At 52.3% G+C, this 42,462-nt stretch carries 48 protein-coding genes; 26 read left to right on the top strand and 22 right to left on the bottom strand.

All coding sequences use genetic code 11. The features are described 5' to 3' along the window. Positions 1-760: efflux RND transporter periplasmic adaptor subunit (locus ACTF5Z_RS03795; RefSeq protein WP_438984554.1), on the top strand; the 760-nt coding region annotated here is incomplete at its 5' end. A gap of 4 nt (positions 761-764) precedes the next feature. On the opposite strand, the gene ACTF5Z_RS03800 is transcribed toward ACTF5Z_RS03795, so the two are convergent. From ACTF5Z_RS03800 to ACTF5Z_RS03820, 5 genes are all read right to left on the bottom strand, one after another. After that, positions 765-1,871, bottom strand: coding sequence for a S1C family serine protease (locus ACTF5Z_RS03800; RefSeq protein ID WP_438984555.1), 1,107 nt, complete (start codon positions 1,869-1,871; stop codon positions 765-767). Between the two features lie 22 nt (positions 1,872-1,893). Beyond that, complete coding sequence (gene htpX, locus ACTF5Z_RS03805) at positions 1,894-2,775, bottom strand: protease HtpX (RefSeq protein WP_438984556.1); 882 nt, start codon at positions 2,773-2,775, stop codon at positions 1,894-1,896. Positions 2,776-2,900: 125 nt separating this feature from the next. Beyond that, entirely contained in the window at positions 2,901-3,170 is a 270-nt protein-coding gene (locus ACTF5Z_RS03810; RefSeq protein ID WP_423849088.1) for a hypothetical protein, read from the bottom strand. Between the two features lie 4 nt (positions 3,171-3,174). Beyond that, entirely contained in the window at positions 3,175-3,882 is a 708-nt protein-coding gene (locus ACTF5Z_RS03815) for a molecular chaperone DnaJ (protein WP_423849089.1), read from the bottom strand. Continuing rightward, positions 3,882-4,571, bottom strand: a complete 690-nt coding sequence (locus ACTF5Z_RS03820; protein WP_438984557.1) for a VWA domain-containing protein — start codon at positions 4,569-4,571, stop codon at positions 3,882-3,884. Before ACTF5Z_RS03820 ends, ACTF5Z_RS03815 begins: the two co-directional genes overlap by 1 nt. Before the next feature lie 107 nt (positions 4,572-4,678). Here ACTF5Z_RS03820 and msrA point away from each other — a divergent pair, with 107 nt between their 5' ends. Beyond that, complete coding sequence (gene msrA / locus ACTF5Z_RS03825) at positions 4,679-5,320, top strand: peptide-methionine (S)-S-oxide reductase MsrA (RefSeq protein WP_438984558.1); 642 nt, start codon at positions 4,679-4,681, stop codon at positions 5,318-5,320. Positions 5,321-5,322: 2 nt separating this feature from the next. On the opposite strand, the gene ACTF5Z_RS03830 is transcribed toward msrA, so the two are convergent. The 9 genes from ACTF5Z_RS03830 to ACTF5Z_RS03870 form a co-directional block, all read right to left on the bottom strand. Continuing rightward, positions 5,323-6,039 carry a 16S rRNA (uracil(1498)-N(3))-methyltransferase gene (locus tag ACTF5Z_RS03830; RefSeq protein ID WP_438984559.1) on the bottom strand — a complete coding sequence of 239 codons (717 nt, stop codon included), beginning with the start codon at positions 6,037-6,039 and terminating at the stop codon, positions 5,323-5,325. After that, entirely contained in the window at positions 6,039-7,370 is a 1,332-nt protein-coding gene (gene rimO / locus ACTF5Z_RS03835) for a 30S ribosomal protein S12 methylthiotransferase RimO (RefSeq protein WP_438984560.1), read from the bottom strand. Before rimO ends, ACTF5Z_RS03830 begins: the two co-directional genes overlap by 1 nt. A 61-nt stretch (positions 7,371-7,431) precedes the next feature. Beyond that, positions 7,432-7,935, bottom strand: a complete 504-nt coding sequence (locus tag ACTF5Z_RS03840; protein ID WP_423849094.1) for a DUF2244 domain-containing protein — start codon at positions 7,933-7,935, stop codon at positions 7,432-7,434. 72 nt (positions 7,936-8,007) lie between these two features. Further along, on the bottom strand, positions 8,008-8,661 hold the full coding sequence (locus ACTF5Z_RS03845) for a pseudouridine synthase (protein ID WP_438984561.1): 654 nt from the start codon (positions 8,659-8,661) through the stop codon (positions 8,008-8,010). 4 nt (positions 8,662-8,665) lie between these two features. Then, positions 8,666-9,427, bottom strand: a complete 762-nt coding sequence (locus tag ACTF5Z_RS03850) for a pyridoxine 5'-phosphate synthase (protein WP_438984562.1) — start codon at positions 9,425-9,427, stop codon at positions 8,666-8,668. Beyond that, positions 9,424-10,041 carry a peptidylprolyl isomerase gene (locus tag ACTF5Z_RS03855; RefSeq protein ID WP_438984563.1) on the bottom strand — a complete coding sequence of 206 codons (618 nt, stop codon included), beginning with the start codon at positions 10,039-10,041 and terminating at the stop codon, positions 9,424-9,426. Before ACTF5Z_RS03855 ends, ACTF5Z_RS03850 begins: the two co-directional genes overlap by 4 nt. Then, on the bottom strand, positions 10,042-10,725 hold the full coding sequence (locus ACTF5Z_RS03860; protein WP_438984564.1) for a TIGR04211 family SH3 domain-containing protein: 684 nt from the start codon (positions 10,723-10,725) through the stop codon (positions 10,042-10,044). Between the two features lie 58 nt (positions 10,726-10,783). After that, positions 10,784-11,080 carry a YciI family protein gene (locus tag ACTF5Z_RS03865; protein ID WP_009574995.1) on the bottom strand — a complete coding sequence of 99 codons (297 nt, stop codon included), beginning with the start codon at positions 11,078-11,080 and terminating at the stop codon, positions 10,784-10,786. Between the two features lies 1 nt (position 11,081). Further along, entirely contained in the window at positions 11,082-11,681 is a 600-nt protein-coding gene (locus ACTF5Z_RS03870; protein WP_438984565.1) for an inner membrane-spanning protein YciB, read from the bottom strand. Between the two features lie 107 nt (positions 11,682-11,788). Between ACTF5Z_RS03870 and ACTF5Z_RS03875 the strand changes: the two genes are divergently transcribed. The 5 genes from ACTF5Z_RS03875 to rluB all read left to right on the top strand — a co-directional run bounded on the left by ACTF5Z_RS03875 (position 11,789) and on the right by rluB (position 15,857). After that, positions 11,789-12,628: a PHP domain-containing protein gene (locus ACTF5Z_RS03875; protein ID WP_438984566.1), complete on the top strand. Its 840-nt coding sequence runs from the start codon at positions 11,789-11,791 to the stop codon at positions 12,626-12,628. 27 nt (positions 12,629-12,655) lie between these two features. Continuing rightward, the gene (locus ACTF5Z_RS03880) at positions 12,656-13,279 is read left to right on the top strand and encodes an L-threonylcarbamoyladenylate synthase (protein ID WP_438984567.1); all 624 of its coding nucleotides are present in this window, start codon (positions 12,656-12,658) and stop codon (positions 13,277-13,279) included. Between the two features lie 102 nt (positions 13,280-13,381). After that, entirely contained in the window at positions 13,382-14,182 is an 801-nt protein-coding gene (locus ACTF5Z_RS03885; protein ID WP_438984591.1) for a segregation and condensation protein A, read from the top strand. Further along, complete coding sequence (gene scpB, locus ACTF5Z_RS03890; protein WP_438984568.1) at positions 14,179-14,904, top strand: SMC-Scp complex subunit ScpB; 726 nt, start codon at positions 14,179-14,181, stop codon at positions 14,902-14,904. Before ACTF5Z_RS03885 ends, scpB begins: the two co-directional genes overlap by 4 nt. Positions 14,905-14,945: 41 nt before the next feature. Then, positions 14,946-15,857, top strand: coding sequence for a 23S rRNA pseudouridine(2605) synthase RluB (rluB, locus tag ACTF5Z_RS03895; RefSeq protein WP_438984569.1), 912 nt, complete (start codon positions 14,946-14,948; stop codon positions 15,855-15,857). Positions 15,858-15,861: 4 nt separating this feature from the next. Here rluB and ACTF5Z_RS03900 read toward each other — a convergent pair whose 3' ends face one another. From ACTF5Z_RS03900 to ACTF5Z_RS03915, 4 genes are read right to left on the bottom strand one after another with little or no spacing between them, the layout of a single operon-like run. Then, a complete protein-coding gene (locus tag ACTF5Z_RS03900) occupies positions 15,862-16,614 on the bottom strand; it encodes a YciK family oxidoreductase (protein ID WP_438984570.1) in 753 nt (250 codons plus the stop codon). Next, complete coding sequence (locus ACTF5Z_RS03905; protein ID WP_438984571.1) at positions 16,611-17,282, bottom strand: HAD family hydrolase; 672 nt, start codon at positions 17,280-17,282, stop codon at positions 16,611-16,613. Before ACTF5Z_RS03905 ends, ACTF5Z_RS03900 begins: the two co-directional genes overlap by 4 nt. Beyond that, the gene (gene ubiG / locus ACTF5Z_RS03910) at positions 17,279-17,986 is read right to left on the bottom strand and encodes a bifunctional 2-polyprenyl-6-hydroxyphenol methylase/3-demethylubiquinol 3-O-methyltransferase UbiG (protein WP_423849107.1); all 708 of its coding nucleotides are present in this window, start codon (positions 17,984-17,986) and stop codon (positions 17,279-17,281) included. Before ubiG ends, ACTF5Z_RS03905 begins: the two co-directional genes overlap by 4 nt. Next, positions 17,983-19,329 (bottom strand): TRZ/ATZ family hydrolase, encoded by a 1,347-nt coding sequence (locus ACTF5Z_RS03915; RefSeq protein ID WP_438984572.1) that lies wholly within the window; start codon positions 19,327-19,329, stop codon positions 17,983-17,985. Before ACTF5Z_RS03915 ends, ubiG begins: the two co-directional genes overlap by 4 nt. Before the next feature lie 201 nt (positions 19,330-19,530). On the opposite strand from ACTF5Z_RS03915, the gene gyrA reads away from it, so the two are divergent. The 14 genes from gyrA to ACTF5Z_RS03985 all read left to right on the top strand — a co-directional run bounded on the left by gyrA (position 19,531) and on the right by ACTF5Z_RS03985 (position 33,556). Continuing rightward, positions 19,531-22,107 carry a DNA gyrase subunit A gene (gyrA, locus tag ACTF5Z_RS03920; protein ID WP_438984573.1) on the top strand — a complete coding sequence of 859 codons (2,577 nt, stop codon included), beginning with the start codon at positions 19,531-19,533 and terminating at the stop codon, positions 22,105-22,107. A 19-nt stretch (positions 22,108-22,126) separates the two neighbouring features. Further along, positions 22,127-23,206 carry a 3-phosphoserine/phosphohydroxythreonine transaminase gene (gene serC / locus ACTF5Z_RS03925; RefSeq protein ID WP_438984574.1) on the top strand — a complete coding sequence of 360 codons (1,080 nt, stop codon included), beginning with the start codon at positions 22,127-22,129 and terminating at the stop codon, positions 23,204-23,206. 6 nt (positions 23,207-23,212) lie between these two features. Continuing rightward, on the top strand, positions 23,213-24,340 hold the full coding sequence (gene pheA, locus ACTF5Z_RS03930) for a prephenate dehydratase (protein WP_438984575.1): 1,128 nt from the start codon (positions 23,213-23,215) through the stop codon (positions 24,338-24,340). Then, positions 24,340-25,239: a prephenate dehydrogenase/arogenate dehydrogenase family protein gene (locus tag ACTF5Z_RS03935; protein WP_438984576.1), complete on the top strand. Its 900-nt coding sequence runs from the start codon at positions 24,340-24,342 to the stop codon at positions 25,237-25,239. The genes pheA and ACTF5Z_RS03935 overlap by 1 nt, the downstream gene beginning before the upstream one ends. Beyond that, the gene (gene aroA, locus ACTF5Z_RS03940; protein ID WP_438984577.1) at positions 25,229-26,539 is read left to right on the top strand and encodes a 3-phosphoshikimate 1-carboxyvinyltransferase; all 1,311 of its coding nucleotides are present in this window, start codon (positions 25,229-25,231) and stop codon (positions 26,537-26,539) included. The genes ACTF5Z_RS03935 and aroA overlap by 11 nt, the downstream gene beginning before the upstream one ends. Then, positions 26,536-27,204: a (d)CMP kinase gene (gene cmk, locus ACTF5Z_RS03945; RefSeq protein ID WP_438984578.1), complete on the top strand. Its 669-nt coding sequence runs from the start codon at positions 26,536-26,538 to the stop codon at positions 27,202-27,204. Before aroA ends, cmk begins: the two co-directional genes overlap by 4 nt. Before the next feature lie 91 nt (positions 27,205-27,295). Beyond that, positions 27,296-28,993 (top strand): 30S ribosomal protein S1, encoded by a 1,698-nt coding sequence (gene rpsA / locus ACTF5Z_RS03950; protein ID WP_438984592.1) that lies wholly within the window; start codon positions 27,296-27,298, stop codon positions 28,991-28,993. A gap of 103 nt (positions 28,994-29,096) precedes the next feature. Next, complete coding sequence (locus tag ACTF5Z_RS03955) at positions 29,097-29,390, top strand: integration host factor subunit beta (protein ID WP_009574976.1); 294 nt, start codon at positions 29,097-29,099, stop codon at positions 29,388-29,390. Positions 29,391-29,406: 16 nt separating this feature from the next. Next, positions 29,407-29,685 (top strand): LapA family protein, encoded by a 279-nt coding sequence (locus tag ACTF5Z_RS03960; RefSeq protein WP_423849115.1) that lies wholly within the window; start codon positions 29,407-29,409, stop codon positions 29,683-29,685. After that, positions 29,682-30,893 (top strand): lipopolysaccharide assembly protein LapB, encoded by a 1,212-nt coding sequence (gene lapB / locus ACTF5Z_RS03965; protein WP_438984579.1) that lies wholly within the window; start codon positions 29,682-29,684, stop codon positions 30,891-30,893. The genes ACTF5Z_RS03960 and lapB overlap by 4 nt, the downstream gene beginning before the upstream one ends. Continuing rightward, complete coding sequence (pyrF, locus tag ACTF5Z_RS03970) at positions 30,890-31,594, top strand: orotidine-5'-phosphate decarboxylase (protein WP_423849117.1); 705 nt, start codon at positions 30,890-30,892, stop codon at positions 31,592-31,594. The genes lapB and pyrF overlap by 4 nt, the downstream gene beginning before the upstream one ends. A 107-nt stretch (positions 31,595-31,701) precedes the next feature. Continuing rightward, positions 31,702-32,025, top strand: coding sequence for a ComEA family DNA-binding protein (locus ACTF5Z_RS03975; RefSeq protein WP_438984580.1), 324 nt, complete (start codon positions 31,702-31,704; stop codon positions 32,023-32,025). Positions 32,026-32,127: 102 nt separating this feature from the next. Continuing rightward, positions 32,128-33,090, top strand: a complete 963-nt coding sequence (locus tag ACTF5Z_RS03980; protein WP_438984581.1) for a DHH family phosphoesterase — start codon at positions 32,128-32,130, stop codon at positions 33,088-33,090. Positions 33,091-33,097: 7 nt separating this feature from the next. After that, positions 33,098-33,556 (top strand): MOSC domain-containing protein, encoded by a 459-nt coding sequence (locus tag ACTF5Z_RS03985; protein ID WP_438984582.1) that lies wholly within the window; start codon positions 33,098-33,100, stop codon positions 33,554-33,556. A gap of 4 nt (positions 33,557-33,560) precedes the next feature. On the opposite strand, the gene ACTF5Z_RS03990 is transcribed toward ACTF5Z_RS03985, so the two are convergent. Beyond that, complete coding sequence (locus tag ACTF5Z_RS03990) at positions 33,561-34,142, bottom strand: Tll0287-like domain-containing protein (protein WP_438984583.1); 582 nt, start codon at positions 34,140-34,142, stop codon at positions 33,561-33,563. A 140-nt stretch (positions 34,143-34,282) separates the two neighbouring features. Between ACTF5Z_RS03990 and ACTF5Z_RS03995 the strand changes: the two genes are divergently transcribed. Then, complete coding sequence (locus tag ACTF5Z_RS03995; RefSeq protein WP_438984584.1) at positions 34,283-35,572, top strand: NADH:flavin oxidoreductase/NADH oxidase family protein; 1,290 nt, start codon at positions 34,283-34,285, stop codon at positions 35,570-35,572. A gap of 49 nt (positions 35,573-35,621) precedes the next feature. Here the strand turns inward: ACTF5Z_RS03995 and ACTF5Z_RS04000 are convergent, their stop codons facing one another. Both ACTF5Z_RS04000 and ACTF5Z_RS04005 read right to left on the bottom strand, forming a co-directional pair. Further along, positions 35,622-36,173, bottom strand: a complete 552-nt coding sequence (locus ACTF5Z_RS04000; RefSeq protein ID WP_438984585.1) for an alpha/beta fold hydrolase — start codon at positions 36,171-36,173, stop codon at positions 35,622-35,624. Positions 36,174-36,237: 64 nt separating this feature from the next. After that, positions 36,238-38,457 carry a TonB-dependent receptor gene (locus tag ACTF5Z_RS04005; protein WP_438984586.1) on the bottom strand — a complete coding sequence of 740 codons (2,220 nt, stop codon included), beginning with the start codon at positions 38,455-38,457 and terminating at the stop codon, positions 36,238-36,240. A gap of 182 nt (positions 38,458-38,639) precedes the next feature. Between ACTF5Z_RS04005 and ACTF5Z_RS04010 the strand changes: the two genes are divergently transcribed. Genes ACTF5Z_RS04010 through ACTF5Z_RS04025 form a run of 4 tightly spaced genes read left to right on the top strand, consistent with a single transcriptional unit; the run spans position 38,640 to position 41,746 of the window. Beyond that, entirely contained in the window at positions 38,640-39,323 is a 684-nt protein-coding gene (locus tag ACTF5Z_RS04010) for a short chain dehydrogenase (RefSeq protein WP_438984587.1), read from the top strand. Continuing rightward, positions 39,307-40,218 (top strand): aminotransferase class IV, encoded by a 912-nt coding sequence (locus tag ACTF5Z_RS04015; RefSeq protein WP_438984588.1) that lies wholly within the window; start codon positions 39,307-39,309, stop codon positions 40,216-40,218. The genes ACTF5Z_RS04010 and ACTF5Z_RS04015 overlap by 17 nt, the downstream gene beginning before the upstream one ends. Then, entirely contained in the window at positions 40,215-40,946 is a 732-nt protein-coding gene (locus ACTF5Z_RS04020) for an HAD family hydrolase (protein WP_423849846.1), read from the top strand. Before ACTF5Z_RS04015 ends, ACTF5Z_RS04020 begins: the two co-directional genes overlap by 4 nt. 35 nt (positions 40,947-40,981) lie before the next feature. Further along, a complete protein-coding gene (locus ACTF5Z_RS04025; protein ID WP_438984589.1) occupies positions 40,982-41,746 on the top strand; it encodes an SDR family NAD(P)-dependent oxidoreductase in 765 nt (254 codons plus the stop codon). Positions 41,747-41,821: 75 nt separating this feature from the next. Here the strand turns inward: ACTF5Z_RS04025 and ACTF5Z_RS04030 are convergent. Then, positions 41,822-42,462: bile acid:sodium symporter family protein (locus tag ACTF5Z_RS04030; protein WP_438984590.1), on the bottom strand; the 641-nt coding region annotated here is incomplete at its 5' end.

Raw genomic sequence — 42,462 nt, forward strand, 5'->3', positions numbered from 1 at the left:
TTTATTGGTGAGTTTGGATAAACGCGATCTCAAGGCGCGCCTCGAGTCGGTGGTGGCGAGTCGTGCTGCAATCGATGCACGTTTAGAAGAAGCCAAGCGAACGCTAGGTCGAGCCGAAGAGTTGTTGTCTCGGGGTTTGTTATCGCAAGCTGATTACGACAAAGCTGCGGCAGCGGATGCGGCTTTGGTGGCCGAGCGTTTAGCGCTTACCGAAAATATTCGAGAAGTCGAAACCGCCATAAGTTTTACCCAAGTTAAGGCGCCCATTTCTGGACGTGTTGTTGACCGCTTTGCAGAGCCTGGTGATTTGGCAAGCCCTGGTTCGCGCTTGGTGTCCTTGTACAACCCCGCGAGCTTAGAAGTCTCGTTGAAGGTGCGTGAAGACCTCGCTATGGGCTTACAGCTGGGTGACGCCGTAAGGGTTGTTGTGCCCTCAGCTAATCGATCATTCGATGCTGAGGTGAGTGAAATTGTGCCCGCCGCAGATCGTGTTTCTCGCAGCTTCGATATCACTCTGCAAGTGCTAGAAGGGCAGGGGTTGTTACCCGGTTTATTCGCAGAAGCGCAGATACCCGCGGGTAGCGAAATCTGGCGATCGATCCCAAAAAGCTTGGTGCAACACCTCGGGCAACTGAATCTGGTTTGGGTAGAAACCGACGCTGGTCCGGTTAAGCGTTTTATCCGCTTGGGACGCGAGGACGGGGCCGAGGTCGAAGTCACCGCCGGGCTGAGCGACGGTGAGGTCGTCATCGCGCCTTAAAGGACTAGCGAGATTGCTCTAACCTAACCTCGTACTCGCGCTCTTCTTTGCCGAGGAGCGTTGTTACAGTCACGGTATCTCCTGCTTGATAGCGCTCTAGCTGGGTGTAGTACTCATCGTTATTGCGAACGCGCTCACCATTGATGTGAGTGATGATGTCGCCCAGAGCGATGTCTCCACGATAATTGCGGTAGGCGCCACGCATGCCGGCTTGGTCCGCAGGCAGCCCGGGAAACAATCGCACTATGGGCACGCCGGGAATATTATAGCGTCTGATCCAGTTGTCGCTGGCAAGCTCAACGCCTAAAACTGGGCGCAGCACGCGTCCGTAACTAATCAGCTGCGGCACGACCTCTGCGACTGTATTGACCGGAATCGCAAAACCAATACCCGCGCTCGCCCCGCTCGGGCTGTAAATGGCAGTATTGACACCAATGAGTTGGCCCATGGAGTTCAGTAAAGGACCACCCGAGTTGCCTGGATTGATTGCTGCATCCGTTTGAATGACGCCGCGAATGGTGCGGTTGCTCGGCGCTTTGATTTCTCGACCTAAAGCACTCACGATGCCTGTTGTGAGCGTGGTGTCTAGACCAAAAGGATTGCCGATGGCCAACACTTTGCGACCGACCTGAAGCTCGCTTGAGTCTCCCAGTGGCAGCGTTTGTAAGTCATCGGGTGCGCCTTCAATTCGGAGCACAGCGAGATCTTTCTCGGGTGCTACGCCAATAACCTCGGCGTCGTATTCACTGCGATCTTGCAGCGTGACGGTTAACTTTTGTGCGCCGGCAATAACGTGGTAGTTAGTCACGATCAGGCCCTGGCTATTCCAAACGAAGCCCGTTCCCGAGCCGCGCGGAATCTCTTCGACGTTCAACGAGAATAAGCCACGGCGTAGGGCTTTGTTGGTGACAAAGACGACGGCAGGACTGGCTTTGCTAAAAATCTCAGTGGTATTGGCTTCGTCGTCGGTGGCGAAGCTCAAGTAGTCGGGAACGTCCTTGTCTCGTGTCTCGGCGAGCGCGCTGGGTGCGATGGAAGCACTGTCACCGAGGCCACAGGCACCCAGTAAAGTGATCAAAAATAACGTGATAGATCGAAATACTTGGGTCATTGTGGCCTCCACTGGTCAGTGATTACCCTCTTCGCAAGGCTTCGATGCGCGCAGTCAGAGGCGGGTGCGATGCCAACATCTGAGCAATGCCTAACTTATTGATATCGCGAATACCAAAAGCCGTTAGCTCGCCCGGTAAGTCATTGGGTAAGTTTTGCTCGCGCTGCAGTCGCTCCAAAGCACTTATCATAGCGCCTCGCCCGGCGAGTGCAGCTCCGGCAGCGTCGGCACGATATTCGCGCAAACGTGAGAACCACGCCACGATCATACTGGCAAAAATGCCCAGAATGATTTCTGCAATAAACGTTGCTACGAAATAACCGATACCGTAGCCGCGCTCAGTTTTGAATATGACGCGATCCACCGTATGGCCAATAATACGCGCAAAGAACATCACAAAGGTGTTTACCACGCCTTGTATTAGGCTAAGTGTCACCATGTCGCCGTTGGCGACGTGACCGATCTCGTGCGCGAGTACCGCTTTCACTTCGTCGGGTGAGAAACGGTTCAACATGCCAGAACTCACGGCAACCAAGGCATCATTGCGGTTCCAACCGGTGGCGAAGGCGTTAGCGGCCTGCGAGGGAAACACACCAACTTCAGGCGTTTTGATGCCGGCCTCACGAGAGAGCTCGGCCACAGTGTTGAGCAACCAGCGGCTTTGACGGTCTGTGGGCTGTGTGATGAGTTGAGTGCGCGTCGACTTTTTCGCCATCCACTTGCTCAGGAACAGCGACACAAAAGCACCACCAAAACCGAAGAGTGCGCAAAAGACCAGCAGCGCCTGCAAGTTTAGATCAACGCCATTGGCGGCTAAAATGCTCTCAAACCCCAGCAAATTAAACACGATACTAACCAAAACCAGTACGGCTAAATTGGTCGCTAAAAACAACAAGATACGCATGTGAATTACCTCTGAAATACCTATAGCATAGCTATATACCCCTTTGATAATGAGGGCAGATCACATTAAATCAAGGTTGGGCGAATTTAAGACAGTCGAAAGCGACGAAAGGTTCCAGAGGTAGGCTAAATGGCAACGGAAATGAGTTCTTGCGTCTCGCCCGGCAGGGGGTGCTCGCTAACCTCTAACTTGAGTTTTCCGCTGTCGGTGAATTCTGGCTCGAAAATCTCGGCGCGCAGTTCAATGTCTTTTGAAGACAGTTCAACAACCGTGTTTAGCGCTTCATCGCGATATTTGAATTGGGCAACCGCCTGAGCGTCACGTCCGTCAGTCCACACTTTACTTTTGCTGTAGTAATGGCCTAGCTGATTGCGAATGACAAAAGTGTCAGGCATGGTATTAGCGTTCTCCCAGTAACTTAGCTTTGGCGTCATTCACGCGTGCGGCTAGGTAGTCGTTGCCGCCACGGTCGGGGTGCAATTTTTGCATGAGCTTGCGATGCGCTGCAATGATATCGTTTTTGGATGCACCCTCGGAGAGGCCCAAAATTGCCAGCGCTTCTTTCTCCGTTAGCTGTCCACCGCTGTCGCCTGTCGGCGGCGCTTGATTTTGATATTCCTCGCCGAAGCGCTGCTCGAGGTAGGACAACAGTAATTGGGTAGAATCTGCGTCGTTGGCGCGACAGTATTCCAACAGCGTGTCGAGCTCGCTTTGCGAGAGCTCTGATAGTAGCTTGCCGCTAAATGCACCAGCCAGTACCGTGCCGTTCAAACGACCATTACTATGATCTAGCGTCATGCGTAGTATGGCCGACTCCACTTGCGACGTTGCGCCAGAGCCCGATTGCCCCAACCAGCCCTTAAGATGGGGTAGCAGTTGAATCAGTAGTGGGAGTGATTGTCTCAAAAGTACCAACAAGCCGGTGACCAATGCGCCAACCCAGTGCATTTTGCCGCTAATTGCCAGTAATACGGCCACGACTAAAGCCACGACAAAAATCAGCTGAAGATAGGCCGCTTTGCGTTTTGGTGCAGGTAGGGCTTTGATGCGTGTTACTGCAATGTAAAGAGCGAGTGCAGCAGCGGCAAATAGTATCAGTTTTGGCATTAGGACTTTGGCAACTGTTCCAGTAGCGTTTGTGCCGCGTCATCGCGACGTTGAGTAAGCGCAGTATAACCGCCTTGGGCATAAGCTGCCACGGCACTAAGCAGATCGCGAAGGCGACCTGGAGCACCGAGGTCGAAACGGGCATAGGCACCGGACGACACGCGAGCCATGTGTTGAAAGGTGTCTTCAACGCCTGGATTGAGGCCTTCTTGAAATAGGAATAACGGTAATTTGCGCAGCCCGCATTGTCCCGCCAGATCAATGATTTCATGGGGTGGCTCTTCGATCGCATCTCCAATAAAAATTAGACCGCGTATTGGGCTTGATTGATGCTCGCTCAGGGCATAACGCAGTGTTTTTCGAATTTGAGTTTGCCCCCCAGCACAGCGAACGCTCGACATTTTTCGGCTGAGAATGTCGGCATCGGTGAGCCAATCGGTTTGACGGAACTCCTCGAAACCCCGGTAAAAGCACAGTTTCAGGGTCAAGCCTTTCAAACCATCGGTTGCATGCAGCAGCGAGTGTGTGAGCGAGCAGGCTAAATCCCAGGTCGGCTGTCGGCTCGCTGTTGCGTCAATCACAAACAGTAGGCGCTGTTGTTGCTTAACCACCTTAGAGATGGTCTTGTGCTGCTTTATGAAAGCGCTAATCTCATTGCTGGAATTCGTGGTTTTTAGCGTACCGCCCATACTGTGGCTCTGCTGTCATAATCTCGCTAAAATGATGACGACTTCAACGTCGGCGCGCAAGCCTCTTTGTCAGCAAGCGCCGCTGCCCTAAGCGCAAGGATAGCACTATGGATTGGTTCTCGATTCGAAAAAAACATACCTTGGTCACCGCAGAAACGGCCTTACCTGACCGCAATGAGGTGCTGACACCAGGGCATGACCATCTTATTTATGGGCGTTCGATGTTGCCCCCTTACGCGACTGACGAGCAAATCGTCTATTTGGGTATGGGCTGTTTTTGGGGTGCCGAGCGACGCATGTGGCAGCAAGAAGGGGTCAGCTTAACCGCGGTGGGATACGGTGGCGGCATCACGAAAAACCCAACCTATGAAGATGTCTGTAGCGGTAAAACGGCGCACGTGGAACTTGTGATGGTGGCTTATCAACCGGCTGTTACGAGCCTCGGGGCGCTGCTTAAGGTCTTTTGGGAGGCTCACGACCCAACTCAGGGTATGCGTCAAGGCAACGACTTGGGCACACAGTATCGTTCTGCTATTTACACCACGACTGACGAGCAGCTTCAGGTAGCGCAAGCATCTTGCGAGGCTTATCAAGCGGGTTTGAGTGCGGCAGGACATGGCAATATCACCACAGAGATTGCCTCGTTTTCTAACTTTTTCTTTGCCGAGGACTACCATCAGCAATATCTGCACAAGAATCCAAACGGTTACTGTGGGTTGCGTGGGACGGGTGTGAGCTGTGCTATTTAAGCTTAAGCGATGAGTTTACCCAGTAGAGCGCTGACCGCGGTTTCTACTCGCATGATTCTTGCGCCTAAATTGACGGGCGTGAGCCCGGCTTTTTGTAACAAGTCGATTTCGTAAGGGATAAACCCACCCTCGGGCCCTATGGCTATGAGCCGAGGTTCGTCACTGCGGTTGGTTTCCAAGCGAGACTGCACTCGGTGATCGCCCAACCAAGCGTTTGGGTAAGACTTGGCGAGGCCTGGGAGTACATCTTCTGCGAAGGGCTTAAAACCCTTGTGCCAGCGTAAACTCGGAGGAACGGTGTCCCCGGCTTGCTCTAAAGCCGTCAGAATTGTGCTGTCCACGGCATCGGGCTTTAAATAGGGCGACTGCCAATAGCTCTTTTCGACGCGGTAGCTGTTGATGATGTGAATGGCCTCGACGCCGAGCTCGATGCTTGCACTGAGTATCCGTCGCAGCATTTTAGGTCTGGGCATTGCTAGCACCAAGCAGAGTGGTTCTTTGCTTGGCGGTCTTTCTGACAATGTGACATCAAGTACAGTGCGCGTTTCAGTGTGCTCGATTACCGTACCTAGCCCCAGTTTGCCGCCGTAAACGCCGACTTTGAGTGAGTGGCCAACCTCGGGTCGCAGGACTTCGGTACAGTGCCGGTGAGCGCGTGGGTTCAACTGCGCTTCAAAATGATCACTGCTGGTGTCGTGGTCGAGCAGTATGATATTCACTACTCAACCCAAAGATCGTATTCGTCAGCTCCAGTAATCTCAGCTGTGACTAGGTCGCCCGGGCGCAAGTCGGTGTAGCCGGGTAGGTGCACCACACCGTCGATCTCGGGCGCATCACCGCGGGTGCGGCCGATGGCGCCTTCACTGTCGACGTGATCGATAATGAGTTGCTGCTCGGTACCAATTTTCGCTGCACGCCTTTCAGCACTGATACTTTGTTGTAGCGCCATGAAGCGTTCCCATCGGTCTTGTTTTACCTCATCGGTGACGGGGTTGGCTAAGGCGTTAGCGGGTGCCCCTGCGACGGGTGAGTATTGGAAACAGCCGACGTTATCGAGCTGAGCTTCGCTGATAAAGTCGAGTAGCTCTTGGAACTGCGCCTCTGTTTCACCGGGGAATCCCACGATAAAAGTACTGCGTAACGATAGATCGGGACAGACTTTGCGCCAGCTGTGGATTCTATCGAGTACTTTTTCAGCCGCCGCAGGGCGTTTCATGGCCTTGAGTATATCGTGAGACGCGTGCTGAAAAGGAATGTCTAAATAGGGCAGGATTTTACCCTCGGCCATTAAGGGAATGACATTGTCGACGTGGGGGTAGGGGTAGACGTAGTGCATCCGTACCCAAACGCCTAGGGAACCTAATGCTTCGCTCAAAGCCAGCATTTGAGTTTTGACGGGGCGGCCATCCCAGAAATCGGTTTTGTATTTCAGGTCCACACCGTAGGCGCTTGTGTCTTGTGATACAACCAAGAGCTCGCGCACGCCACCGCGCACCAGAGCCTCGGCTTCTCGCATAACGTCGCCAGCGGGCCGGCTGACCAAGTCGCCGCGTAAATGCGGAATGATGCAAAAGCTGCAGCGATGGTTGCAACCTTCCGAGATCTTCAGATAAGCATAGTGTCGCGGCGTGAGCTTGATACCATGATCGGGTACTAAGTCGATAAAGGGGTTGTGTTCTTGCGGTTTGGGGACGTGATGACGCACCGCTGTCATGACTTCTTCGTAGGCCGCGGGTCCCGTGACGCTCAGTACCTTGGGGTGTAGGTCTTGGATACGTTTTGCGTCGTCGCCCGCACCCATGCAGCCCGTGACAATCACGCGGCCATTTTCAGCCAAGGCCTCGCCAATAGCATCCAAGGATTCTTGTTTAGCGCTGTCGATGAATCCGCAGGTGTTCACGATTACGAGGTCTGCCCCCTCATAGGAACCACTGATGGCGTAGCCGTCCTGCTGCAGCTGGGTGAGAATTCGCTCGGAGTCGACTAATGCCTTTGGGCATCCTAGGCTGACAAATCCTACGGTTGGGTTTTGCGTTTGCGCTTCAGACACGCCCGTACTTCCTTAATCTCAAAAACGCAATGATACCACGGCTCAGGTGATAACTTCTTGTCTACAAGTTCCGATTAAAGGTGGGACCAAAAGCGCTAATACGCAGTTGTTTTTTTAGATGTGCCTGCAGTGATAGACACTCGTCGCGGTTCAAAAATTCACCCACGCGTATAGAGTGTGTTCGATCTTGGATGTAAAGCTCGGGGCCATCCCAAGGGTGGTTCTCTGGGCGGATGGCTAGGCTGGTTTCGTCTCTAGGTAGAGTGTAGGTAAATTTTGGGGCGTAGACGCCTTTGTCAATTCGTACCGTGTCGCCGTTGAAGGTGATGACATGTTTGAAATGAAGTTTCCAATGCACGTAGTACAAGGAGGCGGATAGGGCGGCGATTTCGAGTCCTGCGAAAGGCAAAATCGGCCAGGCTCCCAAGCTCCAGAAAAATAGGGCCGCGCCTATGGATGGAATCGACAAGAAAATAATCAGCTGCTTGTTTTGCTTCCAACTGGCGGATAGGTTGGGTTGCGCCACAATAACGTGCTGTTGATCATGTTCTGAGGCGTTGACCAAGCGCTTATCTCCTTAAAATCGATATGATAGTGGCTTTTTTTATGAATTCCACACTCAATACTTACGCGAGCCTTAAAATGCTGGCTCACTTTCGATACTCAGCCATTGACCTGTGACTGGATGTTTGAGGGCTAATCGTTCGGCATGCAATAATAGACGGTCTGAACGCGACAAACTTTCAGGGTCAGCGTACAAGTCGCAACCCAGAATCGGGTGGCCGATGCTCAGCAAATGCAAGCGGAGTTGGTGTGATCGGCCTGTGACAGGGTGCAAGCGCAGACGGGTGGAGTTATTCCCTCGAGCGATTACGGTAAAGTGGGTGACGGAAGGCTTGCCGCGTTCAAAACACACTTTTTGTCGCGGTCGGTTCTCCCAGTCGGCGCGTATAGGTAAATCAATCGTGCCTGCATTCTCCTTGATCTCTCCGGCTACCACGGCGATATAAGATTTGGCGACTTGTCGTAAGCGGAACTGCCTAGAAAGCTCGGCGTGACGCTCTTTGCCCAAGGCGATGACCATGGTGCCCGAGGTGTCTAAATCGAGCCTGTGAACAATGCGGGCGTTGGGGTAGGTTTGTTGCAGTCGCGAAATTAAGCAGTCTTTGTTGAGCGGGTGTTTGCCCGGCACGCTCAACAAAAAATGCGGTTTAGCGACAAATAATAGGTGTTCATCTTGGTATAAGATCCCGATAGGTTCTTGGGAGTGCGGAACAAGATAGTCGCTCATTGCCCTAGGCGGTTTTTAGTGCGGCCAAATATTGACTAATGATGTGTTCCAAGCCCAGATACAGCGCATCAGCTGTGAGGGCGTGACCGATAGAAACCTCCGCTAAGTGCGGCAGGCCGCTGAACAAGGGTAAGTTATCTAAGTTCAAGTCGTGACCCGCGTTAATTCCAAGTCCTGCCTGGTAGGCCGCTTCAGCAGTACGCGCAAATAATTCGAGGCTTTGTGGACCGCGCCCCTGCTCGAACTCACGGGCAAACGTTTCTGTGTAAAGTTCGACTCTATCGGCACCCAAATCGGCGGCTAACGCTACGGTACTTGGGTTGGGATCGACAAATATACTGCTGCGTACCCCCCATTCTTTGAGCTGCTGCAATATCGGTCGCAGTTTGTCGGCATCACGCTCCAAATCAAAGCCGTGATCCGAGGTCAGTTGATCGTTGGCGTCAGGCACTAGCGTGCACTGTGCAGGTCGAATGGCATCGACTAGTGCCATAAACCCGGGGTAGTCACTGACCCCCTTGCGTGTGCTTGGCATCGGTGGGCTGAAGGGATTGCCCTCGATGTTGAGCTCAACCGAAAGCGCCTGTTTAAGGGCGTAACAGTCGTCTACGCGGATATGGCGTTGGTCTGGGCGGGGGTGCACCGTAATGCCATGAGCGCCGTAATGAATGCAGCGCAGAGCATAATCAACCACCGATGGGATGACGGTGTCGCGTGAATTCCTAAGCAGGGCCACTTTGTTAACGTTAACGCTTAACGCAATCATGGCTTATTGACCCAGGTCACTTTGTTAATGACGACGGGCTTAGTTGGGCTGTCGGTGAAGGCGCCGCCTCGATTTTTTATGGGCGCCGTCGCAATGTAATCCACCGTGCTCATACTTAGCTTATCTTTGACTTTGCCAAAAACGGCATAGCCCGCTTTGCCCGGGGCCCAGTCCAAGCGTAAGTTGTTGCGATGGTTAATAAAAAATTGATCTGTTGCCGAATCGGGGTCGTCGGTACGCGCCATAGCGATTGTGCCGCGGACATTGTGTAGTTTCGATTTTTTGGCTTCGTTTGCAATGGGGGAGTCGCTGGGTAATGGTTCATAGCGTTGATCAAATCCACCTGCTTGAATCATAAAGCCGTTGATTACGCGATGAAAAATCGAGCCTTCGTAGTGACCTGACTCAACATATTTAAGGAAATTCTCGACGGTAATCGGCGCTTTACGGTGGAACAAGCACAGGGTGATGTCGCCCTCCGAGGTCGCGAGAGTGACCACGGGTGAAGGATCGTCATCCTCGTCGCATTCTTGCGCTTGCAAAGTGGTTGCAGTCATCAGTAGATAAATAGCCGAGAGCGCGCCCAGCCAATGCTTAGCCGTAGGTGTCATCATTTAATTCCATCCCGAATTGCGCTTGCGTTGAGGCCATAAACGAGGGACCAGCAAAGCAATGAGTACGCCCAAGCCCACCGCAAGTGCTCCGTCCATGAATTGGCTGTGTTCCATGCGTTCACGCAGGCGTTGGTTTTCGGCTTGAGTCATTTCGAAGTCAGCGGTGAGTTCCTCGACCCGCTGAGTTAAGGACTGGTTTCGAGTCTCGATGTTGATGGCGTCTTCAGACAAACTGCGCAAGTTTTCTAGAGCTTCTCGAGTTTCCGCCAAATCGGTTTGCGCTTGATTCATTGCTGCAACTGCACTTTCTTTCTCGGTTTGAAGACGGTCCACATCGCTCTGTAAATTCTGCATGCGGGTTTTGAGCTCGGCTTGACTGCCCTGCATACTCTCCAGAACGGTCCGCGCTGGGGGTTGGTCCATGAGATACTGGGTACGAATCCAGCCTTGGGTGCCATTTTGAGTCGTTACCTCGGCAAACTCGTTGTCGTCACTCAGTTGGATTATCTCGAGTTGAGTGCCGCTGGGTAGTCCGCGGTGGACGATTCGGAATTGCCCGCCAGGACCGCTACGGAGCGGGACAAAGTGCTTGTCGCTGATATATTGAATTTCGGCACTAGCGAGGGCGCTACTGAGTATGAGCGCCGCTGCCAATAAAGCCGCTAATCGTTGCAAAGAGGTCATGGGTTGTCTCGCAAAACTCGTAGTATAACCTTGCTGGTGACAGGTCTAAACCTTCCGTTTAGGGTAAGGCTTTGCGGTAGGGTCGAATAGAGACCTCCGCGAATAATCCTGCCAGGGCATAGGGGTCGTTAGCGGCCCATTCTGCGGCGTCGGCGTGGGTTTCGAATTCGGCAATAATTAAGCTCCCTTCTACGGGTACGCTGGGGTCGGGGCTCGCTTCGCTGGGAATGGGTCCCGCGATAATCAAGCGGCCTTGATCGACCAAGGGCTGGATGTGCGCTAGGTGTGCTGGGCGCGTGGCGGCGCGGACCTCGCCATGGTTGGGTTTATCGCTACACAAAATAATAAACAACATATTAATGATCCTGTTCAGCGGGAGCCGATGTCTCTTTTTTGAGATACGGCGTCATAATTATGGCGGTCAGTATGGTTAATACCACGGTGAATCCAATGGCAGAATAAAGCTTGTAGCTGACCCAGGCGTCTTCGCTAAAGGTGTAGGCAACCCATAAGTTTAAGCCACCGACAATGGTGAAGTGGCTGGCCCAGACCAAGTTTAAGGTCGTCCAAGCTCGCTTAGGCAGCTGTAGCTGTGAGCCCAGGGTGCGCTCCATGATAGTTTTTTTGCCGATAAATTGTGAGCCAATAAACAGTATGCCCAAGGCCCAGTTGAAAATTGTGGGCTTCCACTGAATAAAGAGTTCGTTGCGAAGTATTACGGTTGCAGCACCAAATATGAGTATGGCGGCGAGCATCCACAAGCCCCGTTTTTCAAATTTACGCTCCCATAACGCCAGCCCAAAGACTTGTAGGGTGGTCGCTATCATTAGGATCAGGGTGGCACTGTAAATGCCATCCATCGTGTAGGCCCAATCGCCAAGACGTATTGTCTCGCCGTTCATTTGATAGCTAATAAAAAATAGCGCTATGGGTACAAATTCCAACAGTTGTTTCATCGGGCCTCGGAAGTGATCGTGGTACACTATCGCTATGGTAACGCAACAGTCGGCAAAAGACTTGTTGCAAATGGTTTGAGATCACGAAAAGGTGAGATGAGGCTCTCTTGTTGCAGCGTTTAGATTTACACGTGCACAGCACATGCTCGGATGGCGCCTTGTCGGTGCCGGACCTGCTGGAGCGTGCGCTCGCCGCCGATATTCAAACCCTAGCGCTGACTGATCACGACACCATCAAGGGTTTAGAAACTGCCCGAGAATGGCTGTCGAGTAATTCAGAGGCTAGGTTGCAATTGATCTCGGGGAGCGAATTGTCCTGTGTCTGGCAGGGGGTTACGATTCACGTGGTGGGACTGAATTTTGACGTTCAAAACGCGGTGCTAGGAGCCTATTTGCAGGGCTTAGACCACGCCAGATCGGAACGCGCTGAGCTCATTGCCAGTCGTCTAGAGAAGCAAGGTTTTAAGGGCGCTTTGGCTGGCGCTCAGGCGATCGCGGGTGAGGCTCAGCTGGGGCGTCCCCACTTCGCGCGCTGGTTGGTCGAAGCTGGCCATTGTGACTCGATGAATGCCGCTTTTAAACGGTGGTTGGGACGCGGTAAGTTGGGTGACGTCAAAGTGTTTTGGCCGAGTCTAGAAGAGGCGGTTGGCGTGGTTGTGCAGGCGGGCGGCGTTGCTGTGTTGGCGCATCCGCAACATTACGGTATGACGAGAGCCAAACTCAAGCGGCTCGTCTTTGCTTTTGCGCAAGCCGGTGGGCGTGCTCTAGAACTTCCTCTGGGCAAAGACCATGCCGATGTCGCCCTCTATGTCCGGCGTTTGCTAGACGAATGTGAGCTCAGTGTGTCACTGGGCAGTGATTTTCATGCGGACTCCGAGTGGGGGCCGCGTTTGGGGGTAGATGTGGCCCTTGCTCGCAATCTAAACCCCGTTTGGGCTGGCTGGTAAATCAGTGCGGCCGCAGGAGAGTGCACAGTGAGTCAATTTTTTCAGATCCACCCGGACAACCCGCAAGCGCGCTTGATTAAACAGGCGGCCGATATCATTCGTGCAGGCGGAATCGTGGTTTACCCCACGGACTCGGCCTATGCTTTAGGTTGTCATATTGGCGATAAGCGCGCTCTGGATACAATCCGTCGCATTCGTAAACTAGACGATAAGCACAACTTCACTCTCGTGTGCCGTGATTTATCCGAGCTCGCGAACTTCGCGCGCGTCGACAACACCGCTTATCGCTTGCTCAAGGCAGCAACCCCCGGGCCCTACACGTTTATTTTAAAGGCTACGCCTGAGGTGCCTCGACGTCTGCTCCACGCTAAGCGCAAGACCATTGGTTTGCGGGTGCCAGAGAATAATATCGCTCAGGCTTTGTTAGCAGAATTAAACGAGCCAATGATGAGTGTGACTTTGATTATGCCCGGCGACGATGATCCCTTAATCGATCCCTACGAGATTCGAGATTTGCTGGAGCACGATGTCGATCTGGTCATCGATGGCGGCTACTGCGGTTTAGAAATGACGACAGTGATTGATCTGGCCGACGACGAGCCAGTTTTGGTGCGACGAGGCAAAGGGGATATTGCCCCCTTCGGGCTATAGTCGGGTATACTTGCGCCACACTCGAGATGAGTGAAGGAGAATAAGTTGAGTAATCCAACCGCTGGCGCGAAGGGTGCCAGCCCTTTCAATCCAAAGGCCGTCATGGGGCCGCCTTTGCCGCAGCAAGGCGAAATGCCTTTTGCAGTCGTTATGGGGCAGGCCCTGACTGAGTTGCCGAAGGATTTATACATCCCGCCTCAGGCGCTGGAGGTCATACTCGAGGCCTTTGAGGGCCCTCTCGATTTATTGTTGTATTTAATTCGTCGCCAAAATTTAGATATTTTGGATATCGACGTTTCGGATATTACTGAGCAGTACATGCAGTACGTCGAGCTTATGGACGCACTGCAGTTTGAATTGGCAGCAGAGTACTTGTTGATGGCCGCTATGCTGGCGGAAATCAAGTCGCGTATGCTGTTGCCTAGGCAAGTTGCCGATGAAGAAGATGAGGAAGATCCGAGGGCTCAACTCATTCGTCGACTGCAAGAGTACGAGCGTTTCAAGAAGGCCGCAGAGGATATCGATGAGTTACCGCGTGTGGATCGCGATGTCTTTTTAACTAGCGCAGCACCGCCAGAAATCGAGCGAATTCGTCCCGACCCTGAAGTCGGTTTGCAGGAAATTTTGGTCGCCTTTGCAGAGGTTATGGCGCGGGCCAACATGTTCGAAAGTCATCATATTCAGCGCGAGGCGCTATCGACCCGAGAACGAATGTCGCAAGTTCTTGAGCGGCTGTCAGGCGAGAGCTTCATGCCTTTTGTGTCGCTATTTAAAGCCGAAGAGGGACGCATGGGTGTCGTTGTGACTTTTTTGGCGATTATGGAATTAATTAAAGAATCACTGGTTGAAATAGTGCAAACCGAAGCCTTTGGGCCCATTCATGTGAAGGCGCGTACGTCATGAGTGAAATTAACTTAGCCAATATCGTAGAGGCGACTCTGTTTGCCGCAGGAAAGCCTTTGTCTACATCACAGTTGCGGGAAGTGTTCGAAGAACACGAGCGTCCCGATCCGGACGCTGTGAAAGAAGCGATTGAATTGTTGCAAGAGCGTTATCAGTCAACTGGACTTGAGTTAGTTCGGGTCGCGAGTGGATTTCGGTTTCAGGTGCGTCAAAATCTGTCCGACTGGGTGGCGCGTTTGTCCGAAGAGCGCCCACAGCGCTATTCCCGAGCTCTGCTCGAAACGCTCGCGCTCATTACTTACCGCCAGCCTATTACCCGCGGTGAAATCGAAGAAATTCGTGGTGTCGCGGTGAGTAGTAATATTATCAAAACCTTATTGGAGCGCTCGTGGGTGAGAGTCGTAGGGCATAGGGATGTCCCCGGGCGACCCGCGATGTACGCCACCACCCGGCAATTTTTGGATTATTTTAATTTGAAAAGTCTGGATCAGTTGCCGCCCTTGGCCGAGGTCCGTGATTTTGAAACATTGAATGCAGAATTGGGCTTTGCGGACCCCGCTCCTGCAGGTATAGAGAATGAGGATGAATCTGACGCGACGGAGTTGTCGACAAGCGATTCAGCAGAGGTTACGCAAGAGCCTATCTCAGATGACTACGAAAGTGCGTTTGAGCAACACGAAGAGGACTCAGTCGACGACGTCATTTCACGTGAGTTTGACTGAGCACTTAAACATTAAAAATTTTACAATCGACGGGATGTTGAATGAGCAATAAACACAAATCGAAAGGCAAGAAATCGGAACTCGACGTAAAAAAAGAATCTAAGAAAGCGGAGTCGAGTACAAGCCCGAAAGACGAAAAGCTGCAGAAAGTGCTGGCGCGTGCCGGGTTGGGCTCGCGGCGTGAAATGGAAAAATGGATTTCAGATGGCCGCGTCAAATTGGATGGGCGCATCGCTGAACTCGGCGATCGCGTTTGCGACAACGCCGCCATCGAAGTCGATGGCCAAGCGCTGTCGCGCGCCCCTGCGGAAGCCGTTCGCTGCCTGCTTTACCATAAACCTACAGGCGAAGTTTGTACGCGCAAAGACCCAGAGGGACGACGCACCGTATTCGAGCGTTTGCCTAAGGTTAAGGGTGGCCGTTGGATCAGTATTGGTCGATTAGATTACAACACCTCCGGTTTACTGCTGTTTACCACGGACGGCGAGCTCGCTAACGCTTTAATGCATCCATCGGCGGTGATCGAGCGCGAGTATATGGTTCGAGTCATGGGTGAATGGGATACTGACACTCTGCAACGACTGATTCACGGCGTCGAGCTCGATGATGGATTTGCACGCTTTACCGATATCCAAGATGGCGGCGGTGACGGTATTAACCACTGGTTTTATGTGGTGCTTATGGAAGGACGCAACCGGGAGGTGCGTCGTCTATGGGAGTCGCAAGGTTTGACGGTCTCTCGCTTAAAACGGGTCCGCTATGGTGAAGTGTTTATCCCCTCGAAGGTGAAGCAGGGTAAGTGGATGGAGCTTGATCAAAAAGACGTCGATGTGCTGTATGCCATGGCCAGCTTGCCACCTAAATCTGTACCCAATCTGTCGGTTGATGAGCGTAAAAACATGGACCGTCAGCTGAAAAAAGCCACAGCAAAAAAACCGAAAAAGGCCCACTAGGGCCTTACTTCTGCAGGTCAATACTGGCGCCGTGAATGCCCTTTGCCTGCTCGCTGAGCAAGAATACATAGGCGGGCACTAGGCTCGCTGCGCTGGCAATGCTCTCGGGGGATTCACCGGGGAAAGCTGCTCGCCGCATTTTTGTATTCGTCGCACCCGGATTGACGCAATTTACCCGAATGCCATCGGTCTCAAGCTCGGCGGCCAGAATGCCCGAGATGGCTTCTGTGGCAAATTTTGAGGCCGAGTAGGCACCCCAAAATGCTCGCGCTTGTCGCCCAACACCGCTGCTTGTAAAGATAATCGAGGCGCCTTGCGATTCGTTCAATAATGGCAATAGCGCTTTGGTCAGAACGACTGGCGCGAATGCATTGACAGTCATCACTTGTGACCACTCGTTCAGGTTCGCGGTCGCAACCGGTCCGAGCTTACCCAGCAGGCTAGCATTGTGAACCAAGCCATCAAGGCGGCCGAAGGCATCGCCGATCATATGGCTTAATTGGTTGGCCTGCTGTTCATCAAGCGTTCCCAGGTCCATCGGTATGACCACAGGCTCGGCTAAGCCCTCGCTAATAATTTGATCGTACACGGCATTGAGTGCATCTTCCTTGCGGCCCAGCAATAAAACGATTGCTCCTGCGCGGGCCGCACCAAGGGCGAGCTGTTCTCCGATACCGGCGCCGGCACCGGTAATCAAAATGACTTTGTCGCGCAAAGAGACATCAGCGTTCTTAGGGGCTATGTCTGAATATTTCATTGCCAGTCCTTTATGACTTGGTATAAATCTTGGCTGCGGTAGCACACGGCGTCTGCGTGCCAGCCTTCTGCTTCTGAAGGGGTGTTGATGTAGCCCCAGGCGGCAGCAATGGTATGCATGCCAGCGGCTTTCCCAGCTTGCACGTCGCGGGCATGGTCGCCGACAAAAACGACCTCATCAGGCATGAGGTTTAGGTGTCTGCAGTTTAACAGTAAAGGCTCTGCGTCGGGTTTCGGTTTGCTCACGTGATCGGGGCAAACTACCGTGCGGGGCTTGCTTGGCAAGGCCATCTGGTCGAGTAAAGCGTTGGTGTACAGGCTGGGTTTGTTGGTCGAAATTCCCCAGGCGATGCCGGTAGATTCAAATTCTACAAGCAGATCGCCGAGCCCGGGATAAAGCCTAGCGTGCAAGCCAATGATCTCTAGGTAGTGTGTCAACAGTTGTTGTCGAGTCGATTCAAACAACGGTTCGTTGTCGTTAATGCCCAAGGTATTGCGAACCAAGCCTGCAGAGCCATCCGAGATAGCGGTGCGTATCTCGGGCTCAATTAAGGGCGGCTGGCTTAGGCTCTTACGCAGTTGGTTTAGTGCCCATAAAAAGTCAGGTGCGGTATCGACCAAGGTGCCATCTAGGTCAAAAAGAACGGCTTTAATGACTCTTCGGCTCATGGCTTACGCGTTCTGACCATGTAGTTGACCGATACGTCTTGGGATTGCAGGCGGTAGCGCTTGCTCAGAGGGTTGTAGGTTAGTCCAATCATGTCGTCGAGCTCCAGTCCCGCGGCTCGTATCCACTGCGCAAGCTCGGCTGGGCGAATAAACTTTTGATAATCGTGAGTGCCTTTGGGTAGCAAGTTCAAGACGTATTCAGCGCCGATGATCGCAAAGGCGTAGGCCTTTGGGTTGCGGTTAATGGTGCTGAAATACAGCGTGGCACCGGGCTTTGCTAAGCGGGCGCACGCCGCAATAACCGAGGCCGGGTCCGGCACATGCTCGAGCATTTCTAGGCAGCAAACCACATCGTAGACTTCGGGTTCTTCTTCGGCTGCTTGCTCGGCGGTGCTGCGTCTGTAGTTTACGTTGGCGCCTGATTCCAACTTGTGCAGCTCTGCCACCGATAGCGGTGCTTCGCCCATGTCGATGCCCGTTACCTCTCCACCGCGGAAGGCAAGTGACTCGGACAGGATGCCACCACCACAACCTACGTCGATCACTTTGCGTTCGGCGACAGGCGAGTGAGTATCGATGTAATTCGCTCGCAGTGGGTTAATTTGATGCAGCGGTTTGAACTCGCCGTGCTCGTCCCACCAGCGTGATGCTAGCGCCTCGAACTTGCTGATCTCGTCGTAATCGACGTTGTCCTTAGCTGTCATGCGAGCTCCTTCGCTGATGTGGTGGGGTTGGTATTACTAGCGATTTTAGCGCGCCAAGCTTGGGCGCCGCGAATGATCTTGGGTTCGTCAAGCGTTTGTAGTTTACCATCGTTCAAAAGCTGGCGGCCAGCAACCCAGCTGTGCTGTACATGCGCTCCGTGTCCAGCGTAGACCACCTGGGAAATGGGGTTGTATAAAGGTTGCATTGAGGCGTCGTCAAAGCTGATTGCGATGACGTCGGCCCATTTGCCCTGCTGCAGACTGCCGGTTTCATGATCTAGCCCTAAGGCTTTGGCGCCACCTAGGGTTGCCATGTGCAGAGCTTGCTCTGCATTCAAGCTAGCGGGGTTCCCCGTGGTCAGTTTGGCCAGTAGGGCGGCGAGTCGGACTTCGGCAAATAAATTTAAACCGTTGTTTGATGCTGCACCGTCTGTCCCAATTGCGACGTTAATTCCGGCGTCTAACAGATCGCTCACTGGACAGGCGCCGGAGGCGAGTTTCATATTGGAGCTCGGGCAGTGGATCACATGTGACCCTGAATCGGCGATAGCGCGTATGTCGTCTTTGCTGAGCCACACCATATGAACGCACTGCATATGCGGACCTAGCATTCCCAGGCGATTTAATGTTGTGATGGGGCGTTCGCCGTTAATTTCGACGGCATGCAGTACCTCGGGTTTGGTCTCGTGTACGTGCATTTGAATGCCCATTTCGAGCTCATTGGCGAGCGTCGCGATTTTCGCAATGTCGCGTTCTTCGAGCGAGTAGGGCGAGTGAGGGCCAAAAATCACCGATACCAGCTCGCTTGACTTAAATTTATCGCGCACCGCCAGTCCTTTGCTTAGATATTCGTTTGGCTCGCTCGCCCACTGGGTGGGAACGTTGATGATTGGGAAGTTCACTTGGCAGCGCATGCCGGCATCGCAGGCGGCTTGAGCTGTGCTGTCGGGGAAGAAGTACTGGTCGCTAAAGGTGGTGGTGCCGGTTTTGATCATTTCGGCCATGGCGATGTTTACGCCATCTCTCACAAAGTCGGCGTTTACCCAGCGGCCCTCGGTGGGCCATATGTGATCTTGCAGCCAAGGGGTCAAGGCGAGATCGTCAGCGAATCCTCTTAATAACGTCATAGCGGCATGACCGTGACAGTTGATTAGGCCCGGCATGAGTAGGTGATTGCCGAGCTCGATTTGCTGAGCCCCCGGATTTCTGGCGGCTTCTCGTGTAGGAATCAAGGCTTCTATCTTGCCATTTTCATCGATGCATAGTGTGTGATCTTTGAGGAGTCCTGAGTGGGCTTCGCCGGTGTAAACCCAGGCTGCATGTAGCTCAATCGGTCTGGGCATATCGCTTCCTTTCGCTTCGCGGGGTGTTATAAACGCGCAGTATATCGGAATTTTCGGGATCGCAATCTGATCACTCGGTAAAAGCCTAAAAAATTAGCGGTTAAGGGGCTGAGAGCGTATAATCGTAGGATTAAAAAGAAGGGTGCGTTGCCAGAGTATAACTGGTGAGCGCAACCCGCAGACAGGGGTGTTTTAAAGCCTATGGGCGAGTTAGCAAAAGAAATCTTTCCAGTTAATATCGAAGACGAGCTGAAGCAGTCATATCTCGATTACGCCATGAGCGTAATCGTTGGGCGCGCTCTTCCTGATGTGCGCGATGGTCTCAAGCCAGTGCACCGCAGAGTTCTGTTCGCTATGAACGAATTATCGAATGACTGGAACAAAGCCTACAAAAAGTCTGCCCGCGTGGTGGGTGATGTCATCGGTAAATATCATCCGCATGGTGATTCGGCGGTTTATGACACCATCGTACGTATGGCTCAGCCATTCTCGTTGCGCTATATGCTGGTCGATGGGCAGGGCAACTTTGGCTCCGTCGATGGTGACTCGGCCGCAGCGATGCGTTACACCGAGATTCGCATGCGCAAAATTGCGCACGCAATGCTGGCGGATTTGGACAAAGAGACCGTTGATTTTGTTGACAACTACGATGGTACTGAAAGAATTCCCTCGGTATTGCCGACGCGCATTCCCAACCTGTTGATCAATGGTTCTTCAGGTATTGCGGTCGGTATGGCGACCAATATCCCACCGCACAATATGACCGAAGTGGTCAGCGCGTGTATGGCTCTGCTCAACAATCCAGAAATTACCATTGATGAGCTGATGGAGCATATTCCCGGCCCCGATTTCCCAACGGGCGCCATTATCAGTGGTCGCGCTGGGATTTTGCAGGCTTATCGCACGGGAAGAGGTCGCATCTATGTGCGGGCTAAAGCCGAGGTCATCACTGACGAAGCCAAAAATCGCGACACGATCATCATTCATGAAATTCCCTACCAGCTGAACAAAGCTCGATTGATTGAGCGAATTGCAGAGCTGGTTAAAGAGAAGAAAATTGAAGGCATCTCCGAGCTTCGCGATGAGTCGGACAAAGATGGCTTGCGTGTCGTTATCGAGCTCAAGCGCGGTGAGATGGGCGATGTAGTGCTGAATAATTTGTACGCCCAGACTCAGTTGCAGTCAGTGTTCGGCATCAACATGGTCGCCTTAGAAAACGGCCAGCCAAAGGTGATGAACCTTAAAGAAATTATTGACGCATTTTTACGACATCGTCGTGAAGTGGTCACCCGTCGAACCATTTATTTGTTGCGCAAAGCGAGAGAGCGCGGCCATTTGCTGGAAGGTTTGGCCATTGCGTTGGCAAACATCGACCCGATTATCGAGCTGATTAAAAACTCGCCAAGCCCCGCGGATGCGCGTGAGGGCTTGTTAGCTAAGGTGTGGTCACCTGGCGATGTCGTGGCGATGCTGGAGCAAGCTGGTGAAGACGCTTGCCGCCCTGATGGCTTGGAAGATCACTACGGCTTGCACGACGGTATGTACCGTTTGTCTCCTGCCCAGGCGCAGGCGATTTTGGAATTACGTCTGCATCGTTTAACGGGGCTTGAGCACGAGAAGCTGTTGAATGAGTACCAAGAAAAGTTGAAAGAGATTGCCGACTATCTGCATATTTTGGGTGATTCGGATCGTTTAAAGCAGGTGATTCGCGAAGAGCTGGAAGAGGTGGTTGAGGAGTTCGGCGACGAGCGTTTGACCGAGATCGTCGATTCTCAGCACGATTTGTCGGTAGAAGATTTGATTACGCCAGAAGATCGCGTGGTGACAATTTCGCACGGCGGTTACGCGAAGACACAGCCTTTGTCAGACTATCAAGCCCAGCGCCGCGGTGGAATGGGCAAAAGCGCGACCGCAGTTAAAGACGAAGATTTTGTTGAGCATTTGCTGGTGGCATCAACGCACTCAACGATTCTATGTTTCACCAACTTGGGTAAAGTGTACTGGCTGAAGGTCTATCAGATTCCTGTGGCAGGGCGTCAATCTCGTGGTCGTCCCATGGTGAACTTATTGCCACTCGACCCGGGCGAGCGAGTGACCTCGATTTTGCCTGTGGCCGAATACACCGAAGATCACTACATCTTTATGGCCACAGCCAAGGGTATTGTGAAGAAAACAGCATTGACCGATTTTTCCCGTCCCCGTAGCGTCGGTTTGCGCGCTCTAGAATTGGCAGAGGACGACGTGTTGGTTGGAACAGCGATTACGCACGGCGAATCCGATGTCATGTTGATGAGTAGCGCTGGCAAAGCGGTCCGTTTTGCCGAGCAAGATGTACGCCCCATGGGGCGTACAGCGCGCGGTGTGCGCGGTATTCGAATGGGTGATGAAGATGAAATGATCGCACTGATCATCCCTCAAGAAGGTAGCTATGTCCTCACCGCCAGCGCAAACGGCTACGGCAAAAAGACGATGGCAACCGAATTTCCCCGTAAAGGTCGAGGTACCAAAGGTGTCATTGCGATGGTAACAAACGATCGCAACGGCCCATTGGTCGGCGCGGTTCAAGTCGGCGAGGCCGATGAGCTGATGCTGATCTCGAACCAAGGGACGATGGTGCGTACCCGTGTTTCGGAAATCTCGACTCTAGGTCGAAATACCCAGGGTGTGCGGGTGATTCGCCTCAAAGAGGGCGAAGAATTGGTGCGTATCACGCAAATTGACGAATCCGATGAGCTGCCAAGCGAAGCTGAAGCGGCTGAAGGCGATAACGCCGAGTAAACTAGTACAAGGAAAACTCATGTCCAGAGTGTTTAATTTTTGCGCAGGGCCAGCGGCTCTGCCTGAAGCAGTGTTGTCGAAAGCCCAAGCGGATCTGATGGATTGGCAGGGCCGCGGTTTGTCGATTATGGAAATGAGCCATCGTAGCGATGAAATCGTGTCAATCGCAAATGAAGCCGAAGCGTCATTGCGTCGTCTGATGGGTATCAGCGATGACTACGCCGTTCTGTTCCTGCAGGGTGGTGCCAGTCAGCAGTTCGCTGCTGTGCCGCTAAATCTGGCGGCGGGTAACCAAGCGGCCGATTACGTCAACACCGGGCAGTGGAGCAAAAAAGCGATTTCTGAAGCGAAACGGTTTGCCGATGTATCGGTAGTCGCCTCGTCAGAAGACCGCAACTTTAGCTATGTACCTGCAGTGGATTCTTGGGCGCGTCGCGATAACGCCGCCTATGTTCATATTTGTCCCAACGAGACCATCGGTGGTGTGGCCTACAGCGAGCTACCCACTGGCGAAACACCAATCGTCGCGGATATGTCCTCAACCATCTTGTCGCAGCCCATTAATGTGAACGATTACGGCGTCATTTACGCGGGCGCTCAGAAAAATATTGGACCTGCGGGTTTGACCGTTGTGATTGTCCGTAAAGACTTATTAGGAAAGGCTTCTGAACAGTGTCCAACCATGCTGAACTGGCAGGTGGCGGCTGATAACGATTCGATGTACAACACGCCGCCAACCTTCGCTATTTACTTGGCCGGACTCGTATTCGAGTGGCTTGAAGACTTAGGGGGCTTGGGTGCTATGGCAGAAATCAACCAGCGCAAAGCCGGCAAGTTGTATGACTATATCGACGGCTCAGGCTTTTATGCTAACCCCGTTGCCTTACCGAACCGCTCGTTGATGAACGTACCTTTCACGCTTGCTGATGCCGCATTAGATAAAACCTTTTTGGCGGGTGCGGACGCAGCGGGTTTGCTGAACCTTAAAGGTCACCGTTCGGTTGGCGGCATGCGTGCTTCCATTTATAACGCGGTGCCAGAAGCTGGCGTCGATGCTTTAATCGACTATATGCGCGATTTTGCGAGCAATAACGGGTAAGCACCAATGAGTGACACTCAGCCAACACCGGAATTGCTAGTGATTCGTAATCGTATCGACGCCCTTGATAGCGAAATATTGAAGTTAATTAGCGAGCGGGCACAGTGTGCACAGCAAGTGGCAGAAATCAAAGTCGCCGAGGTGTTGGCGCAAGCCAAAGAGACGGGTGAGTCTCCAGAGCCGGTTTTTTACCGACCTGAGCGCGAAGCGCAGGTGCTCGCAAAAATAAAAGAGCGCAATCAGGGCCCGCTGGCTGACGATACAGTCGCCTACATTTTTCGGGAGATTATGTCTGCCTGCTTGGCGCTTGAGCGCCCATTGCAGGTAGCGTATTTGGGGCCCGAGGGGACCTACACTCAGTCGGCGGCGATTAAGCATTTTGGCCATGCGGCGGTTTGCGTTTCGCAGGATACCATTGACCGCGTGTTTGCAGAGGTGGAATCGGGTGCCTGCCACTACGGTGTCGTGCCGGTTGAAAACTCGACTGAAGGCATGGTGAGCCATACGCTCGATAGCTTTATTGATACGCCACTGCAGATCGTAGGCGAAGTAGAAATTCCGATCCATCACCACTTATTGGCTTTAAAAGGCTCGTCGGTGGACAACGTGACTAAAATTATCGCGCATCAGCAGGCGCTGGCTCAGTGTCGCAATTGGCTGAATCATCATTGGCCCCATGTCGAGTGGCAGGCAGTGTCGAGTAATGGCGAGGCAGCTAAACGTGCTGCTAAAGAGCCTGGAGTTGCGGCGATTGCGGGTGATGCTGCTGCAGAGTTCTATGGCTTAGAAAAACTCGCCGAGCGTATTGAAGATAACCCAGAAAACACCACACGCTTTTTGATTATTGGCCGTGATGAAGTCCCTCCCAGTGGTCAAGATAAGACCTCTTTGGTCGTGTCCTCACGCAACAAGCCTGGCGCGTTGCTGGGTTTGCTGGCGCCTTTCCAGCGCGAGGGGATTAGCCTGACGCGTATTGATACGCGCCCATCAAAGACGGAGAAATGGGCCTACGTATTTTTTATCGAGTTCGAGGGCCACTGCCAAGATACCAAAGTCGCGGCGATTCTGAGCGAGCTTGAAGAACAGTCTATTTTGATCAAGGTCTTGGGCTCTTACCCGCGGGCAGTGTTGTAATGAACGTAGGTTTTTTGGGGCTGGGCCTGATCGGAGCCTCACTTGCCAGTGCCCTGCGCGATCGACCTGAAATCCATGCTTTGATTGGCTATGGCCACCGCCCATCCACAGTGGATGCCGCATTATTAATGGGTGTTATTGATCGCGCAGTCGAGCAACCTGAGCACCTGCTGGACTGTTGTGATGTGGTTGTTATCGCAACACCGACCCTGCTCGCGCAAGAGCAAATGGTACAGCTTGTGCGTATTGCCGAGACCATGGAGTCTGCTCCTATACTGACCGATGTGGCCTCAGTAAAAGGGAATTTGTGGCGTGCAGTAGAATCCATGGGGCTGCCCTCTTGGCCCGAATATGTGGTTTTGGGGCACCCAATTGCCGGCTCTGAGCGTTCTGGGGTGCACGCAGCTAAAGCCGACTTATTTGTCGATCATCGTGTTATTTTGACTCCTCATGAGGGTAATTCAGCGGCTGCTGTGCAGCGTGTGGCTACGCTATGGCAATGGGCTGGTGCAGAAGTCATATCGATGCCTGTAGAGTTGCACGACAAGGTTCTCGCAGCAACCAGTCATTTGCCGCACATGCTGGCCTACTCGTTGGTCGATACCTTGGCTCAGAGCGATTTGTCGGTAGATATTTTTCGTTACGCAGCGGGCGGTTTTCGTGACTTTACTCGAATTGCTTCTAGTGACCCGGTGATGTGGCGTGATATCGCCTTAGCGAATAAAGATGAAGTGCTCAGTGCGCTAGATGCGTTCAGCGCAGGACTTGCCGACTTGCGAGCCGCTATTGCGAACTCGGATGGTGAGCAGATGATGACAATTTTTGAGCGGGCGAAAAGCTCGCGAGATACCTTTGTGGTAAAGCAGAACACGAAAAAGGACGAAACAGATGGAGTTTAAATGTTTGCCTGGCGGATCAGTAGTCGGTGAAGCTCGGGTTGCCGGTGACAAGTCGATTTCGCATCGTTCTATTATGTTTGGGTCTATCGCCGAGGGTGTGACCGAAATTTCAGGATTTTTAGAGGGTGAAGATGCGTTAGCTACGGTTGCCGCTTTTCGTTCGATGGGGGTACAAATCGACGGGCCTGTCGACGGGAGAGTCACTGTGTACGGCGTGGGCTTGCACGGATTAAAGTCGCCCAGTACACCCTTGGATATGGGTAACTCGGGCACCAGCATGCGCCTGATATCGGGCATTGTCGCCGGCGCTGGTTTGGAAGCGACGCTTACCGGTGACGTGTCCTTGTGCAAGCGTCCAATGGGCAGGGTCATCGATCCCTTAAGGCTGATGGGTGCGTCTATTAGCAGTGAGGAGGGTGGTCGCCCGCCCTTAAAGATTGCTGCCAATAGACCATTAAAGGGTATTGATTATGTTTTACCCATGGCCAGTGCTCAGGTTAAATCCTGTGTATTGTTGGCGGGACTGTGGGCCGAAGGACAAACATCAACCACGGAACCTGCTCCGACTCGAGATCATACCGAGAGAATGCTCGCGGGCTTTGGTTATCCTTTGGAGCGCGAAGGCGCCAAAGTGACATTGGGTGGAGAAGGGCGTCTGCAAGGCCGTTCTATTGAAGTGCCCGCCGATATATCTTCAGCTGCCTTTTTTATGGTTGCGGCTTCTATTGCGCCGGGTTCTGACCTGCTGCTGTCACATGTTGGTATTAACCCAACGCGCGTGGGCGTGATCAACATATTGCGTTTAATGGGCGCCAACATCGAGTTACAAAATGAGCGCGAGGTCGGAGGCGAACCGGTAGCTGATATTCGCATTCAATACGCTCCCCTGAAAGGTATCGAAATACCCGAGGAACAAGTGCCTTTGGCGATCGATGAATTTCCGGTGCTGTTCATAGCGGCTGCCTGTGCTGAGGGCCGCACCATTCTGCGCGGAGCCGAAGAGTTGCGTGTGAAGGAGAGCGACCGGATTGCGAGTATGGCCGAGGGTCTAACAACGCTGGGTGTCGCGAATGAGGTCTTGGAAGACGGCATCATTATCGATGGCGGTCAGATCGGTGGTGGCACGATACAAACACATCATGACCATCGTATTGCTATGAGCTTCGCCATTGCGGCCCTGCGAGCTAACGACACGATTATTGTGCAGGATTGCGACCCAGTAGCGACTTCTTTCCCGAACTTTGATGCTATTGCCAGAGGATTGGGTTTGCAAATTACGACCTTGGATGCAGACCGTTGATTCCAGTTCTTACCATCGATGGCCCCAGTGGCGCGGGCAAAGGCACAATCGCCCGTTTGATGGCCGAGCGATTGGGGTGGCACTTATTGGATTCAGGTGCACTGTATCGACTGACGGCATTGGCCGGCATTGACCGTTCATTGTCTTTAGATGACGCTCCGGCTATGGCTGCCTGCGCTCGAGCGCTAGATGTTGACTTTAAGATTATCAACCACACGGTCGTGATTGAGCTCGATGGCACTGATGTGACCTCTCGGGTACGCAGCGAGGAAGCAGGTATGGGCGCTTCCAAAGTCGCCGCCTTGCCCTCAGTTCGAGATGCTTTGTTTGAAAGGCAGCGAGCTTTCCAGCAAGCGCCGGGCCTGGTCGCTGATGGCAGAGACATGGGTACCACAATATTTCCCGAGGCCACTGTGAAGATTTTTTTAACTGCAAGCGCCGAGGCTAGAGCGGAGCGCCGCGCAAAACAGTTGCTTGAATTAGGCGAAAATGTTAGTCTGCCGCGCCTTTTGGAGGACATCAAGGCCCGAGATGAGCGCGACAGCGCCCGATCGGCGTCCCCGCTAAAGCCCGCTGACGACGCGATTACGCTCGATAGCACGGCTTTATCGATCGAGGAAGTGCTAGCCATCGTCGCAAAGGCGGTGGCAGACACGAACAGATAGAACGAGCGTATCAGGGCTTTACCAGCGTCGGCCCAGTGCGCTGAACTTAACAACCCGCGTGAGCTGGAGCGCGGCGAGAGTCGAAAGACTCATTACACAACAGGTAGAAACCATGAGCGAAAATTTCGCCGAATTATTTGAAGAAAGTTTGAAAACCGTCGACATGGAACCCGGTTCGATCGTCACTGGTGTTGTTATCGACATCGACAACGAGTGGGTCACTGTTCACGCTGGTCTTAAGTCCGAAGGTGTGATTCCAATGTCACAATTCGTTGACGCCAACGGTGAGTGCACCTTGTCGATCGGTGACGAAGTACAAGTTGCTCTAGAAACTGTAGAAGACGGTTTCGGCGAGACCAAATTATCACGTGAAAAAGCGAAGCGTGCAGAGTCTTGGAAAGATCTTGAATCAGCTCACGCCGGTGATGAAGTGGTTAAAGGTATTATTAACGGTAAGGTCAAAGGTGGCTTTACTGTGGACATCAACTCAATCCGCGCCTTCTTGCCTGGATCCTTAGTTGACGTGCGCCCAATTCGCGAGACTCTGCACCTCGAAGGTAAAGAGCTCGACTTTAAAGTGATCAAGTTAGACCAAAAACGCAATAACGTTGTGGTATCACGTCGTGCGGTGATGGAAGAAGCCAACTCAGTGGAGCGCGAAGCCCTGCTCGAGAACCTACAAGAAGGTATGGCAGTTAAGGGTGTTGTTAAGAACTTGACCGACTACGGTGCCTTCGTTGACTTGGGTGGTGTAGATGGTCTGTTGCACATCACTGATATGGCTTGGAAGCGCATCAAGCATCCATCTGAAATCGTTGAAGTTGGCCAAGAAATCGACGTTCGCGTGTTGAAGTTTGATCGTGATCGCAATCGCGTGAGCTTGGGTCTGAAGCAATTGGGCGAAGATCCATGGGTGGAAATCAAAAACCGTTACCCAGAAAACGCGCGCTGCATGGCAACCGTCACCAACCTGACCGACTACGGCTGCTTTGCTGAGTTGGAAGAAGGTGTTGAAGGTCTAGTTCACGTTAGCGAAATGGATTGGACGAACAAGAACGTGCATCCGTCTAAGATCGTTCAATTGGGCGACCAAGTCGAAGTTATGGTTCTTGATATCGACGAAGAGCGTCGTCGTATTTCTTTGGGTATCAAACAGTGTCAGCAAAACCCTTGGGATGCTTTCGCTGCTCAGTACAACAAAGGCGACAAAATCTCTGGTGGAATCAAGTCGATCACCGATTTCGGTATCTTCATTGGCTTGGAAGGCAACATCGACGGTTTGGTACACTTGTCTGATATCAGCTGGAACGAAACCGGAGAAGAAGCGGTTCGTAATTTCAAGAAAGGTGACGAAATCGAAACTGTTATCCTGTCGATTGATCCCGAGCGCGAGCGTATCTCGTTGGGTATCAAGCAACTTGAAAATGACCCCTTCTCGAACTACGTTGCCGAGAATGACCGCGGCGCCATCGTAACGGGTACGGTAACTGAAGTTGACGCCAAAGCCGTTATTGTTAGCTTGGCAGACGAAGTTGAAGGCGTGTTGAAAGTTGCAGACATCAGCCGTGAGCGTATCGAAGATGCGCGCAGTGCCTTCAAAGAAGGTGATGCCGTTGAAGCGAAAATCATTGCTGTTGATCGTAAGAACCGCACCATCGGCTTGTCGATCAAAGCGAAAGATTACGAAGACGAGCAAGAAGCGGTTAAGTCGCTACGTGAGCAGGATGCAGCGAGCTCTTCACCAGGCACCATTGGTGATCTGATTAAAGCGCAAATGCAAGATCAGTAAGAAAGTCCCCGAAAAAGGCCCCAATAGGGGCCTTTTTTTTGTTTTAAATTAGGGACTTGTGCTATCGTAAGCACGTTACTTGGCCCATGAAAGACAAAACGGAATGACCAAAAGCGAACTCATCGAAGCCATTGCGGCAAAACAGACCCAACTTTCATTGAAAGACGTTGAACTTGCCGTGAAAAGCGTCCTTGAGCAAATGTCAGATGCATTGTCCTCCGGCGACCGTATTGAGATTCGTGGGTTTGGCAGCTTCTCGTTACATTATCGCGAGCCGCGATTAGGTCGAAACCCAAAAACGGGGGACTCGGTCGATTTAAACGGCAAATACGTGCCCCATTTCAAACCCGGCAAAGAACTCCGCGAACGGGTTAATAAAGGGCTGAGCCTGTCTTGATGGTGATGAGCACCACATGAAGATCCTCCGGCGTTTGCTTGGGTTTTGTTTTATTGCCGTCGCCGCTGCGGTGTCTGCAGTATTCATCGAAGTTAACCCTGCTGATACTCAGATTAGCGGTTTGGGTCTAAAGTTTTTAGTTCTACCCCTCGGAGCGTGGTTGATCATTTTCCTTTTAACGGGTGTGCTTTTAGGGTGGCTATTGTCGCTCCCTGCCGTGGCTCGTATTTCATGGCGCGCTCAGCGCTCGGAACGAGCGCTTAAAAGGCAGGCTGACGAGAGCGCTATAAAGTGAGTTCAGCGCCCTTATTTATTCTCATTTTAGTGGCTATTGCCATTGGTTGGTTTCTGGGCAGGGGCTCAGGACGTGCTCGGATCATGGCACCGCGATCAAGCGATTATTACAAGGGGCTAAATTATCTGTTGGACGGTCGCCCCGATGGTGCGCTCGATGAATTTATCGATTCTTTAGAAGTCAGCCCACAAACCTTCGAAACTCATATTTCCCTAGGTAACTTATTACGTAAAAAAGGTGAGGTGCAGCGGGCAATTCGAGTGCATGAAAACGTGCTTGCCCACGTAGACTTACCCGCAAGCTTCCAACACGAGGCACATTTAGAGCTGGCACGCGATTACATCGCCGCTGGGTTATTGGATCGTGCTGAGCAGTTGTTGCTCGATTTAATTGGAGAATCGGACGCTAAGGCTTTGGGGGCAAGACGCTACTTGATCGAAATCTATCAGATGGAGCGCGACTGGGATAAGGCCATTGCGATGGCGAGTTCCTTACTGGCAAAGCGCTCATTTTTTGGCGGGCGCAAAAGCGATGTGGCTGGTCCCGGCGAGCAGTCGGTGAATGTGCTTTTGCCCCATTTCTATTGCGAATTAGCTGAGGACCGTTTGCAACGCAATGACCTCAAAGGTGCACAAGAGGCGCTCGCGGCTGCTTCCAGAGAAGATCCAGCAAACGTAAGAGTCACCCTAATGAGTGCGCAAATCGCTGTAGACCAACAAAAATTTGATCAAGCGATCGAGCTGTTGGCGAGTGTCGAACAACAAGACGCTGAGTTTTTACCCGAGGTGGTTCCTTTACTCGGCACCTGCTACGAGGCTTTGGGCCAATCCGAGCGCTTTGGAGATTTCTTGCGTCAAAGCCTTGAGAAGTACCCAACGCCGGGATTGATGATTGCTTTGGCGGATCATATCAAAGATAACGAGGGCGCCGAAGCTGCGGCGATTTTCTTGACCGATGCCATGCGCGATGCAGCCTCTTTGCGAGGTTTGTACCGCTTGATGCTGTGGCAATTGGGGGAGAGTCGTTCGCAGTTGGCGTCCAAGCTTGAATTGGCCATGACTTTAATGCGCCAACTCACCGAGACGAGCCCTGCCTATCGCTGTCAGCATTGTGGCTTTAGAGGTCAGCATCTGCATTGGTTTTGTCCGGGCTGTAAATTCTGGGGTTCGATAAAGCCCATCGGATTAAAGAAGACGATTAATACATGAGTATTTCTAACATTAAGCCGGTTATCGTGGCTCTTGATTTTTCTTCGCAGGATGCCTGCTTAGCTTTGGTTGATCAGCTTGACCCCGCGCTGTGTCGTTTAAAGGTCGGCAAAGAGATGTTCACTCACTACGGACCGTCGTGGGTAGAGACGCTGCAAGCCAGGGGTTTTGAGTTGTTCTTAGACCTTAAGTTTCACGATATCCCGAATACGGTGGCGGCTGCGCTTCGAGTTGCTGCAGATTTAGGTGTGTGGATGGTAAATGTGCACGCCAGTGGTGGGCGTAAGATGCTGACCGCTTCAGCTGACGCTTTGGCGGCCTATCAAAAGCGCCCCCTCTTGACCGCGGTGACGGTCTTGACGAGTTTATCTGATGAGGAGCTCGTAGAGGTGGGTATTGCCGGCAGCGCGCAAGAACAGGTTCAGCGACTAGCTGCACTGTCTGTTGATTGTGGGGTCGATGGTGTTGTGTGCTCTGCCTTAGAGGCCCCTTTAGTGAAGAGTGTTTGCGGAGGTTCCTTTTTGACCGTTACGCCGGGTATTCGTCCGCTCGGCGCAGATCTCGGCGATCAGACTCGCGTTATGACGCCCGAGCAAGCCGTTGTAAACGGCGTGGATTACATGGTGATTGGTCGACCTATCACTCAATCCGCTGACCCCATTGCAACGCTGAACAGCATTCACAAAAGTCTGGGTCTCTAGGCATCGATTTCGTTTATTGTTCATCTTAGTGCGCCAGTTGCTTGGCAAGCGGGCGATGATTTTTTATGTTTTATGTGCGCAATGAAGCGCACTACAACAGGAGAATTATGATGAACAGGATGTTATCACTCAATCTAAGCCGCGCCTTTATGGCCTTACTTACAGTTGCTGCCATAAGTTTGACGGCGCTACCCTCGTTTGCTCAGGATTTCGAGCCGCAAGTAGCGGAAGTCACCCAGGTGGATTTGAACTCTGCCGATGCGGAGACCTTGGCGACTGTGATGAAAGGTGTGGGTATCTCGAAAGCGCGTGCGATTGTCTCGTATCGGACGCAGTATGGACCCTTTGCTAGCCTGGATGAATTGACTGAGGTGAAGGGTATTGGGGTGTCTATTTTAGAGCGTAATCGAGACCGCCTAGTACTTCGCTAGGTCTCCGGCGCGGTCTTTGGATCGCGCCACTTTACTTTGACTTTGTTGGCCAATTCCCTATGCTGTGCGCTTATCTTTAGTGGTAGTAGAACAGGGGGTACGGTGGCGAATTACGATGTATTTAATGGCGATGCCGATGGAATTTGTGCGCTAGCTCAATGGCGTTTAGCGCATCCCGCCGAGAGTTACCTAGTGACTGGGGTTAAACGCGATATCGCTTTGGTGTCACAGGTGCCGACTGATGCACAGCATGAGGTGACAGCTCTCGATATTTCGTTTGATAAAAACCGTGATGACGTGGAGCGGTTGCTTGCGGCTGGTTCGCATGTGTTTTACTGCGACCATCATTATGCGGGTGATATTCCAGAGCACGAAAACTTAACAACGGTGATTAATCCGGCACCTGAGGTTTGCACTGCATTGCTGATTAATGGCGTCCTGAAGGGGGCCTACGCCGATTGGGCTGTAGTAGGTGCGTTCGGTGATAATCTTCACAAAAGCGCCAAAGCTCTGGGCAAGACGCTGACCCTGAGTCGTGATGCTTTAGACCTGTACGAGCGTTTGGGGCTGTATCTTAACTACAATGGCTACGGGCCAAGCCTAGAGGATTTGTACTATCACCCGGCAGAGTTGTATCGAGCGGTTGTACAGTGTGACTCCCCAATGGCGTTCGTTAATGAACAGACATCAGTGTTCGATACACTAGCCGAGGGTTATGAGTCGGATATGTCCCAAGCGGCCGCACTCGTGCCTGAAATTGCTACCGAGGATTATGCTATTTATCGCTTGCCCAACGCGGCGTGGGCTCGCCGAGTTAGTGGGGTGTTTAGCAATAGCTTAGTCGAAGATAACCCCGATCGAGCGCATGCGATATTGACGGACTTAGGCGACGACCATTCCTTAGTCAGTGTGCGCGCGCCGCTTAACCGGCGCGAAGGTGCGGATACTTTAGTCCGTCAGTTTCCAACAGGCGGTGGTCGGGCGGCAGCGGCAGGCATCAATCGTCTGGCTGAAGCGGATGTGCCTCGATTCATTGAGGCGCTTGCCAAAAACTACAGGCGTTAAAACTCGTATGAATACATCAGCGCAACTTCTAGGAATTGCCCGTCGAGCCCGGCCCAAAGCTTTGATGGAGCCGCTGCGCCACGGCGTGCTCAGTAGTGAGCACGGTTTGTCTGGAGATTGCCGTGGAAAGCCGGGAAAGCGTCAAGTAACGGTCTTGAATAAGGTACAGTGGCAGCAAGCTTGCGCAGCGATAGGGCGAGATCTTGAGTGGACCACGCGTCGCGCCAACCTCTTAGTCGATAGCATTACTTTCGGACCACAAGATGTGGGCAGGGTGCTGGCGGTTGGGAAGGCTCGCCTGCAAGTATCGTATGAATGCGACCCTTGTCACCGCATGGATGCAGTAGCCGAGGGCTTGCGAACAGCACTCGAGTCAGACTGGCGCGGGGGCATCTGCTGCCGGGTCGAACAGGGCGCCATCATTCGTGTGGGCGACCCTGTATATTGGCTCGATAGATCGGGATAGTTCGTCACTTTCGAGCGTCGGGCTTGAGTAAACTAAAAATGCCACGTACCTCGCCCAGCTCATAGCCTTGTGCGCGATCCTCGGGGTAAAAGGCTGTTAATGCGTCTAAGGTGTCGTCATCCAAATGTTTGCCATGGCAAGTTAGGCAGAGTCCCTCGGTTAACTGTGCCTTGGCGTAACGAAATCCTTCGGCGGTTTGTTCGGAGGACTCTAAGTTCTGTGTCTCACCCGCAAGAATGGCAGCTTTGAATGCATCGATCTGAGTTTGCTCCCACGTATCGGGATGAGCTGTGGGGTTACGGTTTTTATCGCTGGCGCGTCGAATAACCCAGCCGCTTTCTAAGCTTAGGCTCTGGGCGATAGCCGGCGCTACTTCAGCGCATACGCTAATGGCATGCGCCGGGCCTCCAGATTGCAGTGCTTGCTTGAGCTGAGGCTTTAATTGGCCCGCAAAGCGAGCCACTAACTGCCTCGCCTCCTGTGTTGGTTCTGTCTCTGCTTTTCCCTGCTCAGCGGATACCTGCAGGGGGGAGAGGCTAAAAACGGAAATCGCAAATGCCGCGTGCGCGAGCGTTAACCTTGGCATAAATAGACCCTTGTGAGCGTGTTTGTGTCATCATAACGTGAGCATGGTAAGAGATCTCTGACGCAGGTCAACCGACTCGTTGACATATAGCGATGCAAAGAGCTTGAAAATCCGAACAATAAATACAAGAAGGTAAGTCGATGTCTGTTTCTTTAAGTGATTCTTTAGTTCTCCCTTGCGGTGTAACCTTGCCCAATAGGATTTGTAAGGCGGCGATGACAGAGGGTTTAGCTGCGCCTGATGGTTGTGCGACGCAAGCGCTCGAAAATCTATACGGCATATGGTCTGACGGTGGCGCTGGGCTGCTGTTGTCCGGCAATGTCATTATCGATCGCGATCATCTGGAGCGTCCTGGCAATGTCATTGTCGATCGTCAAATGTCCGATGAAAAGCGCGAAGCTTTGGCGTCATGGGCAAAGGCGGCCACCCGAAATGGCAATCAGTTTTGGGCGCAGATCAGTCATGCGGGTCGTCAAACACAGAAGGTTGTGAATGCTCATCCTAAAGCACCGTCGGCGGTAAAACTGGGCTTGCCCGGGGGCCAATTTGGTGAGCCCGATGCCTTAACAGAAGCCGAAATTAACGAAATCGTAAATGGTTTTGCACACTGCGCGGCGACACTTAAAGACGCGGGCTTTACCGGGGTACAACTTCACGCCGCACACGGCTACCTGCTATCACAATTTTTAAGCCCTAGAAGTAATCAGCGCGATGACCAATACGGTGGCTCGCTCGAGAATCGGGCTCGATTACTGCTTGAGATCTATCATGCAGTACGCGCGATTGTGGGTGCCGACTTCCCTGTTGCAGTTAAGTTAAACAGTGCGGATTTTCAAAAAGGAGGCTTCGATTTTAACGAGAGCCTGCAAGTCGCTACCTGGTTGCAAGAGGCGGGAATTGATTTGATTGAGGTGTCGGGTGGTACCTATGAACAGCCCAAACTGCTGGATTTAGAAGGTGTCGAACCGGTCGAGGAGCAAGCGGTAGCAGCCTCTACCTTGGCTCGAGAAGCTTATTTTGTGGATTTTACCAAAGCGATGCGCGAGACACTAAGTGTGCCTCTGATGGTGACCGGTGGTCTGCGTCGACGCGATGCTATGGAAGAAGCACTGAATGAAGGTGGCGCTGATGTGATTGGTATTGGTCGGCCAATGTGTGTGATGACTGACGCGCCTAAACGCCTGCTGGCCGGCGAGCCAGAATTGCCGCGCTATGAAAAGCAGCTGTCATTGTTGCCGTCTTGGCTCGGCTTTTTGAATCACCTGAAACTGTTTCGAACCATCGGTGCTTTCGCAACCCAGTATTGGTATTACGAGCAGATTGCTTTAATTGGTGAACAAGGACAGGCGGCGAATGACTTGTCGGTGATGAAGGCGACCAAGACGCAGACCGCACGCGCGAAAACTTGGTTGGCAGCCAGACCTAACTGAGCACGGATTTTCGTTGGGTGGGTCGGCGTTTTATTAGCCCTGTTTTCGATTACTTCGCGAAGAACTCAGTAAGCACGGTGTCCATGACATCGTGTTCTATCATATGACCCTGTTTCGGTAGAATCTTCCAGTGATCTGCTTGCAAGAGCCCCGCGATGTTTTGTAGCTCTGCTGGCTCACAAATAGGGTCATCTGCGCCGGCGATCAAGGCTAGATAGTGCGGCTTGGAAATCAAACCGTGGGTGAGGGCAGCGTCTAAACGCTTAAGGCGAGGTGGGCGGGAGCTAAAACCTTGGGTGCGTAAGTGTGTTCTCCCGAGCAAGGGTGAGAGGAGCAGCACTTTTGTCGCTGCCATCAAGGGCTGATCAATAAGTGCATGCAATAGCACGTAGCAGCCATAGGAGTTGGCGATTAGATGGGTATTGTCGCAAGCATTATCGTGAAGCAGTTGCTGAACGGCTGCGATTTGGTCGCCGAAACTGTGAGAGAGAGTCACATCATTAAAGGCGACACCGCCGAACTCAGTGGCACGAGACTGTAGATGGCGACCGAGGCCTTGGTCAAGCTCGCCGCCGCGTCCGCTTAGGTATAAAATTTTCATATCGATATCAATAAAAAACCCCGGAGCCGATAGTCGACGCCGGGGTTAGGATCTTTAGGTGCGCTTAAAACGAAACGGTGACATCAACGCCCCAAAGTTCTGGGTCGCCGTATTGCATGGTCGTGAGTAAGCCCCATTCAATACCATTCATGCGATATTCTTCGTCAGTCAGGTTCTTGCTCCAGACGCCAATACGGACGTCTTGCGAACCGATCTCACCTTCCCAGTTCAGGCGGGCATTCAACAATCCGTAAGAATCGATGTTGGTATTTACCGTATTGTAGGGATCGGGGAAGATCGAAAAGTCGTCCGTGTATGCGTAGTCCAGACGCGCGGTTAACGTACCGCCAGCGAGCTGCATACCATGCTGCAAGAAAGCGTTGTAGGTGAGTTCGGGCGTATAGGGGAAGCTGTTGACGTTTTTCGCGTCAAACAGTTCACCTGGCGCGACACCTGCAGGGCAGGGATTGGCAAAGTTAGCGTCCAAACGACACTCGTCGATGTACTCGTCATATTCAGCGTCGAGAATGCCCACGTTCACACCAAAGGTGGTGGTCTCGGCTAGGGCATAAGCAAACTCGATTTCTGCGCCAGTGATAGTCGCAGCGCCTGCATTGGAAAAGACACTTGCCGCTTCTTGCTGGTTAAAGCGCGAGATCTGCATGTCTTCGACGTCGTTCATGAACACGGCACCGTTTAGGGTCAGATTGCCTGACGCGCTGCGATACTTGAATCCCGCTTCGTAAGATGTAACGGTTTCCTCGTTCAGAGGTGTCGATAGTTCTACTGGGTTGTTTGATTCAGCGTTGAATACGCCGGCTTTCCAACCTCGCGCAATACGACCGTACACGTTTAGCTCGTCTGATACCGCGTAGTTGAGGGCTATTGAAGGTGAGAAGTTATCGTAGCTCTCTTTGGCCGGCTTAAAGTTGTCTAGGACAGTTAGTCCGAAAGCAGGAATACCGAACGAGCGATAGACCTCTTTGTCTTCTTCCGAGTAGCGAGCACCCAATGTCACGGTCAAATCTGACATGGATTCTGGGGTGTAATCGACTTGGGTAAATACCGCCCAGCTGGTGTTATCCAGACCGTACTCGGTATCGAGCAAAGGCGACCCGTAAAGCGGTAAATCCAAAGGGTTGATCGTGCGGCCATCTTCGGTGAAATAATAAATACCCGCCACGTAATTTAAATTATCGCTGCTGCGCAGAAATTGTAGCTCTTGGCTGAAGCTGTCGTATTCGACATCGCGCGAGGTTTGTAGCAAGTGAAAAGGCGTTGCGTCCCAATCAAGCGTATCGCGAGTCTCGATTGAGCGGCTACCGGTGATTGATTTGATGGTGAAATCGTCCGTGGTGTAGGTCAGCGTCAGTGCGTGCCCTGAAACTTCTACATCATCATCTCCGGCGCCATCAAGGCTGCCCTCATCGAAGCGATTGGGGCTGTCCCAGCCAATAATACCGTCCGTTAATCCAGGTACGGGAACGATGCGCGTCATTTGGAAGAAACGCGGGTTCTGATCAGTTTCAAAGCTGTCGTAACTATAGTAAGCATTTAAGCTGTCGCTTAGATCTGCATCGATAGCGAAGCGGAACGATTGTTTGTCGATGTTGCCAAAGTCAGCCGTGCTGGGTGGGTTGGCTCCGGTAATCTCATCACTGAAGTCGATATTTTTGACTACGCCGTCGCGCTTTTCTTGCGCGTAGCCAAAGGAGGTACGGATGCTGTCCGAAATTGGGATGTCCGCGCGAATACGTACAGCGCGTCTCGATAATTCGCCCGAGCCGACTTTGATGTCACCGCTGAGCTCTTCGGAGGGGCGGCGAGATACGAAGTTTATGGCGCCACCTAAGGTGTTTTTGCCGTACAGAGTGCCCTGGGGGCCACGCAGTACTTCGACGCGTTCTAAATCCATGACGTCAAAAATACCACCAGTATTTTTACCGACGTACACGCCATCGACGTATAAACCTACCGTTGCTTCTAAAGTTAGTGCTGGGTTGATGGTGACCGACCCGCGGATATTCACGGTTAAACCGTTTGAGTTTCCGGGTGTATCTGCAATTTGTAAGTTGGGTGTTAGCGCGCCAATATCTTGCGCATTGGCAATACCGAGTGTTTCGATGGTATCGCGCGTAATGGCAGTGATACTGACAGGGACATCAGCGAGAGATTGCTCGCGTTTCTGTGCTGTGACAATCACTTCTTCAAGTTGTGCAAAGCTTGGAAGCACGATGGTGCCTGCCAGCAACGCGATAGAGGTTGAAATCAAGCTCTTCTTCATGGTCGTATCCTTATATTTGCCCGCGGTGGTTATTGTGTACACTAGTCTTCATTGCTAGCCCTAGATTGTCTACCCTCAGAGAGACTAAATCCAGCCGGATATCGTCTGTTCTGTCGGTAAGAGTTGGCAAATTATAGTTATTTTTTGTGAGTGCTGGTGACTCATCCATACAGGTGGAATTCATGGGTAAAAAAGCGGCGGTAATTGGTGCGACAGGCGCTACGGGGCAACATCTTGTCATCGAGCTCGGTGACTGTGGTTATTACGACAAAGTACAAACCTTTGGGCGAAGATTAGTCGGATACCCAAGTTCGTTAGTGGAAGAACATCTCATCGACTTCGATCGGCCTGAGACATGGTCGAGCCTAATTCAGGCTGATGATATTTTTTTATGTTTGGGTACTACGCTAAAAACAGCGGGCTCCAAAGCGGCGCAATACAAAGTGGATTTTGACTACCAATATGCGTTTGCTCGTTGCGCACGGGAGGCGGGAGCGACGCGTATTTTTGTCATTTCGTCCCCTGGCGCCTCGCCCAAGGCCAAGGGGTTTTATTTACGCATGAAAGGTGAGCTTGATGAGGCCGTGAAAAAATTAGGCTTTGAAACCACCGTACTGATTAAACCTTCGTTAATCAGAGCTCGCAGAGAGGACCAACGAGTGGGTGAGATTTTGGGCGATCTTTTTCTGACACCACTGTGCAAGCTGCCGGGCTTACGCCGCTATCGCCCCATCAATGCCCAGGAGCTTGCGCGCGCCATTACAATTATTGCTACCCAAATCGAGTCGCCTGCGGCAGAGTACGTGTTGGATGACATTCAATCGGTTCTGCCAGAAGGAGACCCACCTCTTGAAAGGAACGCATGATTATTTAGATGACCCTCGTAACGCCGATATTCTAATCAACATTAACGGGGAGCTTTTCCCGCGGCAGCAAGCAGTGGTCTCCGTCTTTGATTCAGGATTTATTCTGGGTGACGGTGTTTGGGAAGGTTTGCGCGTACACAAAGGTAAGATCGCTTTCCTGAGCGAGCATTTAGATCGATTGTACGAGGGCGCTAAAGCGCTAGATATGGATGTTGGGGTGAGCCGAGAACAGCTCACTCAGAGGCTATACGATACCTTAAATGCCAATAGTATGCAGGAAGGCGTGCATATCCGCCTGATGGTGACACGCGGCATTAAAGCAACTCCATATCAAGACCCAAGGGTCACGATTTCGTCGGCGACCATTGTTATTATCCCCGAGTATAAGGAGGCTTTGCCCGAAACATCGGAGCGCGGCATCCGTTTATTCACCGTGCATGTGCGGCGCGGCTACCCCGATGTGCAAGATCAAAAGCTCAATTCACACTCTAAGATCAACTGTATTACCGCTTGCATCCAGGCCGCTAAAGCCGGTGCAGATGAGGCCTTGATGCTCGATCCACATGGTTTCGTTGCGACCTGCAATTCGACCCACTTTTTCATTGTACGAAAGGGCGAAGTGTGGACGTCCACCGGTGATTTTTGCCTCGGCGGAATCACACGTGGCAATGTGATCCGCTTATGTCGCGAATTAGATATTCCGGTCTATCAAAAAAACTTTAGTCTGACCGATGTCTACGGCGCCGATGAGGCCTTTGTAACGGGCACCTTTGCCGGCTTGTGTCCCGTCCGGGAAGTCGATGGTCGCACTATTGGCTCTGGCGAACGCGGTGCCATGGTGCAGCGTCTGCAAGTGGCTTACCTAGAGATGATCGAGCGGGAATCTATAGCATGACGCTACGTCTCGCCGTTTGGTCGGGGCCCAGAAATATCTCGACCGCGATGATGCGCGCTTGGGAGAACCGCGACGATTGCGAGGTTTTAGACGAACCCTTCTATGCATACTACCTCAAACAAACGGGATTAGATCACCCTGCTGCAGACGAGGTTATGGCTTCACAAAGCACCGATTGGCGCAAGGTTGTTGCTCTCTGTCAAAGCGAGCCTCCGAATAATGCGACAATTTTTTATCAAAAGCAGATGAGTTTCCATATGCTCGAAGAAGTCGATCGGGGGTGGATGTCGAAGCTAACACACTGCTTTCTTATCCGAGATCCTGAGTCGGTGGTGGCCTCTTACGCGCAAGTGCGCGAAACGCCAACGCTTGGGGATATTGGCTTTGTGCAGCAAGCCGAGCTGTACCATTATGTGTGCCAGCATTTGGATCCGAATCCGGTGGTCATCGATAGTGCTGAGTTTTTGGCCAACCCTGAGGCTATGCTGCGCGCGTGGTGCCTGGCTCTGGGTATTGAATTCTCTGAGCGTATGCTTAAATGGCCTGCAGGTCGGCGAGACAGCGACGGTGTGTGGGCCCCACATTGGTACGAATCCGTTTGGGCCTCTACGGGGTTTGCCGGGCCCCGAGTGACGAAGCCTGCATTGAACCACGAGTTGCGAGTGCTCGCTGATCAAGCGCGCCCTTATTACCAAGACTTGTATGACCGTCGCTTGCGAGTATCATGATCGAATCCTAAATAACGATAAAAACAAGGTGTGTTATGTCTAGAACGATGATGATTACGGGTGCAGCCCGTGGAATCGGCTTGACAACGGCGCGATACTTCGCTGAAAAAGGATGGCGTGTCGGGCTCTACGATTGCGATTCTGAAGCGATCACAGAAGTACTGCAGCAACCCGAATTTGGCCGCTGTTTTGGGGGTGTCTGTGACGTCACCGATGACGAGTCTGTCGCTTACGCATTACAGCATTTTGCCGAACAAACCCACGATATCATGGATGTTCTGGTCAACAACGCCGGTGTATTGTCTGCGGGTTACTTTGAAGAGCTAGAGCTCAAAGAGCAGAATAAAATGATCGAGGTAAATGTCTTGGGTGTTATGCGCGTGGCCCATGCTGCTTTTCCTTTGTTGAGGGAAACGCCCGGATCAACCCTCGTCAATTTATGCTCGGTCTCGAGCATTCACGGCGTGCCAACGCTGGCAATTTATTCTGCCAGTAAGTTTTTTGTGAATGGATTTACGGAGGCTCTAGCCTTGGAATGGGAGCGTCACGGCATTCATGTCGCATGCGTCAAACCCCCGATTATTAATACGCAGATGGGTGCGGCCGCGGGTGCTTTTCTGTCTGAAACACCGGCACCTACGCTCGAACCCATTGTCGTGGCAGAGGCTATTGATCGCGCTATTCACAAAGGCGGCACCGGCCACATTATTGGCACGGGGTCTAAAATATGGGGCTTGCTGGATCGATGGTTACCCGAGGCCGGTCGAGAATGGGTCGCCAGAAAAGTATTGGGGTTTTAGTTTGGATTCTTCGTCCAGGGCGAAAAACAGTATTGTCAACGTTATGAGTAATCGTTCGTATTGGCCTCTAGGTGTTTACTTGTTGTGGTGCTGCCGCTCTGCGCGACGCGCCCACAAAATATACAGCACCGCATTCAGTACCATGGGTATCGCATAGACGGCCGCAGGCACGGACAGAGATGCATCTCCAATTAGGCTCGCGGCCACAAAAAATGCGGTAACGACGTTTTGGACTCCGACTTCGATTGTCAGCGTACCGGTTTGCGCGCGATTCAAGGACAAGGCCTTGGCGATAACGTGGCCACACAGCATGCTGACAATATTTAAGAAAAACAGTGCGGGTACGAGTGTCGTGAGGTGCCCAGCAACGGTGTTGGGTGCGTTCAATAGGGTCGGTAACACAATCAGGCCCAAAACCAGTAGCGAGAGTTTTCTTACCCAAGGCTCAAGTTGCGCGACTTGTTTTGGGAATCTGGCATATAAGATCATCCCGACAATTACCGGTATTACTGTCATAGTCGCCAGTGTTTTAATGGTCTGGCCGACAGGTAGCGATAACTCAGCTTCTGTCCCCATAAAGTGACGTAGGGCAAGGTTTACAATAATTGGCAGTGTGACGATGGTGATACAGCTACTTGCTGCGGTTAGGGTCACGGATAGAGCTGTATCGGCTTTGGCCAAATACGAGAATAAGTTAGAGGTAGCGCCACCTGCGC

It is taken from the genome of Aequoribacter sp., from assembly GCF_965659035.1.
GTDB lineage: Bacteria > Pseudomonadota > Gammaproteobacteria > Pseudomonadales > Halieaceae > Aequoribacter.

Bases quoted from the DNA above. Each gene is read 5' to 3' on its own strand.
- ACTF5Z_RS04000 (WP_438984585.1), bottom strand. From the start codon at position 36,173: ATGAAAATTTTATACCTAAGCGGACGCGGCGGCGAGCTTGACCAAGGC.
- ACTF5Z_RS03905 (WP_438984571.1), bottom strand. From the start codon at position 17,282: ATGAGCCGAAGAGTCATTAAAGCCGTTCTTTTTGACCTAGATGGCACC.
- ACTF5Z_RS03815 (WP_423849089.1), bottom strand. From the start codon at position 3,882: ATGCCAAAACTGATACTATTTGCCGCTGCTGCACTCGCTCTTTACATT.
- ACTF5Z_RS04020 (WP_423849846.1), top strand. From the start codon at position 40,215: ATGACGCTACGTCTCGCCGTTTGGTCGGGGCCCAGAAATATCTCGACC.
- ACTF5Z_RS03995 (WP_438984584.1), top strand. From the start codon at position 34,283: ATGTCTGTTTCTTTAAGTGATTCTTTAGTTCTCCCTTGCGGTGTAACC.
- scpB (WP_438984568.1), top strand. From the start codon at position 14,179: ATGAGTGAAATTAACTTAGCCAATATCGTAGAGGCGACTCTGTTTGCC.
- ACTF5Z_RS03955 (WP_009574976.1), top strand. From the start codon at position 29,097: ATGACCAAAAGCGAACTCATCGAAGCCATTGCGGCAAAACAGACCCAA.
- pheA (WP_438984575.1), top strand. From the start codon at position 23,213: ATGAGTGACACTCAGCCAACACCGGAATTGCTAGTGATTCGTAATCGT.
- ACTF5Z_RS03935 (WP_438984576.1), top strand. From the start codon at position 24,340: ATGAACGTAGGTTTTTTGGGGCTGGGCCTGATCGGAGCCTCACTTGCC.
- ACTF5Z_RS03900 (WP_438984570.1), bottom strand. From the start codon at position 16,614: ATGAAATATTCAGACATAGCCCCTAAGAACGCTGATGTCTCTTTGCGC.
- ACTF5Z_RS03960 (WP_423849115.1), top strand. From the start codon at position 29,407: ATGAAGATCCTCCGGCGTTTGCTTGGGTTTTGTTTTATTGCCGTCGCC.
- ACTF5Z_RS03985 (WP_438984582.1), top strand. From the start codon at position 33,098: ATGAATACATCAGCGCAACTTCTAGGAATTGCCCGTCGAGCCCGGCCC.
- ACTF5Z_RS03865 (WP_009574995.1), bottom strand. From the start codon at position 11,080: ATGTTGTTTATTATTTTGTGTAGCGATAAACCCAACCATGGCGAGGTC.
- msrA (WP_438984558.1), top strand. From the start codon at position 4,679: ATGGATTGGTTCTCGATTCGAAAAAAACATACCTTGGTCACCGCAGAA.
- ACTF5Z_RS03855 (WP_438984563.1), bottom strand. From the start codon at position 10,041: ATGATGACACCTACGGCTAAGCATTGGCTGGGCGCGCTCTCGGCTATT.
- pyrF (WP_423849117.1), top strand. From the start codon at position 30,890: ATGAGTATTTCTAACATTAAGCCGGTTATCGTGGCTCTTGATTTTTCT.
- ACTF5Z_RS03820 (WP_438984557.1), bottom strand. From the start codon at position 4,571: ATGGGCGGTACGCTAAAAACCACGAATTCCAGCAATGAGATTAGCGCT.
- ACTF5Z_RS03885 (WP_438984591.1), top strand. From the start codon at position 13,382: ATGGGGCCGCCTTTGCCGCAGCAAGGCGAAATGCCTTTTGCAGTCGTT.
- ACTF5Z_RS03915 (WP_438984572.1), bottom strand. From the start codon at position 19,329: ATGCCCAGACCGATTGAGCTACATGCAGCCTGGGTTTACACCGGCGAA.
- serC (WP_438984574.1), top strand. From the start codon at position 22,127: ATGTCCAGAGTGTTTAATTTTTGCGCAGGGCCAGCGGCTCTGCCTGAA.
- ACTF5Z_RS03990 (WP_438984583.1), bottom strand. From the start codon at position 34,142: ATGCCAAGGTTAACGCTCGCGCACGCGGCATTTGCGATTTCCGTTTTT.
- ACTF5Z_RS04010 (WP_438984587.1), top strand. From the start codon at position 38,640: ATGGGTAAAAAAGCGGCGGTAATTGGTGCGACAGGCGCTACGGGGCAA.
- ACTF5Z_RS03800 (WP_438984555.1), bottom strand. From the start codon at position 1,871: ATGACCCAAGTATTTCGATCTATCACGTTATTTTTGATCACTTTACTG.
- rluB (WP_438984569.1), top strand. From the start codon at position 14,946: ATGAGCAATAAACACAAATCGAAAGGCAAGAAATCGGAACTCGACGTA.
- ACTF5Z_RS03810 (WP_423849088.1), bottom strand. From the start codon at position 3,170: ATGCCTGACACTTTTGTCATTCGCAATCAGCTAGGCCATTACTACAGC.
- ACTF5Z_RS03860 (WP_438984564.1), bottom strand. From the start codon at position 10,725: ATGACCTCTTTGCAACGATTAGCGGCTTTATTGGCAGCGGCGCTCATA.
- ubiG (WP_423849107.1), bottom strand. From the start codon at position 17,986: ATGACAGCTAAGGACAACGTCGATTACGACGAGATCAGCAAGTTCGAG.
- gyrA (WP_438984573.1), top strand. From the start codon at position 19,531: ATGGGCGAGTTAGCAAAAGAAATCTTTCCAGTTAATATCGAAGACGAG.
- ACTF5Z_RS03850 (WP_438984562.1), bottom strand. From the start codon at position 9,427: ATGATTGCGTTAAGCGTTAACGTTAACAAAGTGGCCCTGCTTAGGAAT.
- ACTF5Z_RS04005 (WP_438984586.1), bottom strand. From the start codon at position 38,457: ATGAAGAAGAGCTTGATTTCAACCTCTATCGCGTTGCTGGCAGGCACC.
- ACTF5Z_RS03845 (WP_438984561.1), bottom strand. From the start codon at position 8,661: ATGAGCGACTATCTTGTTCCGCACTCCCAAGAACCTATCGGGATCTTA.
- ACTF5Z_RS03870 (WP_438984565.1), bottom strand. From the start codon at position 11,681: ATGAAACAACTGTTGGAATTTGTACCCATAGCGCTATTTTTTATTAGC.
- aroA (WP_438984577.1), top strand. From the start codon at position 25,229: ATGGAGTTTAAATGTTTGCCTGGCGGATCAGTAGTCGGTGAAGCTCGG.
- ACTF5Z_RS04025 (WP_438984589.1), top strand. From the start codon at position 40,982: ATGTCTAGAACGATGATGATTACGGGTGCAGCCCGTGGAATCGGCTTG.
- ACTF5Z_RS03975 (WP_438984580.1), top strand. From the start codon at position 31,702: ATGATGAACAGGATGTTATCACTCAATCTAAGCCGCGCCTTTATGGCC.
- htpX (WP_438984556.1), bottom strand. From the start codon at position 2,775: ATGCGTATCTTGTTGTTTTTAGCGACCAATTTAGCCGTACTGGTTTTG.